This is a genomic window from Rhodococcus sp. AG1013, assembly GCF_003350365.1.
Classification (GTDB): domain Bacteria; phylum Actinomycetota; class Actinomycetes; order Mycobacteriales; family Mycobacteriaceae; genus Prescottella.
Window position 1 is genome coordinate 225,290 of record NZ_QQAT01000002.1, and the last position, 55,868, is coordinate 281,157.

Here is a 55,868-nt window from a genome sequence, read left to right on the forward strand (position 1 = left end):
GCACCGGGACTGGCGCTGCTGTTCCGCTGGACGACTACGGTTTCGGCACCGACTACCGCTAGCCGGTAGGAACGTCTGACTCGAAGGTCCCGTCCCCGATGCAGGGGGCGGGACCTTCGTGCATTCTGGGGAGGAGAGATCGCGCCGCACAATCGGACCGATCAGACCCTTCGGAGGACGACATGGCTGGCAAGAAGATCGACCGAGTGAAGGCCGAGTCGGCTCTCGAGGTCGTCAGGGAGAGCCCCACCATCGCGCTGATCGTCGCGGCGCCCGTGATCGTCGTGTTCGGCGTGCTGTGGTGGCTCACCGGATTCGGCACCGCGCTGCTCGTGACGCTGGTTCTGGCCGGCCTCGCGGTGGTCGCGAAGAAGGTGTTCTAGCTACAGCTTCTCCACGCGGGCCACGGCCCGCACCTCGTCCGCGACGAGGAACCACAGTGACAGGGTGGTGCCGTCGTCGCGGGTGCGGATACGGACGTGGTCGCGGGCGAGGATCGGGCTCAGGTGCTCGACGACGGCACGGTACGGGGGCTCGAGCAGATCGGGGCGGTCGGTGAGGTACTCCTCGACCACGTGCCAGTAGGTGGTGTTGTTGACGTGGTTGAACGGGTCGATGTCGGTTGCCCGCAGGTGGAACGTGCGGTCGTCCTCGTCGGTGTCGGGCGGGGTGGCGGACAGCCACGGCTTCCACTTGAGCCGGTGTTCGTCGGTGGTGCGGCTGAGGTCGGCGAGTAGCTGCTCGCTGATGCGGGCCGGCATGCCGGTGTCGGTCCCGATGTTGATCCAGAATCCCTCGGTCTCGATCAGTGCGTCCTTGTCGTTGGTCATCTGCACGCGCATCGCCGACCATCTGGTGGAGTGTGCGGCGCACCAACGCCGCAGGTGGATCCGGTCGGGCCAGACCGCCGGCCGGCGCACGTCGATCACGGTTCGGCGCACGATCCACAGGGGGTCGGTCCGGTCGAATCCGTGGGCGGCGAGGTTGTCGGTGCCGATGTCCTGCAGGTAGCGGGCGATCCCGTCCAGTCTGAGTCGGTAGGCGGTGTCGACGTCCCCGGTCCGGATGGGCCGCGATGTCGCGAACCCCTGTCCGTGCGGAGGGGCGGGCGCGAGGCTGTGCGCTGCGGTGACGGGCTGCGCTGTGGTGACGGGCTGCGCGGTGGGGACGATCTGCTCGGAAGGCACGTTGGTTCCCTCGGTTCGGCGGGTGTCGCCAGCGATTCTGGCAGGTCGTCGGCGGGGCGTCACACGATTCGCGTGGTGATGCTTGTTCGGCATCATCGGTCCTAGTACAGTCCTGTAGCTGTAACTCTACGTCACATGAAGGCCGTCACATCGGCGACGGCAGCGGGCGTGCATCACGTCTGGTGTGGCACGAAGAACGGGAATCGAACATGGCCTACGTCATCACCCAGGCGTGCTGCAACGACGCGAGCTGCGTCTCGGCGTGCCCCGTGAACTGCATCCACCCGACGCCCGAGGAAGCAGAGTTCGCGACCACCGAGATGCTCTACATCGAGCCGCAGGCCTGCATCGACTGCGGTGCCTGCGTCGACGCGTGCCCGGTCAACGCGATCTTCCCCGAGGACCAGCTGACCGAGTCGCTGTCCCGCTACCGGGAGATCAACGCCGACTACTACACGCGGCACCCGCTGCCGTCGGGATGGATCCCGCTCACGCCGGCCACCCCGCCGGTACGCGACCTGGGCACGCTGCGGGTCGCGATCGTCGGAGCCGGTCCGGCCGCGTGCTACGCCGCCGAGGAGCTGTTGAAGCGCTCCGACGTCGAGGTGGAGATGTTCGAGAAGCTGCCGACGCCGTGGGGCCTGGTCCGCGCCGGTGTTGCACCGGACCATCCGGGGACCAAGGTCGTCACCGAGATGTTCGACTGGTCGCTCGGTCGCGACGCATTCCAGTTCCACCTCAACGTGGAGGTCGGCAACCATGTCACCCACGCCGATCTGTTGGCCCATCACCACGCGGTGATCTACGCGGTCGGCGCCTCGAGCGATCGCGCACTCGGGATTCCCGGCGAGGACCTGTCCGGCAGCCACGCCGCCACCGAATTCGTGGCCTGGTACAACGGGCACCCGGACTACGCGGACCGGGCGTTCGATCTGTCGGGGGAGCGGGCGGTGATCGTCGGGAACGGCAACGTCGCAGTCGACGTCGCACGCATCCTCACGATGGATCCCGACGATCTCGCCAGGACGGACATCGCCGACCACGCGCTGGCGGCGCTGCGTAAGAGCAATATTCGCGAGGTCGTGCTCCTCGGTCGCCGTGGACCGGCGCAGGCCGCGTACACCACCCCGGAGTTCCTGGCGCTCGGTGACCTGCCGGGTGTCGACGTCGTGATCGATCCGACCGAGGTCGAACTGGACGACAAGTCGCAGGCGCTGATCGATGCGGGCGCGGTGGAACCCGCGGTCGCGATGAAGGTGCGTCTGGCGCAGGAGTTCGCGCAGCGGACCGCGAATCCGGACAACAAGCGGATCGTTTTCCGATACCTGCTCTCTCCCAACGAGATTCACGGCACCGAGCGTGCGGACGGCGTGACGGTCGTGGCCAACGAGCTCGTCGAGGACGCATCCGGTGCGCTCGCGGCCCGCCCGACGGATCGGACGGAACGGATCGAGGCGGCGCTGGTGCTACGTTCGATCGGCTACCGCGGACGGCCGCTCGCGGGAGTGCCGTTCGACGAGCGCCGCGGGGTGATCCCCAACGATCGCGGCCGCGTGGTCGTCGGAGCCGGCGAGACGCTCGACGGCGTGTACGTGACCGGGTGGATCAAGCGTGGTCCGAGCGGCGTCATCGGCACCAACAAGACGTGCGCCAAGGAGACGGTCGCGCGGATCGTCGAGGACTTCGAGGCGAAGCGCCTGCCCGCACCGGCATTGGGCCGGAAGGATCTGTCCAAGTTGCTGGCGCGCCGCCGGCCGGAGCGGATCTCGCGCCGTGGGTGGGAGGCCATCGACGAGGCGGAACGCCGCCGGGGCCTGGCCTCGGGGAGGCCCCGGGTGAAGATGATGACCGACACCGCGGAGATGGTGGCGGTCGGGCGCAAGCGGCGGGGTCTGTTCGGTAACTGACCGTCGTCGCCCCGACGCGGGTAGCTTCGTCGGGAGGGCGTACACGCCCGGTTGACGATGCTCGAAGATCTCGGAGGTGGGAAGTGCGCGCAGTGGTGGTCACGGATCTGGCAGGTCCGTCGGCGATGGCGGTTCGAGATGTGCCCGAACCGGATTCGACCGGACTGGTCCTCATCGACGTCAAGGCCAGCGGTGTGTGCTTCCCCGATCTGCTGATCAGCTACGGCAAGTACCAGCTCCGTGCGGAGCCGCCGTTCGTGCCGGGCACCGAGGTCGCGGGCGTCGTGATCAGTGCGCCCGAGGACAGCGGGTTCGAGCCCGGTCAGCGCGTGCTGGCGATCCCGAGCCTGGGAGGTTACGCCGAGCAGGTCGCCGTCCACCCGAATCTGGTGCTGCCGGTCCCGGAGGAGCTGACCTTCGAGGAGGCGGCGTCGCTGATCATCAACTATCAGACGATGGAATTCGCCCTCGGGCGACGTGCGCGTCTGCAGCCGGGTGAGGCCGTCGTGATCCTGGGCGCCGCCGGCGGTGTCGGGACGTCGGCGATCCAGTTGGCGAAGGCGCACGGTGCGCGCGTGATCGCGGTGGTGCGACGCGACGGTGCGGACGACTTCCTGCGTGAGATCGGTGCCGACGAGGTGGTGCGGCTGACCGACGGCTGGGCGGCACGGGTGCGGGACCTCACCGGCGGGCGGGGCGCCGACGTCCTGGTGGATCCGGTCGGTGGCGACGCGTTCGACGATGCCGTCCGCGCGCTGGCGCCGGAGGGCCGGCTGGTGGTGATCGGCTTCGCCGGTGGAGGAATTCCGTCGGTGAAGGTCAACCGAGTGCTGTTCCGGAACATCAGCATCGTGGGCGCCGCGTGGGGTGAGTTCCTGCGGACCGAGCCGTCGGCGCTCGCCGAGACGCATGCGGCGCTGGTGAAGCACGTACGTGCGGGTCTGCGGCCCATTGTGAAAGCGCGCTATCCGCTGGCGTCGGCGGCCGAGGCGCTCGCCGATCTCGAGGCCGGTCGGGTGCTCGGAAAGGCCGTCCTGATCCAGGAATGACTGTGTTCCTGATCACCTAGCCCCCTCCTGCCCGGAAAATCTGTTGCCGCAGGTAGGGGGCTCGTGGTGTCGTGGATGGGTCGCAATTTCGGGCGGCGGCCGGGCTTCCTTGCATTGTTGCAATAGTTGCGGGGTCGCTACTATCGACGCTCGTGGCAGATGTGACTCCAGATGAGGTCTACGACGTGCTCGAGGAGTTCATCATGCGCCTTCTCGGCATGGGGGAGTCCGAGTCGATGGACACCCTTGTCGCGATGGACCTGTCGTTCTCACAGGTCCGCGCGCTCTTCGTGCTGGCGCAGCACGGGGAGCCGATCGCGATCAACGAGGTCGCCGAATGTCTTCGGATGTCGGTGGCCGCTGCCGGTCGCAACATCGATCAGCTCGTGTGCCAGGAGTTGGTGCTGCGCCGCGAGGACCCCGAGGATCGCCGGATCAAACGGGTCTCGCTGACGGAGGCCGGGCGAACCCTGGCCTCCCGTCATCTCGAGGACAAGCGTGACGAGCTGCGCGCGTTCGCGGGACGGCTGGATCAGCCGGACCGCAGCCGGTTGCTCGAGGCCCTTAAACCCATACTCGCAGGCGACGCCCTGCGGGCCCGAAGTCAGGAATTCTGCACATGACGACGCCCAACTCGCCGGCGGCGCCCCCAACCGGGGCGCCCGAGTCGGACAAGATCGACGGCGCGGTCCTCAAGATCGCCTCCGTGGTGGTGCTCGGCGCCATCATGTCCATCCTCGACGTCACCGTGGTCAGCGTTGCGCTGCCGACGTTCGCCCAGGAGTTCGACACCAGCTACGCGGTCGTCGCCTGGACCATGACCGCGTACACGCTTGCGCTCGCCACCGTCATCCCGGTCACCGGCTGGGCGGCCGATCGGTTCGGCACCAAGCGGCTGTACATCGGCGCCCTGGTGCTGTTCGTCATCGGATCGGTGGCCTGTGCGTTCGCGTGGGACATCACGTCGCTGATCGGGTTCCGAGTCCTGCAGGGCCTCGGCGGCGGCATGCTGATGCCGCTCGGTATGACGATCATGACGCGTGCTGCCGGCCCGGAGCGCGTCGGCCGGGTCATGGCGGTGCTGGGTATCCCGATGCTGCTCGGTCCCATCGGCGGACCGATCCTCGGTGGCTGGCTGATCGACGCCGCCAGCTGGCACTGGATCTTCCTGATCAACCTGCCCGTCGGCATCATCGCGCTGGTGGCCGCTTTCAAGCTGCTGCCCAAGGACGAGCCGAGCCCGTCGCAGCCCTTCGACCTTGTCGGCATGGTCCTGCTCTCGCCGGGTCTGGCGCTGTTCCTGTACGGGGTCTCGTCGATTCCCGAACACGGCAAGGGCCTGTCGCCCGACGTGCTGATCCCCGTCGGTATCGGTCTCGCGCTCATCATCGGCTTCGTCTTCCATGCGCTGCGCAAGACGGATCCGCTGATCGATCTGCACCTGTTCAAGAACCGTCAGCTCACGGTGGCCGTCCTCACCACGACCGTGTTCATCATCGCGTTCATGGGTGCCGGGCTGCTGTTCCCGAGTTACTTCATCCAGGTGCGCGGTGAGTCTGCGATGGCGGCGGGTCTGCTGCTCGCGCCGCAGGGCATCGGTGCGATGGTCACGATGCCGATCGCCGGCCGACTGGTCGACAAGCTCGGACCGGGCAAGATCGTTCTGACGGGTATTCCGCTGATCGCGCTGGGCATGTTCACGTTCACCCAGTTGACCGCGACGTCGCCGTACCCGCTCCTGCTCGGTTCGCTGTTCGTGATGGGCATGGGCATGGGCTGCACCATGATGCCGCTGATGACCGCCGCGATGGTGACGCTCAAGCACGAGATGATCGCCCGCGGCTCGACGCTGATGAACATCGTGCAGCAGGTTGCCGGCTCGATCGGTACCGCGACGATGTCGGTGGTTCTCACCAGCCAGATGACGTCCCACGGGCTGGACAAGGAGGCTGCGCCGCCGACCGATCCGGCAGGCATCGCGCAGATGCTCGACGCGTCCGCGGAGTCGTTCGGTGGCACCTTCATGGTGGCGTTCGTGCTCGTCCTCGTAACCCTGATCCCGGCGTTCTTCCTGCCGCGCAAGCGGGTCGTGGCGACGACGGAGGACGTCCAGCCGGTGATGATGCACTGAGCCTTCCGGCACCCGGCGTGCCATGGGTTGAGCCCCCGAGCGATGCGAATCGCTCGGGGGCTCTTCGCGTTTCTCGGGGGCATCTCGGCGCGTCGCCCCGGACTTGTCGGGGTGCAGTCCTATCGTCACGACAGGAGCCTCGAGTAGGGAAGGGGCGCATCATGGCTGTAGAGCCTGGCGTCGCGCACAACCCGGACAACACTTCGAACTGGCACTACTACGCGGTCGTGGGAACCACGGTCGGGGGCGGTCACACGCTCGCCGAATTCGGGCCCCACTCCACGGCACTGACGGCGCTGCAGGTCGCCGTCCATTCGGTCAATCACACGGCGTATTCGCTTTTCGAGCAGGGGATGACCGGGAGCATGCTCGCCGAGCAGCAACTGGTGGAGCGTCTTCCGATCACGAACTTCGCGATCGAGCGCCTTCATCCGGTCACCCGTACCCCGGATCTCGGGTGGTCGCTCAACGGCGGACGTCGACGGTCGTGGGACAGCGCGGCACATTTGAGTGCCTGAGCGGTGAGGGTTCTCCTCTGATTCGGATCGGCATCCCCGATAAACAAGCATGCGTGCTTGATTTTTAATCTCCTCGGTGTGATGCTGGTCTCAGGATTCGAGGAGGGTATGTGGCTGACCTGAACAAGATCGTCGACGACCTGCGGGCGGAGGGTGCCGCCCTCGACGCGCTCGTTGCGGATCTGCCCGAGTCGGAGTGGGCGACGCCCACTCCGGCCGAGGGCTGGACCGTCGCGCACCAGATAGGCCACCTCGCGTGGACCGACCGCGCCGCGCTGTCGGCGGCCACCGACGAGGACGCCTTCACCGCCCAACTGGCGGAGGCGTGGAAGAACCCGTACGGCTTCGTGGACGAGGGCGCCGAGATCGAGGCGCGGCGCCCACCGCAGGAGCTGCTGGCCGACTGGCGCGAAACCCGGGACAAGCTCGCGGCGGTGCTGCAGGAGGTTCCGGTCGGCACCAAACTGCCGTGGTACGGGCCGCCGATGAGCGCGGCGTCGATGGCGACCGCTCGGCTGATGGAGACATGGGCGCACGGCCGCGACGTCGCCGAGGCACTCGGCGCGGTGTCCGTCGCGACGGAGCGGTTGCAGCACATCGCACGGCTGGGGGTGCGCACCCGCGACTTCGCATACGGCGTCAACCAGCTCACCCCGCCGGCCGAGGAGTTCCGCGTGGAACTGGTCGCACCGGACGGCGCCGTCTGGGCGTGGGGCCCCGCGGATGCCGCGCAGCGAGTGAGCGGCTCCGCCGAGGACTTCTGCCTGCTGGTCACGCAGCGCGTGCACCGCGGCGACACGGCGCTGCGGACCACCGGTGACGACGCAGAACAGTGGCTCGGCATCGCGCAGGCGTTCGCGGGGCCGTCGGGCACAGGACGTGAGTCCAGTGACTCCGCGGCGGCGGAGACGGTCCAGTGACGGCCCCGGTCCGGATCGGGAACTGCTCCGGCTTCTACGGCGACCGCATCTCGGCGATGCGGGAGATGCTCGAGGGCGGCGACCTGGACTATCTCACCGGTGACTATCTCGCCGAGTTGACGATGCTCATCCTGGGCCGCGATCGGATGAAGGACCCGACGCGCGGCTACGCGAAGACCTTCCTCCGCCAGGCCGAGGACTGCCTCGGGCTCGCACTGGACCGCGGCGTGAAGATCGTCGCCAACGCCGGCGGACTCAACCCGGCCGGACTCGTCGACGCGCTGCGCGAGGTGAACGACCGGCTGGGGCTGAACGCCCGCATCGCGCACGTCGAGGGCGACGACCTCATCGCGCGGGCCGCCGAACTCGGGCTCGACCGCGAGACCACGCCGCTGACCGCCAACGCGTACCTGGGGGCATGGGGGATCGTCGAGTGCCTGAACGGGGGAGCGGACGTCGTGGTGACCGGGCGCGTCACCGACGCGTCGGTGATCGTGGGGCCGGCCGCCGCGCACTTCGGCTGGGCCCGGGACGATTTCGACCGCCTCGCGGGTGCGGTGGTGGCCGGTCACGTGATCGAGTGCGGCACGCAGGCAACCGGTGGCAACTACTCGTGGTTCACCGAGATCGCCGACCTGGGACGTCCCGGCTTCCCGATCACGGAGATCCACGACGACGGTTCGTCGGTCATCACCAAACACGCCGGTACCGGCGGAGCCGTGAGCCGGGGGACCGTGACGGCGCAGTTGCTGTACGAGATCACCGGCGGCCGTTATGCGAACCCGGACGTCACGGCGCGCATGGATTCCGCCGTGCTCTCCGACGACGGCCCGGACCGTGTCCGTATCTCCGGTGTCACCGGCGAGGCGCCGCCCCCGCAGTACAAGGTGTCGCTCAACGCGCTCGCCGGTTTCCGGAACGAGGCCACCTTCGTGCTCACCGGACTCGACATCGATGCCAAGGCGAATCTTGTTCGGCAGCAACTGGATGCGTGGCTGACGGTGCGGCCGCAGGAACTCGAGTGGACGCTCGCGCGGACGGACCACCCCGACGCCGACACCGAGGAGGCCGCGAGTGCACTGCTGCGCTGCACGGTTCGCGACACCGACCCGAACGTCGTCGGCCGGGCCTTCTCGTCGGTCGCGGTCGAACTGGCGCTCGCGAGCTACCCCGGCTTCACGCTGACGGCGCCGCCGTCGAACGGGCAGCCCTACGCGGTGTTCACCCCGGGCTACGTCGACGCGGGCGAGGTGCCGCACGTCGCGGTGCTGCCGGACGGTACGCGCATCGACATCCCCCCGAGCGGCGTCACCCGAGGGCTCGAGGAACTCCCGGAACCGGCTCTGCCGGAGCCGCTTCCGCAGACCGAGACGGTGAGTGCACCCCTCGGCGCGATCGCAGCCGCCCGCAGCGGCGACAAGGGCGGCAACGCCAATGTCGGCGTGTGGGTCCGCACCGACGACCAGTGGCGCTGGCTGGTGCACGCCCTCACCGTCGACGAGGTCAAACGGATGCTGCCGGAGACGAAGGCCCTGAACGTGACCCGGCACGTGCTGCCGCACCTGCGGGCGGTCAACTTCGTGATCGAGGGCATCCTCGGCCGCGGCGTCGCGTCGCAGGCCCGCTTCGACCCGCAGGCCAAGGGGCTCGGCGAGTGGCTGCGGTCCCGGCACATCGAGATCCCCATCGACCTGGTTCCCTCTTACGCCGATGAACTTCAGGAAGGGCACGCATGAGTGTGTGGGACACACCCGAACGGCAACAGCTACGTAAGACGGTCCGCGGCTTCGTCGAGCAGGAGATCCTGCCGCACCTGAACCACTGGGAGCGCGACGGCGAGATCCCGCGCGAGTTGCATCGGAAGGCCGCTGCCCTCGGCCTGCTCGGCGCCGGCTTCCCCGAGGAGGTCGGCGGCGACGGCGGCGACCTGGTGGACGCGGTCGTGATCTGCGAGGAGATGCACCAGGCCGGGGCATCGGGCGGGCTGTTCGCCTCGCTGTTCACGTGCGGGATCGCCTTGCCGCACCTTGTCGCGGCGGGCGATCCCGCGCAGATCGATCGCTGGGTGCGGCCGACGCTCGCGGGCGAGAAGATCGGCTCGCTGGCGATCACCGAGCCCGGCGGCGGCTCCGACGTCGGACACCTGCGCACCACGGCCGTCCGCGACGGCGACCACTACATCGTCAACGGGTCCAAGACGTTCATCACCTCCGCGGTGCGTGCCGACTTCGTCGTCACCGCGGTGCGCACGGGTGGTCCGGGTGCCGGTGGGGTGTCGCTGCTCGTGATCGATAAGGGCACACCGGGATTCGAGGTGGCTCGCAAGCTCGACAAGATGGGCTGGCGCGCGTCGGACACCGCCGAACTGTCGTTCGTGGATGCCCGCGTTCCGGTGGAAAACCTGGTGGGCGAGGAGAACTCGGGGTTCGTGCAGATCGCGCAGGCGTTCCTCACCGAGCGGATCGCGCTGGCCGCGCAGGCGTACGCGAGTGCGCAGCGCTGCCTCGACCTCGCGCTGCAGTGGTGCCGCGACCGCGAGACGTTCGGCCGTCCGCTGATCTCGCGGCAGGCCGTGCAGAACACGGTCACCGAGATGACCCGCCGCATCGACGTCGCCCGCGTCTACACGCGCACGCTCGTCGAGCGGTCGCTCACATCGGACGAGGATTTCGTCGCCGAGGTGTGTTTCGCGAAGAACACCGCCGTCGAGGCCGGCGAATGGGTGGCCAACCAGGCCGTGCAGCTGTTCGGCGGCATGGGCTACATGCAGGAGAGCGAAGTGGAGAGGCAGTACCGGGACATGCGGATTCTGGGCATCGGGGGCGGGACCACGGAGATCCTGACCTCCCTGGCGGCGAAGCGATTGGGGTACCAGGCATGACGATCCTGAAGTCGACACTGGACACCGACTCGCCGGAGTACACGGCTGCGGCCGAGTCGATGACGACCAAGCTCGCCGAGATCGAGGCCGAGCACGCGAAGGCGCTCGCCGGGGGTGGCGAGAAGTACGTGGAACGGCACCACAAGCGGGGCAAACTGCTCGCCCGCGAGCGGATCGAACTGCTGCTGGACCCGGATTCGCCGTTCCTCGAGCTGTCGCCGCTCGCGGCGTGGGGCACCGAGTTCCCGGTGGGTGCGTCGACGATCGTCGGCATCGGTGTCGTCAGCGGCGTCGAGTGCCTCATCGTCGCGAACGATCCGACGGTCCGTGGTGGCACGTCCAACCCGTGGACCCTCAAGAAGGGCTTCCGCGCCAACGACATCGCGGTGCAGAACCGGCTCCCGGTGATCTCGCTCGTCGAGTCCGGCGGCGCCGACCTGCCGACGCAGAAGGAGGTCTTCATCCCGGGCGGACGGATGTTCCGTGACCTCACCAAGCTGTCGGCGGCCGGCATTCCCACGATCGCGCTGGTGTTCGGTAACTCCACCGCCGGCGGTGCCTACATCCCCGGCATGTCCGACCACGTCGTGATGATCAAGGAACGCTCCAAGGTGTTCCTGGCCGGGCCGCCGCTGGTGAAGATGGCCACCGGCGAGGAGTCCGACGACGAGGCGCTCGGTGGTGCCGAGATGCACGCCCGCACATCGGGTCTCGCGGACTACTTCGCGGTGGACGAGCACGACGCGATTCGCATCGGTCGCAGCATCGTCAATCGGCTGAACTGGCGCAAGCAGGGTCCGGCGCCGCGCGCCGAGGTGATCGAGCCGCTCGAGGATCCCGAGGAGCTGCTGGGTATCGTCCCGGCCGATCTGAAGATTCCGTTCGATCCGCGCGAGGTGATCGCCCGCATCGTCGACGGTTCCGACTTCGACGAGTTCAAGCCGATGTACGGCTCGTCCCTCGTCACCGGCTGGGCCGAACTCCACGGCTACCCGATCGGCATCCTCGCCAACGCGCGTGGCGTGCTCTTCAGCGAGGAGTCCCAGAAGGCCACCCAGTTCATTCAGCTCGCGAACCGGTCGAACACTCCACTTCTGTTCCTGCACAACACCACCGGCTACATGGTGGGCAAGGAGTACGAGGAGGGCGGCATGATCAAGCACGGTTCGATGATGATCAACGCCGTCTCGAACTCCACGGTCCCGCACATCTCGATCCTGCTGGGGGCGTCGTACGGCGCCGGTCACTACGGCATGTGCGGCCGCGCGTTCGACCCGCGGTTTCTGTTCGCATGGCCCAGTTCCAAGTCGGCGGTGATGGGCGGCGCCCAGCTGGCGGGCGTCATCTCCATCGTCGGCAGGGCCGCCGCCGAGGCCCGCGGGCAGGCGTTCGACGCGGAGGCCGACGCCGGGATGCGCGCGATGATCGAGAACCAGATCGAAGCCGAGTCGCTGCCGATGTTCCTGTCCGGACGGCTCTACGACGACGGCGTCATCGACCCCCGCGACACCCGCACGGTGGTGGGAATGTGCCTGTCGGCCATTGCCACCGCCCCGATCGAGGGCACCGCGAACTTCGGTGTCTTCCGGATGTGAGGAACCGAGTGAGTAGCACTGTGAGTATGTCCCCCGTCACGTCCGTCCTGGTCGCCAACCGCGGCGAGATCGCCCGACGCGTCTTCGCGACGTGCCGCCGCACCGGTGTCGGCACGGTCGCGGTGTTCTCCGATCCGGACGCCGCCAGCCCGCACGTCGCCGAGGCCGACGCCGCGGTCCGGCTGCCGGGTTCGACGCCCGCCGAGACCTACCTGCGCGGCGACGCGCTCATCGCTGCGGCCCGCGCCGCCGGCGCCGACGCGATCCATCCCGGCTACGGGTTCCTGTCGGAGAACGCCGATTTCGCGCAGGCCGTGGAGGCCGCCGGCCTCACGTGGATCGGCCCGCCGGTCAAGTCCATCGAGCTGATGGGCTCCAAGGTCGAGTCCAAGCGGATCATGGCCGACGCCGGCGTCCCCGTCCTCGCCGAGCTGGACCCGGCGGCGGTCACCGAGGCCGATCTGCCGGTGCTCGTCAAGGCGTCCGCCGGTGGCGGCGGCCGCGGCATGCGGGTGGTGCGCGAGCTGGCGGCGCTGCCCCGCGAGATCGAGGCGGCCGCGCGGGAGGCGCAGTCGGCGTTCGGCGATCCGACGGTGTTCTGCGAGCGCTACCTCGAGACCGGACGGCACATCGAGGTGCAGGTGATGGCCGACCGGCACGGCACGGTGTGGGCGGTGGGGGAGCGAGAGTGCTCCATCCAGCGCCGCCACCAGAAGGTGGTGGAGGAGGCCCCGTCGCCGCTCGTCGAACGCCTTCCCGCCATGCGCGCCAGGCTGTTCGAGGCGGCCCGTCTCGCCGCGAACGCGATCGGGTACGAGGGCGCCGGCACCGTCGAGTTCCTCGCCGACGAACAGGGCGAGTTCTTCTTCCTGGAGATGAACACCCGCCTGCAGGTGGAACACCCGGTCACCGAGTGCACCACGGGGCTCGACCTCGTCGAGCTGCAGCTGCAGGTGGCCGCGGGCGCCGCACTGCCCGCCGAACCGCCTGCCCTGCGCGGACACTCGATCGAGGTCCGGCTGTATGCCGAGGATCCCGCCCACAACTGGCGACCGCAGAGCGGCACCGTCGAGCGCATCGAACTGCCCGGCAGCACTGCGGAGTTCGAGGTCCTCGACCGGGCCGGGGTGCGCCTGGACTCGGGTGTCGAGGACGGCTCCGTGGTGAGCGTCTTCTACGACCCGATGCTCGCGAAGGTCATCTCGTTCGCACCCACCCGCACGCAGGCCGCGCAGGTGCTGGCGTCCGCACTGGCCCGCACCCGGCTGCACGGACTGCAGACCAACCGCGACCTGCTGGTGAACGTCCTGCGGCACCCCGCGTTCCTCGCGGGCGACACCGACACCGCGTTCTTCGACACCCACGGGCTCGACCGGCTGGCGCGTCCCCTCGCCGACGAGCAGGCCGAGAAGCTGTCCGCGCTCGCGGCCGCGCTCGCCGACGCCGCCGTCAATCGTGTCGCGGCGCCGGTGAATGCGGGTCTGCCCAGCGGCTGGCGGAACCTGCCGTCGCAGCCGCAGAGCAAGCAGTACACGGGAGCTCACGGCGAGTACGACGTCCGCTACCTGCAGACCCGGTCGGGACTGATCGCGGAGGACTTCGAGGACGTCGCCCTGATTTCCTCCGGGCCGGACCACGTCGTGCTCGACGTCTCCGGTCTGCGGCGCGGTTTCGACGTCGCCCGCTACGGCGACCGGGTGTATGTCGACTCGGCGCTCGGGCCGGTATCGCTCACGGCGATACCGAGATTCGTCGACCCGTCGACCGTCCTCGCGGAGGGGTCGCTGCTGGCACCCATGCCGGGCGCGGTGATCAGGCTGGGGGCGGCAGCGGGTGATCACGTGGCGGCCGGACAGCCGATCCTGTGGCTCGAGGCCATGAAGATGGAGCACACCGTCAAGGCGCCCGCCGCCGGTGTGCTCACCGAACTACCCGTCGTCGTCGGCCAGCAGGTCGACGTCGGATCGGTCCTGGCAATCGTGGAAGCAGAAGTCGCAGAAGGAGAAACCGCATGAGCAGCTTCATCGAGACGGACGAGCAGAAGGAGTTGCGGGCGGCGGTCTCCAAGCTCGCGCAGCGCTTCAACTACGTCGACTACGTACTTCCCAAGGCACGCAAGGGCGAGCCGCTCACGGAGCTGTGGAACGAGGCCGGCAAGCTCGGGTTCCTCGGCGTCAACCTCCCCGAGGAGTACGGCGGCGGGGGAGCGGGCATCTACGAACTCGCCCTGGTGCAGGAGGAACTCGCGGCGCAGGGCGCCGGACTGCTGCTGGTCGTGGTCTCGCCCGCGATCTGCGGCACCATCATCGGCAAGTACGGCACCGATGCGCAGAAGCAGGAATGGCTGACCGCGCTCGCGGACGGCTCCAAGATCATGGCGTTCGGCATCACCGAACCCGATGCCGGTTCCAACTCGCACCAGATCACCACCACCGCCCGGCGCGACGGCGAGGACTGGGTCCTGCGCGGCAACAAGGTCTACATCTCCGGCGTCGACCAGGCCGACGCCGTGCTGATCGTGGCCCGCACCGAGGACCACAAGACGGGCAAGCTCAAGCCCGCGCTGTTCATCGTGCCCACCGACGCCGAGAACTTCGTCGCGCAGCGCATGGATATGGACATCATCGAGCCGGATCACCAGTTCACGCTGTTCCTCGACGACGTCCGGCTGCCCGCCGACGCGCTCGTCGGATCGGAGGACGCCGCGCTGATGCAGCTGTTCGCGGGCCTCAACCCCGAGCGCATCCTCGGTGCGGCCATGGCGATCGGTATGGGTCGGTGGGCCCTCGAAGCCGGTGTGAAGTTCGCGAAGGAGCGGACCGTCTGGAAGACGCCGATCGGCGCCCACCAGGGGCTGGCGCATCCGCTGGCGCAGTGCAAGATCGAACTCGAACTGGCCAAGCTGATGATGCAGAAGGCTGCCGTCCTCTACGACAGCGGCGACGACTTCGGTGCGGCGGAGGCCGCGAACATGGCCAAGTACGCGGCGGCCGAGGCCAGCATCAGGGCCCTCGATCAGGCGATCCAGACGCACGGCGGCGCGGGTCTCACCAAGGAATACGGGCTGTCGGCGATGCTCGGCGCGGCGCGGATCGCGCGGGTGGCGCCGGTGAGTCGCGAGATGATCCTCAACTTCGTCTCCCAGCACTCGCTGGGCCTGCCGAAGTCGTACTGAGGCGGTGCGTATGACGGATCGTTTCGTTCGATACGACGTCGCGGACGGCTGCGCCACGCTCACCCTCGACTCACCGCACAACCGCAACGCGATCTCGAGCAGGCTGGTCGCCGAACTGCTGCAGGGGTTGGCCGACGCCGCGGCCGACGATGCCGCCCGCACGGTCGTGCTCACCCACACCGGGGGCACGTTCTGTGCGGGTGCGGATCTGTCGGAAGCGTCCGGGGCGTCCGGGGCCTCCGGGGCGGTCGATGCGAGCCCGGCGGAACTCGCCGCCGAGCGGACCCGGCAGATGGTCGGGCTGTTGAGGGCGATCGTCGAACTGCCCAAGCCCGTGATCGCCCGAGTGGACGGACACGTCCGTGCCGGCGGGATGGGACTGGTGGGGGCGTGCGACATCGTCGTCGCCGGGCCGGACAGCACGTTCGCCCTGACGGAGGCGCGTCTCGGGCTGGCGGCGTCGATCATCTCGCTCACCGTGATTCCGCGGCTCACGGCGCGCGCGGCGGGGCGCTACTTCCTCACGGGCGAGAAGTTCGGCCCGCACGAGGCGGAGGCGATCGGGCTGATCAGCGAGGCCGTGCAGGATTCGGAGGACACCGTTCGGGAGCTGGTCTCGGCACTGCGGAAGTGCTCGCCGCAGGGGCTGGCCGAATCCAAGAAGCTCACGACGATGCGGATGCTCGAGGACTTCGACCGCTACGGGGAGGTGCTCGCCGCACAGTCGGCGGCCCTGTTCGGGTCGGCGGATGCGGTCGAGGGGATCACCGCGTTCATGCAGAAGCGGCCGCCGAGGTGGGCCGTCGACGGCTGAAACGAGCGCGGGGTTCCTTCCGTGATGGACGGGACCCCGCGCTCGTCGGGGCGTCGGATCAGCCGAAGATGCCCGAGACGGTCTCGAGCGAGCCCGCGAAGAAGCTGAGGGCGCCGAAGAGGTCGCTGGCAGCGCCGGCGAAGTCGGTCACGAAGTCGAAGAAGTCGAGGATCTCGGCAGAACCCATGGTGATGCTCCTGTGGATGTGGTGTTAGTAGGGAAGGCAATCCTTCCTCAGGGAAGATTGATAACGTGCCCGAGTCTGGTTCGCAATGAGAATGTGATGTAGGTAACCCTAACTTTCACGGTGTTAACTTCGGATGCACATATCGGTAGGGCGGGTAGGAGAGGACAGCGACGACATGCGCGCACCCCAGCAGGACCGGAGCAGGCTGACCCGGCACAGGCTCCTTGAAGCCACGGTCGACTGTCTGACCGATTTCGGGTGGTCCGCGACAACGGTCGCGGTCGTTGCGCAGCGCGCCGGCGTCTCCCGCGGTGCCGCGCAGCACCACTTCCCGACCCGCGAGGATCTCATCACCGCGGCGCTCGAGTTCATGTTCGACAGCCGGATGGAACAGGCGCGGCGTGAGGTCACCGAGCTGCCCGAAGGGGCGGGCCGGACGGAGGCGGTCGTGGCCCGGCTCGTCGACTACTACTCGGGTTCGCTGTTCAAGGCGGCGCTGCAGGTGTGGACGGCGGCGGCCGCCGACCCCGAACTACGGGCACGGGTGCTGCCGCTCGAGGAGCGGTTCGGTCGCATCGCCCACCGCACGGCCGTCGAGAGCCTCGGTGTCGACGATTCGAACCCCACGGTCCGGCGGCTCGTCCAGGCCACCCTCGACCTCGCCCGCGGTCTCGGGCTCGCGGACGTCCTCACCGACGACTCGCGCCGTCGCGCCGAGATCGTGCGGTGCTGGGCGGTCCAGCTCGACGCCGCGCTGCGGCCACTCGACGCGCAGCGCGTGGACGCGACGGCACCCGCCTCGCCGGTGTCGTAGCCGGTACAGTTCCGCTCCATGTCGAACAAGCTGGTGGGGGTGCTGGCGGGTGTCGCGGTGCTGGTCACCGGATGCGGCGCGGCGGCGGGCGGTTCTGACGAATCCAGCGGTTCGTCGGCGTCGACCGCACGCACGTCCGGTCCCTTCTTCGGGGAGTGCGGATCGGTCACCGACGAGGAGGTGGCCGCGGCCTTCGGCGTCCCGAGTTTCGGGTCGGTGGTCCGCAACTCGGTGGGCTGCGAGTGGCAGGTGTCGCCGGCGGCCGGGCAGCCCGGACCGCATGTGTCGTTCTCCTGGTATCGAGGAAGCCCGATCGGTCGCGAGCGGGCCGGCAGTGAGCTGATCGGGCGTCCGGCCACCGACATCGAGATCGAGGGGCGTCCCGGTTTCGAGGCGTCCGTGTCGAGCCGGCTGTGCGAGCTGGGGGTCGAGTTCGACGACGACTTCGTGCACTGGTCGGTCGCATACGTCGACTCGGTGCCGTCGGCCGATCCGTGCACCGCGGCACGACATCTCGCGGAGCTCACCGCGTCGAGGGGGAAGTGACGTTGACCCGGACCTCGACACTCGCCGCCGTCCCCACCGCTGTCCTGGCCGGTGTGCTCCTGCTCGCGGGCTGTGCCTCGACCGTCGCCGGCACGCCGACCCCGGTCGGTGCGACCGAGCCCGGTGCGTCGTCGCGGTTCGCGGCGCTGCTCACCGAGTGCGACGTCGTCGCGCCCGAGAAGATCGCCGAGGCGGTCGGCGGTGACTCGATCGAGCGGGGCTTCTTCGGCGCGATCTGCCGCTGGACCGTCGGCGGCCCGAGCGGTCCGGTCCGGGTGACGTTCAACTGGTTCGAGACCGGCGGGCTCGACATCGAGCGCCGGACGTCCGAGCAGTTGGGGTATGCGGTGCAGGACATCACCGTCGAGGGGCGGCGTGCGGTGCTGTCGCGACCCCCGCAGGATCCGGGCAGTTGTGGGATCTCGGCCGGTGGCCCGGCCGGGGGCGTCGTGGGCTGGTGGGTGCAGTTCCAGTCGGCCGGACACCCCGATCCGTGTGACGCCGCGGTCGCGCTGGCAAAGCTGACGTTGAACCTGAGCGCGTGAGGTCGGACCGGTCCGACTCGCCCGGAGATTTCCGGACTCACATACCACGCCGGGCATACCATGTTCGGCCCGCTTTGACCTCGAACGGAGCCGCCGGGTATCGTTGGGGGTCGTGTCCGACCGTGGGGGTCGCTACGCAGGCAACTCTCCCTCGTGCTCGGGCCGATCTGTGTGCCTATGCGAGGCATTGCCGTGCGCGAGTTTCTGCTGTTTCTGCAGGTACGAGCATCCGGTTGCCTGTGTAGGGGTGCGCGACACGCCCGACCTCGTGTGCACATGAGGGCCGGGTGAGGGGCAGCAGCTCTCTTGCCCCAACCGATGGATCCCTAATTTCAGAACAGCCAAGGTTGCTTGAACGGGTTCCTGTACGAGCAGTCCGAAACCGAAGAAGAAAGCCGGTAAATGCCAACCATCAACCAGCTGGTCCGCAAGGGCCGCCGCGACAAGACCGCCAAGGTCAAGACCGCGGCCCTCAAGGGCAGCCCGCAGCGTCGTGGTGTGTGCACTCGCGTGTACACCACCACCCCGAAGAAGCCGAACTCCGCGCTGCGAAAGGTCGCCCGTGTGCGCCTGACCAGCTCCGTCGAGGTCACCGCTTACATCCCGGGTGAGGGCCACAACCTGCAGGAGCACTCGATGGTGCTCGTTCGCGGCGGTCGTGTGAAGGACCTCCCGGGTGTGCGCTACAAGATCATCCGCGGCTCGCTCGACACCCAGGGTGTCAAGAACCGCAAGCAGGCACGCAGCCGCTACGGCGCCAAGAAGGAGAAGGGCTAATGCCACGTAAGGGCCCCGCTCCCAAGCGCCCGCTGATCGCCGACCCGGTCTACGGTTCGCCGCTGGTCACGCAGCTCGTCAACAAGATCCTGCTGGACGGCAAGAAGTCCACCGCCGAGCGCATCGTCTACGAAGCACTCGAGCAGGCTCGCGAGAAGACCGGCACCGATCCGGTCGTCACCCTCAAGCGTGCGCTCGACAACGTCAAGCCCGCCCTCGAGGTCCGCAGCCGTCGCGTCGGTGGCGCCACCTACCAGGTGCCGGTCGAGGTTCGCCCCGGCCGCTCCACCACGCTGGCCCTGCGCTGGCTGGTGACCTTCTCGCGTGCACGTCGTGAGAAGACCATGGTCGAGCGTCTCGCCAACGAGCTCATGGATGCCAGCAATGGCCTCGGTGCAGCCGTGAAGCGTCGCGAGGACACCCACAAGATGGCTGAAGCCAACAAGGCGTTCGCGCACTACCGCTGGTGACACCACGCCAGGCCGGGGGAGCCTCACGGCACCGAATCCCTCGGCCTGGCGTTGGTCACTACTGTGTCGGTTCCGTCACCCGGGCCGGCTGACAACACAAGAACGTGGTCCCGACAAGGACCGACACGAGCAACGAGCGGGGAAGAATCCTGTGGCACAGGAAGTGCTGACCGACCTGAACAAGGTCCGCAACATCGGCATCATGGCGCACATCGATGCCGGTAAGACCACCACCACCGAGCGCATCCTCTTCTACACCGGTGTGAACTACAAGATCGGTGAGACCCACGACGGTGCGTCGACCACCGACTGGATGGAGCAGGAGAAGGAGCGTGGTATCACCATCACCTCCGCTGCTGTCACCTGTTTCTGGAACAACAACCAGATCAACATCATCGACACCCCCGGCCACGTCGACTTCACGGTCGAGGTCGAGCGCTCCCTCCGTGTTCTGGATGGCGCCGTTGCCGTGTTCGACGGCAAGGAGGGCGTCGAGCCCCAGTCCGAGCAGGTCTGGCGCCAGGCTGCCAAGTACGACGTTCCGCGCATCTGCTTCGTCAACAAGATGGACAAGATGGGCGCGGACTTCTACTTCACCGTGCAGACCATCATCGATCGCCTCGGCGCGAAGCCGCTGGTCCTGCAGCTGCCGATCGGCGCTGAGGACGACTTCGACGGCGTCGTCGACCTCGTCGAGATGAAGGCCATCACCTGGCGCGGCGTCGTGCCGACCGGTACCGAGCCCACCATCGAGGAGATCCCCGCGGATCTGGCCGACAAGGCTGCCGAGTACCGCGAGAAGCTGCTCGAGACCGTTGCCGAGTCCGACGAAGCTCTCATGGAGAAGTACTTCGGCGGCGAGGAGCTCACGGTCGAGGAGATCAAGGGCGCCATCCGCAAGATGACGGTCGCCTCCGAGCTGTACCCGGTTCTGTGTGGTTCCGCGTTCAAGAACAAGGGCGTTCAGCCCATGCTCGACGCGGTCATCGACTACCTGCCGAACCCGCTGGACATCGGCGAGGTCGAGGGTCACAAGCTGAACGACGAGGAGACCATCCTCAAGCGCAAGCCGAGCAAGGACGAGCCGTTCTCGGCTCTGGCCTTCAAGATCGCTGCGCACCCGTTCTTCGGCAAGCTCACTTTCGTGCGCGTCTACTCGGGTCGTATCGAGCCGGGTGCCCAGGTCCTCAACGCGACCAAGGGCAAGAAGGAGCGCATCGGCAAGCTCTTCCAGATGCATGCCAACAAGGAGAACCCGGTCGACGAGGCCGTGGCCGGCCACATCTACGCGATGATCGGCCTGAAGGACACCACGACCGGTGACACCCTGTGCGACCAGGCGAACCCGATCGTCCTCGAGTCCATGACCTTCCCGGATCCGGTCATCCAGGTCTCCATCGAGCCCAAGACCAAGTCCGACCAGGAGAAGCTGGGCACCGCGATCCAGAAGCTGGCCGAAGAGGACCCGACCTTCTCGGTCGAGCTCGACGAGGAGACCGGCCAGACCGTCATCGGCGGCATGGGCGAGCTCCACCTCGACATCCTCGTCGACCGTATGCGTCGTGAGTTCAAGGTCGAGGCCAACGTCGGCAAGCCGCAGGTCGCGTACCGCGAGACCATCACCCGGCCGGTCGAGAAGCACGAGTTCACCCACAAGAAGCAGACCGGTGGCTCGGGCCAGTTCGCAAAGGTCATCATCGCCCTCGAGCCGTTCATCGGCGAGGACGGCGCGAGCTACGAGTTCGAGAACAAGGTCTCCGGTGGCCGCGTTCCGCGCGAGTACATCCCGTCGGTCGACGCCGGTGCACAGGATGCGATGCAGTACGGTGTTCTCGCCGGCTACCCGCTCGTGAACCTCAAGCTGACCCTGCTCGACGGCGCTTACCACGACGTCGACTCCTCGGAAATGGCCTTCAAGGTCGCCGGTTCGCAGGCGCTGAAGGAAGCCGCCCGCAAGGCCGGCCCGGTCATTCTCGAGCCCATCATGGCTGTCGAGGTCACCACGCCCGAGGATTACATGGGTGAAGTGATCGGCGACCTCAACTCCCGCCGTGGCCAGATCCAGGCCATGGAGGAACGCAGTGGTGCCCGTGTCGTGAAGGCGCTGGTTCCGCTCTCGGAGATGTTCGGTTACATCGGTGATCTGCGGTCGAAGACCCAGGGCCGAGCGAACTTCTCCATGGTGTTCGATTCCTACGCAGAGGTTCCCTCGAACGTCTCGAAGGAAATCATCGCCAAGGCGACCGGCGAGTAACCTCGGTTTCGTCGGCCGAAGCACGACCAACGTAATAACCAACCGCACTGCTGCATACCGCAAGCACAATCAGTCCAGGAGGACATCCAGTGGCGAAGGCGAAGTTCGAGCGGACCAAGCCGCACGTGAACATCGGCACCATCGGTCACGTCGACCACGGCAAGACCACGACCACCGCGGCCATCACCAAGGTGCTCGCCGACAAGTTCCCGGATCTGAACGAGAGCTTCGCTTTCGATCAGATCGACAAGGCGCCGGAGGAGAAGGCTCGTGGTATCACGATCAACATCTCCCACGTCGAGTACCAGACGGAGAAGCGCCACTACGCGCACGTCGACGCTCCGGGTCACGCGGACTACATCAAGAACATGATCACCGGTGCCGCCCAGATGGACGGCGCGATCCTGGTCGTGGCCGCCACCGACGGCCCGATGCCGCAGACGCGTGAGCACGTGCTGCTCGCCCGCCAGGTCGGCGTGCCCTACATCCTCGTCGCCCTGAACAAGGCCGACATGGTCGACGACGAGGAAATCCTCGAGCTCGTCGAGATGGAGGTCCGCGAGCTGCTGGCCGGCCAGGAGTTCGACGAGAACGCTCCGGTCATCCCGATCTCGGCGCTCAAGGCGCTCGAGGGTGACGAGAAGTGGGTTCAGTCGATCGTCGACCTCATGCAGGCCGTCGACGACTCCATCCCGGACCCGGTTCGTGAGACGGACAAGCCGTTCCTGATGCCGGTCGAGGACGTCTTCACGATCACCGGTCGTGGCACCGTCGTCACCGGTCGTATCGAGCGTGGCGTTGTCAACGTGAACGAGGAAGTCGAGATCGTCGGCATCCGTCCCGATGTCACCAAGACCACGGTCACGGGCATCGAGATGTTCCGCAAGCTGCTCGACCAGGGCCAGGCCGGCGACAACGTCGGTCTGCTGGTTCGTGGCATCAAGCGCGAGGACGTCGAGCGTGGCCAGGTTGTGGTCAAGCCCGGCACCACCACCCCGCACACCGAGTTCGAGGGCCAGGCGTACATCCTGTCCAAGGACGAGGGCGGCCGCCACACGCCGTTCTTCAACAACTACCGTCCGCAGTTCTACTTCCGTACGACTGACGTGACGGGCGTTGTGACCCTGCCCGAGGGCACCGAGATGGTCATGCCCGGTGACAACACCGAGATGTCCGTCGTGCTGATCCAGCCGGTCGCTATGGACGAGGGCCTGCGTTTCGCGATCCGTGAGGGTGGCCGCACCGTCGGCGCCGGTCGCGTCACCAAGATCATCAAGTGATTCTCTGATCACTGACGGTTGATCCCGTCTGATCCAGTCAATGGCGCTCACTCCTTCGGGAGTGGGCGCCATTGCGCGTTTCCGGGCCTGTTTCGGGGCCTGTTTCAGGCCCGTTCTCAGGGCCGGAATCGGTCCTGGCCGACAAGCCGCGCCGGTCGACCATAGGCTGGTCGGATACCGTCCCGATTCTTCGACCGGTCGGCTGCGGCGGAGACCGGGACCGCGAACGCGCGGTCCTCCGGTGTCGGACAAGGAGCGGCGATGCCCTCTCGAGAATCCCTGACCAGGCACGACACCGAGGTGCTGGTCGTCGGGGGCGGGCCCACCGGCATGACCGTCGCGGGGGACCTCGCTCGTGCCGGCCGTCAAGTCGTGGTCCTGGAGCGTTGGTCGTCGATCAATCCGGCCAGTCGGGCCTTCGTCACGATGCCCCGCGCCCTCGAGGTGCTCGACAGCCGCGGTCTGGCCGACGACTTGCTGGCGGATTCGATCCTGCGGCCGGTCGCGGGGATGCCGAGGAACTCGCCCGTGTGCGTGGCCACGAAGGTGGCGCGGGAATCCGGCTTCGGACCCCTCCGGGGCCGGCGGCCAGCAGGTGGCGGACCGCTGCCTGAACACCCATCCGGCGGATTTCATCTGCGGATGGAACACAACAGGCGCCGGATCGTGTCGACGATTGTCGACAACCTCCTCGAACTGGAAGTTGACCACGTCCTCGGGGTCCGCAGAAGCGGGGGTGTCCGTCATGGATCTGCTCCTCACAGAGGCCTCGAGCCGATCGAGATCCGCACGACGAGCGAGTCGGCACGCGCTGCTGCACCTCGACCCCGACCGGTGACGGCAAGCCACTCCCACCCTGAGGCGAACAGGCCGCGGTCGGCCGGTGTCAGACGGTGGCGCCGAACGCGCGCCGGGCGTGAACCAGGAGTTCGCGCAGTGCCGGGGACGGATCCGGCTTCCACACCAGGGCCAGGACGGCATCGACAGCGACGTCGGAGACCACCCGCGATTCCAGGTCCGGATACGACGCGGCCATCGATTCGCTGAGGATCGCGACGCCCAGTCCGCGGGCCGCGAGGTCGGCCACGGTGTCGGGGGCGCTGGCCTGCAGCGCGATGTCGGGCCGGCGCCGCAGTTCCGCGCACCCCTGCTCGAGGACGGTGCGGATACCGGTGCCCATCGGCAGCGTGATCAGGGGATGTGCGCACGCGTCGGCCAGCGTCACCGACGGCAGCCGGGTCAGCGGATGACCGGTGGGCACGGCGGCGACCAGACGCTCACTCACCAGCGTGAACGAGGCCAGATCGGCGGGCGCGTTGCCGGCAACCCCGACGAGGGCCAGCTCGATCGTGCCGCCGCGCACGCCGTCGACGAGCCGATCGGAGTTGTTCTCGGTCAGGCTCACCTCGACGCCCGGATGCGCGCGATGAAACGCGGACAGTGCGTCGAACAGTGGCGTCACGGTGCACGCCGTGACCATTCCGACCTCGAGTCGACCCCGGACCAGGTGATTGACGTCGTCGACCGCCGCACGGACGGCGCTGGCTGCGGCCAGCGCGGCGCGGGCGTGTGTGAGCGCCGCCTCGCCGGCGACGGTGAGGGTGGCAGTGCGCGTCGAGCGGTCGAACAGGGGTGCGCCGAGGTCGTTCTCGAGTTGCCGGATCTGCGCGCTGATTCCCGACTGGCTGACGTGGACGCAGGCAGCGGCGCGCGTGAAGTTGGCTTCCTCGGCGACCGCGACGAAGTATTCGAGCTGGCGCAGTTCCATGACTGATAATTCTAGTTCTGAGAACAACTATCTGTTGGACTTCTCGATCCCGCCGTCGGATGCTCGATGTACCGAATCCGGTGCACGAGAGGAACAGGCATGACGAAGGCGCACACAGAGAAGGCAGTGAAGGCAGTGAAGGCAGTGAAGGCGGAGAAGGCGGAGAAGGCACGGACACCCGAGGACCTCACCAGACTGTTCGTCGAACGGTCCAACGCGTGCGATGCCGACGGGGTCGCCGCGCTGTACGCGGAGGACGCGGTGATGGCGTACCCGCCCGGATCGGTGACGGTGGGCCGGGACGCGATCCGCGAGCTGTGGGCGCAGGTGCTGGCGCACGCGCCTCGTTTCGAGCCGGAACCGCCGTTGCCGACGCTCGTGAGCGGCGATCTCGCGTTGACGTCGACGCCGCCCCGGGACGGGGCGGGCGCGCGGGCGCAGGTGGTCCGCCGGCAGGCGGACGGCAGTTGGTTGCGGGTGCTCGATCAGCCGGAGTTCGTCCGGCCCACCGAATGATCGGGCGAGTGAGCGGCTAGTGGCCGGCCACCCGCAGGCCGTTCGCGGCCGCGTAGCTTACTGCCTGGTGCATCTCGATGCGCGCGCCGGTGAGCCTCGCGGAGGTCCATAGGGCGGCGTCGACGCGGGCACCTTCCAGGTCGGCGTCGTCGAGGCGCAGGTCCCCGGTGCGTGCGCCGGTCAGGTCGGCGCCGCGCAGGATCGCCTTGCGCAGGTCTGCCTTGACCAGGTTGGCCTCTCGCAACCGGCAGCCCGACAGGTCGACGCCGCGCAGGTCGATCTCACCGAGCGAGGCGAGGGTGAAGTCCACCTCCTCGAGCGTGAGCGGGCGGATCCGGGACTCCCGGATGACCGAACCCATGAAGCTCGAATGCCGAAAGGTGCTGTCCCACATGCGGGTGTACTCGAAGTGGCAGTTCCGGAACGCCGATCCGCTGTGCTGTGAGCCGGTGAGATCGGCGCCGGTGAAGTCGCAGTCGGTGAACGTCACCGATTCGGTGACGAGGTTCGACATGTCGGTGTCCCGAAACGTGCAGCCGGTGTAGTTGCGGTGCTGCCAGGTCTCGCCGGCGAAGGTCGCGTCGGAGAAGTCCTCGCCGTCGAAATCCGTGCCCTCGAAGTCGAAGTCGGAGTCGGTGTTCGAGAGGTCGGGGCCCGTGTCGCGCATGGTGTCAGTCTGCTCCACTGCCGGCGGTCGACTGCGAGCCGGGTGTGGCGGGTGCAGCCACCGGGGGGTGGTCGGCGCGGTCGAGGTGCAGCAGGATGCGTATCGCGACGTCGGCGACAGCGGTGCCGCCGAGTGCGGATGTCGTGGTGGCGGCGATCCGCTCGGACGCGAGGGTGAGCGCGGCGACGTCGGAGTGCGGATCGGATTCGACGGTCACCTGGATCGTCGCGAGCCCACGATCCGACAGCGCACGACCCCGCGCCCGGCGCACCCCGGGCAGCTGCGCGAGTTCGGTGGCGACACCGTTCGCGATCGGGCCGAGGTCGATGGAAACGGGTGTGTCCGTCCGCGACTCGAGGAACTGGCTGGGAGAGGCGCGCCGACGGGTGAGGTCGACGGCGAGGACGACGACCGCCAGGACGAGGGAGACGCCGATGGTCACGGCGAGCGCCGCATGCCACCAGCTCTGGTCGGGGACCTCGATCAGCCGGTCACGGTCGAAATTGGCCACCGCGTCTCGGATCGCGGTCACGCCGCGGTCCCATGCGAGTGCCGTCGCTCCGGCCGCGGCGAGTGCGAGGCCGACGACGAGGACCAGGAGGCGGTTCAGTGCGGCCGCGCTGCGCTTCACGACCGTGCCTGCTTGCGGTCTGTGCGCGTCCTGACGCGCAGCTTCAGCGGGCGTCCGAGGAGTGAGAGTCCGTCTCCGACGGCGCCGACGACCGCTTCTCGCAGGTTGTCGGCATCGGGTCCGGTGACGGCGGCGTCGGTGATCGCGTGAACGGTGGCGCGGCGGCGGTCCACGGTGGTGTGCGCGGACACCACGCCGGGCACGGTGCCGGCGCGCGCACTGCACATGCGGGCGACGTCGACGGGCCGCATCCACACCGTGGCGACGCCGTCGTCGGCGCGCAGCGGAACGTGGGTGCGGGTGCGCGGGGCGAGCGCGAGCAGCACGAACAGGATGCCGACGACGAGGCCGGCGAGCGCGACCGGGACCAGCCACTGCTCCCAGTGCAGGCGTCCGAGCCATTCGAACGTGTTCCGCAGCCAGGGTGCACCCGAGATGGTGCCGCGGGATATGAGCAGTTCGCGGGCGGCGACGGCGGCCAACCCGAGCAGGCCCAGCGCGATCAGGATCGCCGCGGGGACGGCGGCGGGTGCGGCGGCCGGTGGCCGCGGCGCGGTGACGGTGTCGGCGGGGGAGGGCGTCGGGCAGGCGATGTCCGAATCGCCCGGGGTGTCGGGGCCGGTGCCGGCGACGAGGACGCCGAGTTGGTGCAGCGGCATTCCGGTGAGGTTCTCGACCTGTTCGCCCACCTCGTGGTGGACGCGCCGGGTCAGCTCCGCGACGTCGCACGGCCAGTGCACGCCGAGATACAGGTTGACCGCCACCGACCGGGTCCCGGTGGAGACGTCGGCGCGGGGCAGTTCGCGCCCGGTGAAGCGGGTGAGCCCGCCGCCCTGCGACACGACACCGGGCACCTGGAGCGCGGCGGTGGTCGCGATCTTCGCGATCGCCCGGTCCTTGATGACCAAGCTGCCGCGTGACCCCGGTTCGTCGATCGCTGTCTGAGCCGGCGGGGCGTCGCTCGGTTCGGTGTCCGGTTCAGCCACGGCCGCGGGATCGGAGCAGGGCGCCGAGGTCGAGGTGGCCGTCGCGGTGGGCGCCGATCGCCATCCCGACCGCGCCGAGGAGCACCGCGAAGACGAAACCGCTGAAGCCGCCGAGGATTCCGGCCAGGGCCAGGAGGAGTCCCGCGATCAGTCCCATGCTTGTACTGCTCATAGTTCGGGTCCTGTCTCGTCGTCGGGGGTGTCGGTCAGGTCCTCGATCGTCACGTCCACCGGAATGCCCACGACCGCGTGGACGGCGGCGCGCACCCGTTCGGCGGTGGCGAACAGGTCGGCCGGGTACCGCACGGTGACGTGCATCGAGCAGTGGTCGTCGCCGAGCCTGACGCCGGTCACGCGGCGGCCGGGCAGATATGTGGCGATCTCGCCGAACTCGCCGCCGTGCAGTCCCGCCACCTCGGGCACCGCCAGTGCCGCCCGTGCGGCCAGCTCCGCCGGTGAGAGTGTTTGTGCGACAGGCTCGGTCACTGCACCCTCGGTTTGGCGTCGGACTCGGCGCCGGTGTCGGTCTCGTCGAAGAGCACGACGTCGAAGACGGTGATGTTGACTTCGGTGACCTCGAGGCCGGTCATGTTCTCGACCGCGGCGATGACGTTCCGGCGGATCCCGGCGGCGAGTTCGTGCAGTGCCACGCCGTACTCGGCGACGATGCCGATGTCGATCGCGGCCTGCTTCTCGCCGACCTCGACCGCGACGCCCTGCCGGTGGTCGACGCGTGCGCCGGGGATGCGGTCGCGCAGCGCCCCGACGACGCGTGCGGTGCCGCCACCCACGTCGTAGACGCCGTTGATCTCGCGGGTGGCGATGCCCGCGATCTTCGCGACCACCGCGTCCGCGATGATCGTCCTGCCTTGCGAGCTGATCAGGTCGGGCGTCCCGCTTGCCCCGAACGGGATTCGCCCGCCGCCCGCGTTCGAACCTGCACCCGGATCAGTGGTCATCGTCGCTCCTCTTACGGTGCCGTTCCCGCGTCGGCTCCGGTTCCGGTTCAACTGTAGTGACTTCTGCGTTCTCTCGGGTGCCGCGACGGGCTACGGTTCGAGCGACAGGGCATTCGAGCAGCGACGGCCGTCGCATGTCGAGAGGTGAGGGACGAATGAGCGCAACGGTATTGGTGACGGGTGGGACGGGTGGGCTGGGTGTCGCGGTGACGCGCACGCTCGCGGACGCCGGCTGGCGCGTCGTCGTGCCGTGGCACTCGGCGGGCGCGGCGGAGCGGCTCGGCAGTCATCCGGCCGTCGTGCCGGTTCGTGCGGACCTGCTCGATGCGGACAGCGTCGCCGAGGTGGTCTGTGTCGCGACCTCCGACGCGGACGCGCCGCTGACGGCCGTTGCGAACCTGGTCGGCGGTTTCGCGATGGGCAAGCGATTGCACGAGACGCCGGTCGAGGACTTCGAGTCGATGTTGCGCCTGAATCTGCGTCCGCTCTATCTCACGACGCAGGCCGCGGTGCCGCACCTGATCGAGGCCGGGGGTGGCTCGATCGTGACGGTGTCGAGCAAGGCGGCGTTCGCGCCGTTCTCCGGCGCCTCGGCCTATGTGACGTCGAAGGCCGCGGTGTGGGCGCTGACCAGCGCTCTGGCGGTCGAGTACGCCCGCGACGGGATCCGCGCCAACGCGGTCCTGCCGTCGATGATCGACACCCCGGCGAACCGGGCGGATCAGCCCGGCGCCGACCGCGGCGGCTGGGTCTCGCCCGAGCGGATCGCGGAGGTCGTCGCGTTCCTGTGCAGCGACGCATCGGCGGCGATCACCGGTGCGCAGGTGCCGGTGCCGGGTGTCGCGGAGCGCTGAGGCCCGTGAACGGCGGGTACCCGTCCACGGCTCGGATTTGGTAAGAACATGTTCTAGTTTGGTGGGTAGGTCCCGCACCGGGTGATGGAGGGTTGGCAGGCATGTCCAGTAACGAGAACACCGTGGGTCCGGTCGTGATCGTCGGGGCCGGTCTGGCCGCCGTCCGCGCCGCCGAGGAACTGCGTCAGTCGGGCTACGACGGTGAGCTGGTGATCGTCGGCGACGAGCCGCACCTGCCGTACGACCGGCCGCCGCTGTCGAAGGAAGTGGTGCGTGGCGAGAACGACGACACGACGCTGCGGCCGCGGGAGTTCTTCGACGAGCAACGGATCGACCTGCGTCTCGGCGCCGCCGCGACGGGCCTCGACCGGGAGAACCGCACGGTCTCGCTGTCGGACGGTACCGAGATCGCATACGGCGACCTGGTGATCGCGACCGGGCTGACCCCGCGCCGCATTCCGGGCCTGCCGGAACTGGACGGCGTCCACGTCCTGCGTTCGGTCGACGAGAGCCGCGCGCTGCGTGCCGACCTGCGCGAGGGGGCCCGGGCCCTGGTCGTCGGCGCCGGCTTCATCGGGTGCGAGCTGGCCGCGAGCATGCGCGGCCTCGGGTTGGACGTCGTGCTGGTCGAGCCGCAGCCCGCGCCGCTCGCGTCGGTGCTGGGGGAGCAGGTGGGCGCGCTGGTCGGGCGCATGCACCGCGACGAGGGCGTCGACGTCCGCGCCGGCGTGGGGCTCGCGTCCCTCACCGGCGACGGGCGGGTCAGCGGTGCGGTGCTGTCCGACGGCACGGAACTCGACGTCGACGTCGTCGCGATCGGTATCGGCTCGGTGCCGGTCACCGGTTGGCTCGAGGGCTCGGGGGTCGCGCTCGGCAACGGCGTGCTGTGCGACGAGGTGGGCCGGACCGACGATCCGCACGTGTGGGCCATCGGTGACGTCGCCGCGTGGCGTCACGAGACGGGCGGTCACAAGCGCGTCGAACACTGGAGCAACGCCGGTGACCAGGCGAAAATCCTCGCGGGTGCGCTCACCGGTACCGGCGACCCGGACGCGCCGGCGCAGGTTCCGTACTTCTGGAGCGACCAGTACGGGCTCAAGATCCAGGCCCTGGGCACCGTCTCGGCCGACGACGACGTCCATGTGATCAAGGACGACGGGCGCAAGTTCGTCGTGTACTACTCGCGCGGCGGCGCGCTGACCGCGGTCGTCGGTGCCGGATCGGCCGGCGCGGTGATGAAGATGCGCGCGAAGATCGCGTCGGGCGTACCGATCGGGGAACTGCTCGAGTCCGCTCCTGCCTGACCCGGCTAGATTTGTCGGGTGATCGTTGCGCTCATCGACTCGGGTCTCGGACTGCTTCCGACGTCTGCGTGGCTGCGTCGGTTGCGGCCGGATCTGGATCTGATGCTGTCGCTCGACCCGGAGAACGCGCCGTGGGGACCGCGGGACGAGCAGTGGGTGATCGACCGGGTGGTCGGCACCGCGCGCCGGGCGGTCGACCGGGGTGCCGAGGTGGTGGTGCTGCCGTGCAACACCGCGAGCGTCACCGCGCTCGACCATGTGCGCGCCGACCTCGGCGACGGCATCCCCGTCATCGGCACGGTGCCGGCCATCAAGCCGGCGGCCGCGGTGTGCGATTCGGTCGCCATCTGGGCCACCGCCGCGACCACGGCGAGCGCCTACCAGGCGAATCTGGTCGAGGAGTTCGCGAACGGCAGCTCGGTGGTGGGCGTGGCGTGCCACGGTCTGGCCGACGCGATCGATCTCGGTGACGTCGAGGCCGCACGGGCGGCCATCGCGTCCGCGGCGGCCCGCACGCCCGACGACGTCAGCGGTGTCGTGCTCGGGTGTACCCACTATCCGCTCGTCGCGGACGAGATCGCCGCACACCTGCCCGACGGGGTCGTGCTGTTCGACAGCGCCGAGGCTGTCGCGGCACAGACACTGCGTCGCATCGATGCGCTCGGACGCGACACGACCGGGCAGGGAACCGTCGAAGTCCTACTGAGTGGGACCAGGGGCGAGCTGCCGGTCAGTGCCGCCGCGTTCGATGCCGGACGGCTCCTGCTCGCCGCGCCCTCGCGCTGATCCGGTCGCGTCAGCCGAGCTGGACCATCCCGGCTGCCACCACCCGGGCAACGCTGCCCAACTCGTCGCCCGGGCGCCGCGGGACGTCGTCGAGGTCGCGCGTCCGGTCATTGCGGGCGGCCGAGAACATCGCCGCGACCCACGCGTTCGCGCAGGCCCGCAGGGTTCCCGGCTGCACCGGGCCGGCGGCACTGGCCTGCAACACGCGGACCGTCGCGTCGTGCAGATACGAGCGGAATCGTCGCAGGTGGTCACGGATGTCCGGGTGCGTCTCGGCCTCCCGCAAGATGATCACCCGCATCAGCGACGAGTGATCGTCACGCAGGTTGAGAGCGTTGTCGAGGTTGACCAGGCTGGTCGCCGGGTCGCCGGGCGCGACGAGGGGGTCGACGTCTTCGAGTGGCTCGGCGGGCAACCGTTCGGCCAGCAGCGCGGTGAGGATGTCGGCCTTGGTTGCGAAGTAGTAGAAGATCAGGCCCTTGGGCACCCCGGCGGCCGCGGCCACTGCGGCGGTCGAGGTGGCGTCGAATCCACGCTCCGCGATCAGCGATTCCGCGGCGTCGAGGATCTTCTCGCGTGCGTCACCGTCGATCTTGGCGCTGCGCCGTCGCTGCGGCATCGGGGGTCTCCGGTAGCACGTCGGTGGGGTGAGGGCTTCGGCCCCCACCCCACCGACGTTTCGTGAGGTTGTCGGATGTGCGTTCGTTTCGTTTGTCGGTGCCTGTCGGTGCCTGTCGGTGCCTGTCGGTGCTTGACGGTGCTTGTCGGTGCTTGTCCGCGTATCTCAGTGCGCGGCGACACCGCCGTGTCCGTGCATCCGGGCACTCATCGCCGGCAACCCGGCGACGGCGACCACCACGGTCAGTGCTCCGACCACCCAGGCTGTCCACGATGCCCCGGTCATCGAGCTGAAGTTCATGACCCACGGGGAGATGAACATCAGGACGCCGAACACGCCCATCGCGTAGTCGACCGCGGCCATCCCGGGCCGCGCCATGCTCGCGAGGCCGGCCAGGGCGACGAGCACACCGAGCACGATCAGCGACCACCGGGCGCCAGTGTCGGTGGCGAGCCACAACGGTGAGAGGGCGGCGTAGGCGCCGATGATGACAGCCGCGTAGTCCTGCCAACGAGTTGATGCCTTCATGTCCAGCCTCCTCGGAAAGGATTGTGTCCTCACCTCAGTGTCACGCTGACTGACCGGCCGATCAATATGTCCGGATTGCACTCTTGTTGCAGGATTGTGCAGTTCAGGGCACGAAACGGTGACCGAATGTCACATGGGTCCAGTTGGACTGAACCGATGTGACATTCGGCCTCGAGCAGGACGGCGCCGGACACCGCCGGAAAGCGAGAGGCCCGACCCCACCGGACGGTGGAATCGGGCCTCTCGGAAGGACTCGAGCCGAGTATCAGAACTCGATCTTGAGGTGATCGCTCACCGGCTTGGCCTGGCAGCCCAGGATGTAGCCGTTGTCGATGTCCTCCTGGTCGAGGACGCCGGCGTGATCCATGGACACCTCGCCCTCACGGACGGTGCAGGCGCACGAACCGCACTCGCCCTCCTGGCAGGAGTACGGCACGTCCAGGCCCTTCGACAGCATGACGTCGACGAGGGTCTGCTTGCGCGGCCACGCGAAGCTGTGGGTCTCGCCGTCCAGCTCGATCTCGACGGTCGCGGCGTCGGCGGCCTCTTCCTCGGAGACCTCCTCGAGCTCGACGTCCTTGAACGGGTCGCCGGCGAGGGAGTTGAACACCTCGGCGTGGACCTGCGCGCGCGGCATTCCGGCGTCGGCCAGGGCGGCGTGGATGGTGTCCATGAACGGCCCGGGGCCGCACATGAAGGCCTCGTGCGACGTGAACGGGGCCGCGAGCGTCGCGAACTGCGCGGCCGACGGCAGGCCCTGCAGGCTCACGATCCAGTGGATGATCGTGAGGCGGTCGGCGTACTTGGCGGCCAGCTCGCGCAGCTCGGCCGCGAAGATCACCGAGCTCTCGTCGTTGTTGGCGTAGACGAGGACGACCTTGCCCTTGCCCTCGGTCAGCGCCGACTTGAGGATCGACATCACCGGGGTGATGCCGCTGCCCGCGCCGAACAGCAGGAAGTCGTGGTCGAGCGACTTCGGGGTGAAGACGCCCGACGGCGGCAGCACCTCGATCTGGTCACCGACGGAGACGTTGTCGCAGAGCCAGTTGGAGCCGTAGCCCTCGGCGGTCCGCTTGACGGTGACCTTGGGCGCGTCGTCGGTGAACGGCGAGCTCGCGAGGGAGTAGCAGCGGGCGACCGAGCCGGTCAGGTCGCTCGGGATGCGCAGCGTCAGGAACTGGCCGGGCTTGTACTGGAACTTGCTCTTCATGTCCGCGGGGACGTCGAAGACCAGCGACCGCGAATCGGGGGTCTCCTCGATCACCCCGGACACGGTGAGCACCGCGGATCGAGAGCTGTGCGGCACGTCGATAGTGGTCATGCGAACTCTGGTCCTCTCGTGGATCAGTTTAGAACGTGTTCTAGTTTCAGCGTAGCAGCGTAGCGACGCTACCGGGGCGATGGTAATTCTCTGCTTCCGGCTCCCGCTGATCGGGAGCGTTCTCGAGCGCGATGTCGGGGCTCTCGAGAAATCAGGCCTCGAGGACCAGCCACCCACCGTGGTGGTCGAAGACCTCGAAGGGGCGACCCGTGGATCTGCCGAGTTCGCGGAGGGTGTCGGCGGCGAACGTGCGGACGTGGCCGTGGCAGGCGGTGGCCTCGTCCTCGTACGGGACCGCGACCACGACGCGCTCACGGGCGATGCGCAGGGCCTCGGTGAGCACGGCGGCGCCCGTCGTGGGATCGACGTGCTCGAGCAGGTGGACTGCGGTGACGGTGTCGGCGCTGTCGTCGGGCACCGGGACGTTCGCGGCGTCGCACACGAGGGTGGAGATCGGGATGCCGAGGCGGGGCGCGACCGCGTCGAGCAGCGTCATGGTGCCCGGCAGGATGTCCGTCGCGGTGACCGGGACGCCCGCGCGGGCCAGGCGCAGCGGCAGGAACCCGAAGCAGGAGCCCAGGTCGAGGACGCTCCCGCGGACCAGTTCGGCCGCCTTGTCGTGGATCGGCGCGAAGTCCGCGGTGCCGTCGAGGAGTTCCTCGAGCGAGTTGCGGTAGTAGACGGTCCACGACTCGAGGGCGTCCGGCACGGTGGAGCGGACCAGGCCCACCATCGTGAGCTCGAACTCCGTCTGGCCGAAGTCGGCGTCCCCGATCGATGCGGTGACCTCGGCGACCAGTCGTTCGCTGAGGGCCTCGGGGCCCAGTGCGTGCCGGACGTGCAGGGAATCCCCGCTCCGGGTCAGTGTGATCGGCCCGCTCGGGATGCGTTCGACGGTGACGTGGTCGTGCGACCACCGGCCCGGGGCGCAGGGGGCGAGCGAATCAAGCGTCATGGTGGGCGGCTCCGTTCAGGAGTGGTTCGTGCAGGTCGGCGAGGCCGGTGTAGAGCACCCGGCTGCCCTGGGTGATGAGGTCGATCAGGTCGAGCGACTCGTCGGTCAGCCACGTCTCGTACGCCCCGAGTGCGACGCCGAGCAGCAGGTAGCCGACCGTCTTGGGGAGCTGATCGGTGGGCGCGAGCCCCAGTCTCCCGGCGACGTATTCGGCGATCACCTTGCGCCAGCCGTCGTACATCACCACCGAGTACGCCTGCAGCGCCGGCACGACGAAGATCAGTTCCATGCGCCGACGGTGACCGGCCGCGACCTCGGGCGGAAAGGTGTTGAACGCCAGCACGGCCGAGACGAGGCTGTCGAGGATGGACATGTCGTCGGGCATTTCCGCGAGCAGGGTGCGCATCTCCGACATGTGCGCGTCGAAGTCGCCCCACGGCACCGCGTTCTTGGACGGGAAGTACCGGAAGAACGTGCGTCGCGCGATTCCCGCCGCTTCGGCGATGTCGTCGACGCTGGTGTCGTCGAACCCGCGGGCAGCGAACAGGTCGATGCCGACCGCCGCGATGCGGTCACGTGTCGTGGTCGGTCTCCTACCGATCCGCGACGACGGGCTCCTGCGAGTTCGCACCTGTGTGGCCTCCTTCACTAGTCATTGTGCACCCGATGCCATTACAGTGGTGAGTCGAGTCACAGTGAAGACGTCACTATGACCGCAGACTCCGCTCCTGGGGTCCGAATTAGAGGAGGAATTGATGTCCGATCGCGACAGTGTCATTTCTGCCAACGAGAGCTCGCTCGTCGAGGAGTCCCTCGTCGAAGAGGTTTCCATCGACGGTATGTGCGGCGTGTACTGATCGTGTCCACACCAGCCGCCGGCAATAGCTCGTCGGCCGGCACGATCGATCTCGACGCGGCGTGGAAGCTTCACCCGCAGGTGGCGCTGCGCCCCGAACCTTTCGGGGCGCTGCTCTACCACTTCGGAACGCGCAAGCTCTCGTTCCTGAAGAACCGGACCATCGTCGCGATCGTCGAATCCCTGCCGGAGCACCCGGACGTCCGGGCCGCTCTGTCGGCTCAGGGCATCGAGGAGGATGCGGCCCGGCCGTACCTGCGCGCCCTCGAGACCCTGGCCGACTCGCACATGATCGTGCCGTCCTGATCTCTGCCTCATCTCCACACATGCACCCAACCAGACATCCCCGATGTGAGGACGCAGCCCCATGACCTCAGTTCTCGAGCCGCCCGCCCCTGCCGTGGGTCGACTAGTCGACCAGTTCGAACTCGGTCTCGACGCGCCGATCTGCCTCACGTGGGAACTCACCTACGCCTGCAACCTGTCCTGTGTGCACTGCCTGTCGTCCTCGGGGCGCCGGGATCCGCGTGAGCTGTCCACGGAGCAGTGCAAGTCGATCATCGACGAACTGCAGCGCATGCAGGTGTTCTACGTCAACATCGGTGGCGGTGAGCCCACCGTGCGTTCCGACTTCTGGGAGCTCGTCGACTACGCGACCGAGCACCAGGTGGGCGTGAAGTTCTCCACCAACGGCGTCAAGATCGACAAGAAGGTGGCACAGCGCCTCGCGTCGAGCGACTACGTCGACGTCCAGATCTCCCTCGACGGTGCGACCGCCGAGGTGAACGACGCGGTGCGCGGCCCGGGTTCGTTCGCGATGGCCGTCCGTGCGCTGGAGAACCTGGCCGAGGCCGGGTTCAAGGACGCGAAGATCTCGGTCGTCGTCACGCGCCAGAACGTGAGCCAGCTCGACGACTTCAAGGCGCTCGCCGACAAGTACGGTGCGACGCTGCGCATTACGCGACTTCGTCCGTCCGGCCGTGGCGCCGACGTGTGGGACGAGTTGCATCCCACCCAGGAGCAGCAGCGCGAGCTGTACAACTGGCTGGTCGCGAACGGCGAGGGCGTGCTCACGGGTGACTCGTTCTTCCACCTGTCCGCGTACGGTGACGCACTGCCGGGGCTGAACCTGTGCGGCGCCGGCCGTGTCGTGTGCCTGATCGATCCGATCGGCGACGTCTACGCGTGCCCGTTCGCGATCCACGACCAGTTCCTCGCCGGAAACATCGTCTCCGACGGCGGTTTCCAGCAGGTGTGGCAGCACTCGGAGCTGTTCCAGGATCTGCGGTCGCCGCAGACCGGGGGCGCATGCGCCAAGTGCGACCACTACGACTCCTGCCGCGGCGGCTGCATGGCGGCCAAGTTCTTCACGGGCCTGCCGATGGACGGCCCGGACCCCGAGTGCGTCCAGGGCTACGGAGAGTCGGCACTCGCGGCCGACCGCAGCGTGCCCAAGTCCAGCCAGGACCATTCGCGGACCGGAAAACGCGCCGAGCGTCGCACGCCGAAGGCACCGGTTCCGCTCACCCTGCTCATGCATCCGCCGGCCAAGATCTGTGATGAAAACCCGCTTGCCGGAATGGAATAGACGAACAATATCTACCGCAGTACGAGAGGTTTGACATGGCCAAGAGTGCCTGGTTCGAGACGGTCGCAGAGGCGCAGCGGCGGGCGAAGAAGCGCCTGCCGAAGTCGGTGTATGCGGCGCTCGTCGCCGGATCCGAGAAGGGTCTGACCGTCGATGACAACATTGCGGCATTCACCGAACTGGGGTTCGCGCCGCACGTCGCCGGGCTGAGCGGTGAGCGAGATCTGTCGACCACCGTTATGGGCCAGCCCATTTCGATGCCTGTCATGATCTCGCCCACCGGTGTACAGGCAGTGCACCCGGACGGCGAGGTCGCGGTCGCGCGCGCCGCGGCGGCCCGGGGCACCGCGATCGGGCTCAGCTCGTTCGCGAGCAAGTCCATCGAGGAGGTGGCCGCGGCCAACCCGCAGACCTTCTTCCAGATGTACTGGGTGGGCGACCGCGACACTCTGCTCCAGCGTATGGAGCGCGCCCGCGCCGCGGGTGCGACCGGCCTGATCATCACGCTCGACTGGTCCTTCTCCAACGGGCGCGACTGGGGCAGCCCGTCGATCCCCGAGAAGATGGATCTCAAGGCGATGTTCCAGTTCGCGCCCGAGGGCATCACCCGCCCGAAGTGGCTGTGGGAGTTCGCCAAGACGGGCAAGGTCCCGGATCTGACGACGCCCAACCTGGCGGCGCCGGGCCAGCAGCCGCCCACCTTCTTCGGCGCGTACGGCCAGTGGATGGGCACGCCGCTGCCGACGTGGGACGACGTCGCGTGGCTGCGTGAGCAGTGGGGCGGACCGTTCATGCTCAAGGGCGTCATGCGCGTCGACGACGCCAAGCGCGCCCTCGACGCCGGTTGCTCGGCGATCTCGGTGTCGAACCACGGCGGCAACAATCTCGACGGCACCCCGGCCCCGATCCGCGCGCTGCCGGCCATCGCCGAGGCGGTCGGTGACCAGATGGAGGTCGTGCTCGACGGCGGCATCCGCCGCGGCAGTGACGTCGTCAAGGCGCTCGCGCTCGGTGCCCGCGCAGTCATGATCGGTCGCGCGTACCTGTGGGGCCTCTCGGCCAACGGTCAGGCCGGTGTCGAGAACGTTCTCGACATCCTGCGCGGCGGCATCGATTCCGCCGTGCTGGGCTTGGGTCACAAGTCGATTCAGGATCTGAGCCCCGCCGACCTGGTGGTGCCCGAGGGATTCCGTCGCGACCTGGGCGTCGGCTAGAACCCTCGCGTCGGACACGACCCGATGCGCGGCAACCTCACCGAGCAGTTCACCCTGGCCGGGCACGATGTCCCGTCCAGGGTGCTGTTCGGCCCGCACGAGACCAATCTGGGTGACGGCCGTGCGCTGTCGCCGCGCCACGGCGCGTACTACGAGCGGCGGGCCCGCGGCGGCGCCGGAGTGATCGTCACCGAGACCGCGTCCGTGCACGAGTCCGACTGGCCGTACGAGCGCGCCCCGCTGGCGGCCCGATGCGGATCAGGTTGGGCCGACGTGGTCGCCGCGTGCAGGCCGCACGGAACGCTGGTGCTGGCGGGTCTCGGGCACACCGGCCTGCAGGGGTCCAGCGCGTGGTCGCAGGCCGCGTTGTGGGCGCCGTCCCGGTTCCCGGACCCGATCTCGCGTGAGCTGCCGATGGAGATGGAACAGGCTCAGATCGAGTCGCTCGTCGAGGGTTTCGGGGCGGCAGCGCGAGTCGCAGCAGCCGCAGGGGTGGACGGGGTCGAACTCGACGCCGGCCCCTTCTCCCTGCTGCGCCAGTTCCATTCGGGACTCACCAACCGTCGCGCCGACCCGTACGGCGCCGACCGGCTGCGCCTCACCCGCGAAGTGATCTCCGCGGTGCGCGCCGAACTCGGCGACGGTCGGATCCTGTCGCTGCGACTCTGCTGCGACGAACTCGCTCCCTGGGCCGGTGTCACCCCCGACGAGGCTGCCGAACAGGTTGGTGCGCTGTCCGATTCAGTGGACCTGCTGGTGGTCGTGCGCGGCGGTCCGTTCACCACCGCCGCCTACCGGCCGGACATGCAGAGCGAGCCCGGATTCAACGTCGAGCTGTGCCGGGCGATGCGCGAGGCCGCAGGCGGACGCGTCCCGGTGGTGCTGCAGGGCAGCGTCGTCGGTGCCGATCAGGCGCAGGGCGCCCTCGACGACGGCGTCGCCGATCTGGTCGAGATGACCCGTGCGCAGATCGCGGACCCGGACCTTGTGGCGCGGGTTCGGGACGGCCTCGTGCCGCGCCCGTGCGTGCTGTGCAATCAGACGTGCCTCGTCCGCGATCCGCGCAATCCGATCGTCACGTGTATCGGTAACCCGTCGGCCGGACACGAGACGGTCGATCCCGAGCCTGTCGTCGCCGTGGAGTCGGCGCTCGTGGTGGGTGGTGGTCCGGCGGGCCTCGAGGCGGCGCGCGCGCTCGCACAGCGCGGCGTCCGGGTGACGTTGACGGAGAAAGCTGCTCGAACCGGCGGCATGCTGCGCACGGCGGCCGTCGGGGCCGGGCGCGTGCGGCTGGCGATGTTGGTCGACTGGCTCGAGGCGGAATGCCGTCGGCTCGGGGTGGACATCCGGACGGACATCGAGCTGGGCGCCGCGGAACTGGCCGAGGCCCGTGCCGCCGGGACGCTGGTCGTACTCGCGACCGGCGGCAGCCCGCGACCCGCGCCGTGCCCCGTCGGTGCCGGGGTGCAGGCGGTGACCGCGGCGGATGTGCTGGCGGGCGCGGTGCTCGAACCCGGGCCCGTCGTGCTGTTCGACCCCGTCGGTGGCCCCGTCGCGGTGTCGGTGGCGCTGTGGCTGGCCGAGCAGGACCGCGAGGTGGCGATCGCGACGCCCGATCAGCTGATCGGATCCCGGCTTGGGCCCACCGGTGATCTGGTCGGCGCGAACGCGCGCGTGCAGCGGGCGGGTGTCGCGCGGCATCTCGCGGCGATCCCGGTGTCGGCCGCCGCGGGAGAAGTGCTGCTGGAGAACCGGTTCACGGGCGTGCGGACCCGCGTACCGTGCGCAGTATTCGTGGACTGCTCGCATCGACTGCCGAACGAGTCGGTGGGCGCGGGTGGTCCGCAGGACGAGCGGATCGGCGACTGCGTCGCGCCCCGGTCCGTGCTCGAAGCTGTCCGCGAGGGTCACCTCGCGGAGTTGTCAGGGGCGTCTCGGCGCCGGTTCACGTTAGTCGACCGTTAGGAGAACACTGTGGGGCAGTTCGACGGCAAGGTTGCTTTCATCACGGGTGCGGCGCGCGGCCAGGGTCGCACGCACGCCGTGCGACTGGCGCGTGAGGGCGCATCCATCATTGCGGTGGACGTGTGCAAGTCCGTCACGGACGACAACACGTACGACGCGGCGACGTCCGAGGACCTCGCGGAGACCGTTCGCCTCGTCGAGGCCGAGGGCGCCAAGATCTTCGCCCGCGAGGCCGACGTCCGTGACAGCGCGGCGCTGAAGGCGGTCGTCGACGCGGGTGTGGAGCAGTTCGGCCGACTCGACATCGTCGTCGCCAACGCCGGCATCTGCAACTGGAACCGCTTCTGGGAGATGTCGGACGAGCAGTGGGAGACGCTGATCGACATCAACCTCACCGGCTCCTTCAAGACCCTCAAGGCGGCGGTGCCGGCGATGATCGAGGCGGGCAACGGTGGCTCCATCATCGTGGTCAGCTCCGTCGCCGGCATGAAGGCGCTTCCCGGGCAGGCGCACTATGCGGCGTCGAAGTTCGGTCTCGTCGGCCTGACTCAGGCTGCTGCGAAGGAGCTGGGCGAGTACAGGATTCGCGTCAACTCGATCCACCCGTACGGCGTCAACACGCACATGGGTACCGATCAGGGCAGCCTCGTGATCCTGCAGCAGTACCCGCACTACGGGCCGAACTTCGCGCCGATTCTCACCGAGAAGCCGATCGCCGACCCGGACGACATCTCGGATGCGGTGCTGTGGCTCGCGGGTGACGGCTCCAAGACCGTCACGGCCAGCCAGGTGGCTCTGGACCAGGGCAACACCAAGGTCTGACCGGGCAGTATCCGATGTTGTTCTCCCCGCTCCGCCTGGGCTCGCGAACGCTGGCCAATCGGGTCGTGTTCACCGCGCACCTGACGAACTACGCGTGCGCCGGCCTGCCCACCGAGCAGCACGCCGCGTACTACGCGGCCCGGGCTGCCGGCGGAGCGGGGATGATCGTCACCGAGGAGCAGTGCGTCCACCCCTCGGACTGGCCGTACGAGAAGGTGATTCACGGGTACCGCCCCGAGGTGGTCGAGGGATACCGCAGGATCACCGATGCCGTGCACGGACACGGCACGGTGATCCTCGCGCAGCTCAATCACAACGGCGGTCAGGGGTCGGGCATGTATTCCCGCCGCCCGCTGTGGGCGCCGAGCCCGGTGCCGGACCCGTTGTTCCGGGAGGTGCCCAAGGCTCTCGCAGCAGACGAGATCGCCGAGCTGGTCGCCGGCTACGCCACCGTTGCCGGGCACTGCCGCGATGGTGGATTCGACGGTGTCGAACTGCAGGGGTCGCAGTCGTCGCTGATCCGCGGATTCCTCGCTCGGCAGACGAATCTGCGGACCGATGACTACGGCGGTGTGGTGGAGAACCGTGCGCGGTTCCTGCTCGACGTGATCGCGGCGGTGCGTGCGGCGATCGGGCCGGATCTCATTCTCGGCGTGCGGCTCTCGGGCGACGAGCAGGTTTCCGGTGGCATCGTGCTGGACGAGGCGGTGACCGTGGCGCGACTGGTGGAGGCGACGGGCGCCGTCGACTACATCAACACCACGATGGGCGTGGCGACCGAGACTCTGCATCTGGTGGAGCCGTCCATGGCGACACCACGCGGGTATGCGCTGCACATCTCCGACGCGATCCGGCGCGGTGTCTCGCTGCCGGTGGTCGGGGTAGGGCGGCTGAAGGAACCGGCGGAGGCCGAGCGGGCCCTGGTCGAGGGGCGCTGCGATCTGATCGGTGTGGTGCGCGGCCAGATCGCCGACCCGGACTTCGTGGCGAAGGCGCGGCGGGGTGCCGCCGACGAGATCCGCACCTGCCTGTCGTGCAATCAGGAATGCGTCGGACGTATGGGGCTGGGGCGGTGGCTCGGATGCGTCGAGAATCCGCGTGCCGGTAGGGAATCGGTGCCGCTGCCGCGACCGCGCATGCCCGGACGTCGCGTCGTGGTGGTGGGCGGTGGCCCGGCCGGGTTGTCTGCCGCAGCGACCGCGGCCGAGCGTGGGCACAGCGTGACGCTGTACGAGCGGTCGGGCGTGCTGGGTGGGCAGATGCGAGTGGCGGCCTCGGCGGCCGGCCGCGGTGAACTCGGCGATCTGGTGTGGAACCTGGCGGGGGAGTGCGAGCGCCGCGGCGTGCGGATCGAGACGGGGGTCGACGTCGGCGTGGACATGCTCGGCGAACTGGCGCCGGATGTCGTCGTCGTGGCGACGGGCGCGCGTCCGGTCCGGCCGTGGTGGGCGGGAGAGTGCACACGCGTCGTCCATGCCCGCGATGTCCTCGAGGGGCGGGCCGATCCGCACGGCCGTGTTCTCGTGGTGGACGAACTCGGTTTCCAGCAGGGGCCGTCGGTGGCGGAGACCTTGGCAGCGCGCGGGTGCGCGGTGACGATCGCGTCGCCCGGCATGAGCGTCGCGCAGGACCTCGGTGTCACCCTGGACATGGAGGGGTGGCAGCGGCGCGCGCACCGCGCCGGCATCGAACAGTGGACCGACGTCGGGGTCGTCGGTGTCGTCGGGGAATCGGGCCGGCTGCGGGTGGCGATGGAGTACCACCTGACCGGAGACTCGCGCACGGACGGATTCGACTGGGTGGTGTGTGCGATCCACCAGGAACCCGACGAAGGTCTGTGGAAAGCATTGTCGCGCAGCAATTCCGTCCCGTTCGAGGTGCATCGCATCGGGGACGCCGTCACACCGCGGCGCTCGCACGCCGCGGTGCTCGAGGGGTATCAGGTGGCGGTGTCGCTGTAGATCCCGTGTTCAGGCAGCCTGAGGGCCCGCTCTGTTGTGCGCCGGGATCGGCTTCTTGTGGGGGTCGATCGAACTCGGTGGTGTGAACCTGGGTGGCGGCCTTCGTGGTGTGCGGGTGGTGCGGCCGAGGTCGAGTGGGGCGCCATCGTCCATGAGGACGGGTGTAAGAGTGCAGTCGCAGGCGATGCGGCGGGCGGTATCGATGGTGAGCGGCCCCACCCACGGCATCCAGGCGACGTCGGCGTCGTCGAGGAGTTCGCGGTAGGCGTGGCGATCTGTGGGCGTGGTGTCAGCCTGGACGGGCTGTGTGCGAGGGGCTCGATCCGCTCAAAGGAGGTATCCGATGAGCCGTAGCCGCCTGGTGGCCGGTTGCCATCGTCCTCGGGACCACATGGCTGGTTGTCGAACTGACTCGGCGGCTCGAGCAGCGTCAATGGTCGCCAGCCGATCTCCACCAACGCGTTGGGCGGGCGCGTATATCGTCAATGCTGCAGGTGTCCAAGTCATTTACGAAATCATAGGTGTGTTGCCAAACCTGTATTGGTGCCCCGCTGGTTACCATGTAACGCATGAGTGTGCCCGGTTTCCCGCGTATCACCTCCGTGGACGAGGACGGGTTCATATGCCTTGTCGCCGCAGGCCCCTACGACGGATTCGTCGGTACAGACTGGGGGTTGGACGAGCTCCTGACGCGGTTCGCCGAACAGATGAGCCGCGGTGCACTGTTCGTCGCCTACGCGGGTCCCGATGCCGCGGGCGGAGAGCTGCGGATCGTCGCGGAGGGGTCGTCGCAGCGGGCCGAGCGGGAAGCGGCAGGAGTGATCGGCGCGGCCGCCGGCGTCTGGCTGACTGACTACACGCAACTCACGATGGCCGCGCAGTTCGACGATGAACGACCGGAGCCCGACGATCCCGACTCCCGACTCTCGGTCCCCGCAGGACGATATCGGATCCTGCTCCGCGAGTTCGCGTCCGACGACGACCCGGTCTTCGAGCTCGTTGTCTCTCCGGCCGGTGTCGACGACACGGTGACGCACGCCGTGGTCCCGTGGTTTGAGTAGGAACCGCAGTGCCCGCCGAAAAGTGCTGACCTGCAATCTGTCCCGAGCACTCGACGATCGCTCCCGGAGGGTGTTGCGAATGGTCGGTGGTGAGCCAGTGCAGGATGGCGGCGAGGCGGCGGCGGAGTGGTAGTTGCGCTTCTGCGCCGAGGTGTTCGCGCCACCACCGTCGCAGGCGCAGCCGAAGCTCTCGTGTCCACACGCCGCCTGAACCCTGCCAACTTCTTGGCGCAAGACAGAACGGTGGGTGGATCGGGTTCGCGTGCAAACGAGCCGCCTACGATCGACCGATGGACCTCGCCTCCACCCCGTGGCCGGACGTCGCCCGGGACGCGCTCACCGTCGCGGTGCCGGTCGGCTCGTTCGAGCAGCACGGCCCGCATCTGCCGCTGGACACCGACACCCGGATCGCGTCGGCGGTGACTCGTTCCCTCACCGACGTCGTCGCGGCGCCCGCGATCGAGTACGGCGCGAGCGGGGAGCACGAGGGGTTTCCCGGCACCGTCTCCATCGGCTCGGGCGCGCTCGAGACCCTCCTCGTGGAGTACGGCCGGTCGGTGTGTCGGTGGGCGCGGCGCGTCGTGTTCGTCAATGGGCACGGCGGTAACGGTCCTGCGCTGGTGAAGGCCGTCGAGCTGCTGCGCTACGAGGGCCGCGACGTGGCCTGGCTGCCGTGCGCGATACCCGGCGCCGACGCGCACGCGGGTCGAACCGAAACATCCCTGCTGCTGCACCTTTCACCGCGCGACGTCGCGATGGACCGGGCCGAGTCGGGAAACACTGCACCGATCGTCGAGTTGATGCCGCAGCTGCGGTCCGGTGGCATGCTCGCCGCGACCCCCAACGGCATCCTCGGGGACCCCGCCGGAGCGTCCGCCGAGGAGGGCGAGCGGCTGTTCGCCGATCTCGTTCGCCGGGCTGACGAGGCAATCGAGGGCTGGTCCCTGCGACCCGACGGGCGGCTCGTGTGACGGGTGTGGCGATTCGTCCGGGTTTTTTGCAGCAAGTTCTGCCCGTTACCGCATCGAGCCTTACCATCGTCTGATGCAGCATGCTCGCCTGCCCGACGGGTTCGGGATCCGTATCGATCCCAAGGTGCGCGCCTACTCGGGAGGCAGGGTCCTGATCGGCGGCTCACCGATGCGAATGCTCAAGCTCGCGCCGGCCGCTGCCGCGATGATCGGGGACGGCTACCTCGAGGTCGTCGACTCGCAGACCGCGGTGGTCGCGCGGCGTCTCCTCGACTCCGGCGTCGCGAACCCGCGTCCCATGGCCACTCCGTCGCCGAGCGACGTCACCGTCGTGGTGCCGCTGCGGGACAACGTCGACGGCATCGCCCGGCTCGTTCCGGCGCTGAAGGGGCTCAACGTCGTCGTCGTGGACGACGGCTCGCGCACCCCGCTCGAGCTGCCGGATCACGTGACGCTGCTGCGGCACGAGACCTCTCGCGGTCCTGCCGCGGCCCGCAATACCGGATTGCGCTCCGCCGAAACGCCTTTCGTGGCGTTTCTGGATTCGGACGTGCTGCCGAAGACGGGGTGGCTCGAACGGATGCTCGGTCACTTCAGCGATCCCGCGGTCGCGCTCGTCGCGCCGCGGATCGTCGCTCTCGAACCCGAGGGGTCGATGCTGGCCCGCTACGAGCACGCGAGGTCGTCGCTGGACCTCGGGCGGAAGGAGGCGGCGGTCCGCTCCGGCAGCCCGGTGTCGTACGTGCCGAGCGCCGCGATGCTGGTGCGACGGGACGTCCTCGTCGAGGTGGGCGGCTTCGACGAGTCGATGCACGTCGCCGAGGACGTCGACCTGTGCTGGCGGCTCCAGGAGGGCGGTTGGCGCCTGCGCTACGAGCCCGTGGCGCACGTCGCCCACGACCACCGGGTCTCGTTCGGGAAGTGGTTCACCCGCAAGCTGTTCTACGGGACCGGGGCGGCGCCGCTCGCGGCCCGGCACGAGGGCATGGTGCCGCCGGTCTCGATGTCGAAGTGGACGCTGTTCGCGGTGCTCGCGGCGGCGACATGCACCCGGATCGGGCTGCTCGGCAGCATCGCCACCCTGCTGGTGACGATGCTGCGTCTGCGCCGCACGTTCCGCGAGCTGGATCAGCCCACACGCATCGCCGCGATCCTCGCCGCCCGTGGGTTCGTCGGTGGCGTGTGGCAGCTCGCGTCCGCGATGTGCCGGCACTACTGGCCGGTGACGCTGCTCGCGGTCCTGCTGTCCCGGCGGATCCGGCGACTGGCATTCGTCGTCGCCGTCACCGAGGGCGTCGTGGACTGGTCGACGCACCGCGAGCCCGGCGGGCTGGGGCCGGTGCGGCACACCGCGTTCAAACGTCTCGACGACGTCGCGTACGGCGCTGGGCTGTGGCAGGGTGCCGCCCGTGCCCGTGACCTGCGGGCGCTGACGCCGCGTATCGGCAGCTGACGGTGGACCGGGGCAGCCCGGAGATCCGGGAGATTCCAGCGTCGGCGGATGTCGTCGTGATCGGCGGCGGTTCGTGCGGAAGCGTGGTTGCCGGACGGCTCAGCGAGGACCCCGACCGTCGGATTCTGCTCGTCGAATCCGGTCCGGGCCATCGGATTCCCGCCGAGTTCCCGCCCGAACTCGTCGACGCGGGTGTGCTTCCGGTGGGGCCCGACAGTCGTTGGATCTGGCCGTACCCGGTGGAGTTGACGAGAGGCCGCACGGGCTGGATCGCGCGTGGACGCGTGCTCGGCGGTTCGGGCGCTGTCAACGGGGGGTACTTCGTGCGGGCGCAGGTGGACGACTTCGCGAACTGGCCGGCGTCGTGGTCGTACGAACACGTGCTGCCGTACTTCAGGACGATCGAGTCCGACGCCGACTTCGACGGTCCGTGGCACGGCACGACGGGCCCCATTCCGGTGCGTCGCGAGCCCGCCGATCGCTGGCATCCGGTGAGCGCGGCGTTCGCCGACGTCGCGCACGCCGCGGGACATCCTGACGACCCCGACAAGAACGCGCCCGGGTCGCACGGCATCGGCCCGGTGCCGCTGAACATCCGCGACGGCGTCAGGGTGGGCCCGGCGTCGGCCTACCTGCTGCCGAATCTGGACCGGCCGAACCTCACCGTCCGATCCGACACCACCGTCACCCGGGTGTTGTTCTCCGGTACACGGGTAGTGGGACTCGAGGTCACCACCGACGGGCGCGTGGGGACGATTCGGGCGTCGACGGTGGTGCTCACCGCCGGCGCCGTCGCGACGCCGCACCTGTTGATGCTGTCCGGGATCGGCGACGCGGAACATCTGACGACGCTGGGAATTCCGGTGGTCGCGAATCTACCGGCAGTCGGTTCGGAGTTCAGTGACCATCCCGAGGTGGTGCTGCCGTACCGGTACCGGCGCCCGGTCTCCCGAACCACGCGGACTCCGGTCCTGCAGGTGACGCTCAACACCGAGGACATCGAAATGCGGCCCTACACGGCGGCATTCGGTGATCTGATTCCCGGATCGGGAATCGGTAAGCCCTGTCTGGGAGTGGTGCTGATGAAGCCGCGCAGCCGTGGCGAGATCCGCCTCGTGTCGGCCGACCCCGGCGATGCGCCGACCGTGTCGTACCGGTATCTCGAATCGGAGCGGGACCGGGAGGCGCTGCGATCGGGGGTGGCCCACGCCGCCGACCTCATGCACTCCGGGCCGATGAGCAGGCTGCTCGAACCCGAGCGGATCGAGACGTCCGACGACTGGCTGGCCGACCATCTCGGCACGTCGCTGCACCTGTCGGGGAGCTGCCGGATGGGCGTCGACGAGGAGTCGTCGGTGGTGGACGAGCGGTGTCGCGTCCACGGAATCGACGGTTTGTACGTCGTCGATACGTCGATCCTGCCGTCGGTGCCGAGCCGAGGGCCGCACGCCACCGCCGTCATGGTTGCCGAACGCGCCCATACCTTCATGTGAGTGGCGTTACAGTAGCGTCTGGTGTTGATGGAGGGAGTCGATGACAGGTCAGGAGTTCGGCCCACGCAATCCGTGGATTGCGTTGCGCCCCGGCGACGATTTCGCGGTGCTCGCGGAACGGACGTCATCGGCGCATCAACTGTTTGTTGAATCGGTCGACGCCGAAACCGAAACCGAAACCGAAACCGATGCCGTCCGGTCGGTCGTCCGAGAGTCGTGGCTGCGTAGCCGTGGGAGCGGAGTGAGTCCGGACGTCGTCGACGACGCGGTGGCACTCGACGGTGCTGCACTCGCGCAGCACCGGGCCGCGCATCCGCTGTCCGCGATCCGTCCGGTGGTGCGACAGTTGCTGGTCGAGGACACCGCGGACACCGGTCTGCTCGTCGCGCTCAGCGACGCCCGTGGCCGGTTGCTGTGGGTCGACGGCGACTCGTGGGCGAAGGACCGCGCGCTGAGCATCAACTTCGTCGAGGGCGCCGACTGGAGCGAGGACCGCGTGGGTACCAACGCGCCCGGCACCGCACTCGCGCTCGACCACGTCGTCCAGATCTACGCGGCCGAACACTTCAACCGCGCGTGCCACGAGTGGAGTTGCTCGGCGGCCCCGATCCACGACCCGGTGACGGGGCGGGTGATCGGTGCGCTCGACATCACCGGCGGACCCCGGGTGGCGGTGCCGGAGGCGCTCGCCCTCGTCCGTGCCACGGTTGCGGCGGCAGAGGCGGAAATGCGGTTGCAGGCCTTGGCGGCCCCGCGACCGCCGTCGACGTCGGTGCCCCGCCTCGAGGTGCTCGGGTCGGGGCGCCCGGCCTTGGTCCTCGACGGTGAGCGGCACGATCTGTCGCGCCGGCACGCGGAGATCCTGCTGTTGCTCGCGGAACACCCCGAGGGTCTCGCTGCGGATCATCTCGCGGTGCTGCTCGACGAGACCGAACTCGATTCGGTCACCGTGCGGGTCGAGATGTCGCGTCTACGTAAGGTTTTCGGTGCCAACCGGCTGGGTTCACGACCGTACCGCCTGCTCGCGCCGCTCGAGTCCGACGTCGGCGACGTGCGGTCGATGCTCGATCGTGGCGATCTCGAGTCGGCGCTGCGCCTGTACGACGGCCCGGTGTTGACGGGCTCGGATGCGCCCGGCATCGAGGACGTCCGCGAGGAACTGCGCATGCGCGTGCAGGCGACGGTCCTGCGTGGTGGTGATGCGCGTCTGCTCGCCTCGTGGACCAGTTCGATCCACGGTCGTCACGACCGCGACGCGTGGGTGGCCTACCTGTCCACACTCGATCACGGCTCGCCGCAGCATACGCAGGTGGAGGCCCTCCTGCGTATGCTCGACCGACGGTTCGGTGCGGGCTACTAGCCCTGTGCCCCTATCGATTCCGACGACGCGATCGCGGTGGCCCACCGGTAGTCGGCCTTCCCCGCAGGGGTCCGCTTGACCTCGTCGACGGACACCATGGCGCGCGGGACCTTGTATCCGGCGAGCGTCTTGCGGCAGTGCTCCTGGACGTCGTCGAGCGTCAGCTCCGCGGCGTCGGGGTACACCGCGATCACTGCCGCGACCCGTTGCCCCATCCGCTCGTCGGGCACCGGTACGACGAGGGCGTCGGCGACCGAGGGGTGCGCGTGGAGGGCGGCCTCGACCTCCTCCGCGAAGACCTTCTCGCCGCCCGTGTTGATGCACTGCGATCCGCGTCCGAGGAAGACGATGGTGCCGTCCGCCTCGATCGTGCCCATGTCTCCCAGCACCGAGATGCGGGTGCCGTCGGCGCGGGTCGGGAAGGTGCGTGCCGTCTTCTCCTCGTCCTTGTAGTAACCGAGCGGGACGTTGCCGATACGGGCGATGTACCCCACCTGGTCGGACCCCGCGGGGATCTGGTTCAGGCCCTCGTCGACCAGGATCATGTTGGGGGACGGTGCCATACGTAGGGTGCCGTTCTCGTCGATGGTGAACGAGCCGTCGTTGCCGGATTCGGAGGCCCCGAAGTTGTCGCGCAGGAGCAGGTCCGGCTTGATCGCGAGCATCCGTTCCCGCACGCTGACCGACCAGACCGCTCCGCCGGACGTGATCGAGGCCAGCGAACTGAAGTCGATCTCACCCTGGCGGCGTTCCATCTCGTCGACCAGGGGCAGGCCCATCCCGTCGCCGACGATGAGGATCACCTGGAGTGACTCCTTCTCGATCGCCTCGACCATCTTGCGAGGGTCGAAGTTCTGCATGAGTACCACCCGCGCGCCGAGGGTGAAGAACGTGAACAGTGAGTTCAGTGCGGCGCCGTGCATAAGGGGTGCGGCGATCAGGTAGGCGCGGTCGGGGAACTCCTTTGCCGCAGCGGCGATCTCGGCATGGTCCTTACGGGGCTCCGGACCGTAGGGATTGCCACAGGACAGTGGCCTGCGGAAGAAGTCGTCCTGGCGCCACATGACGCCCTTGGGGTATCCGGTGGTGCCTCCCGTGTAGAGGACGAACTGGTCGTCGCCGCTTCGCGTGTCGAACTCCGCGGTGGGCGGTAGGTCGTGGATGTCGGAGAACCGAACCACTGCGATCGACCGCGCGTCGGTTGCCGCTCGCAGTTCGTCGGTGGTCTCACCGACGACGATCACGGTCCGCACCTGCGGGCAGGCACCGAGGAGTTCGGCGAGGTTGCGCTGATGCTCAGGGAGTTCGACGACCACCGCGACCGAGTCCGAGTTGGTGAAGATGTACTCGAGTTCGGCGGAGGTGTACCGGTAGTTGACGTTGATCGGCACCGCGCGGATCTTGATCAGTCCCAGGAGTGACGTGACGTGCTCGACGCTGTTCTTCATGAACAGCGACACGTGCTCGCCCGGCCCGATGCCGGACTGTGCGAATAGCTGTGCCGTCCGGTTCGCCTCGGCATCCAACTCTGCGTACGTCCGGTGTTCGCCCTCGTATGTGAGCGCGACGCGGTCGGGGACTGCCGCCGCGACCGTTTCGAAGACATCCGCCAGATTGAACTGCATCAGCATTCCTTTCAGAACCACGCGACTCGGCCGGTGAAACGTATTTCATTTCATTCGCACATTAGCCAGAGGAATGCCGGGTTGGGCGCGGTTTCCGACATCGCGATTCCGGCAGCTTCCGGGGGACGGCTCGGACGTCCGCGCACCCGTCCGCCGCGCAGTTGTGACCTTTGATCCGGCGTGGTCGCAACGTCGGCGTGTCTAGTGTCCTATATCACACCCCGGCGTGGGGAGGTGACAGCACAGACAGGAGTCTTCGATGAGCGTATATGCCCGCCCGGGTTCGCCCGACGCCCTGATGTCCTTCGAATCGCGGTACGACAACTGGATCGGTGGCGAGTGGGTGGCGCCGGCGAAGGGGCAGTACTTCGAGAATCCGACCCCGGTCACCGGAAGGTCCTTCTGTGAGGTCGCGAGGTCGACGGCCGAGGACATCGACCTCGCGCTCGATGCCGCCCACGCCGCCGCGCCCGCCTGGGGTAAGACGTCGGTGGCCGAGCGGGCAGTGGTCCTGAACAAGATCGCCGACCGGATGGAGCAGAACCTCGAGAAGATCGCGCTCGCGGAGTCGTGGGACAACGGCAAGCCGATCCGCGAGACCCTCAATGCCGACATTCCGCTCGCGATCGACCACTTCCGCTACTTCGCGGGCGCGATCCGCGCGCAGGAGGGCTCGCTCTCGGAGATCGACTCCGACACCGTCGCGTACCACTTCCACGAGCCGCTCGGCGCGGTCGGGCAGATCATTCCGTGGAACTTCCCGATCCTCATGGCGACGTGGAAGCTAGCCCCCGCCCTGGCTGCCGGGAACGCCGTCGTCCTCAAGCCCGCCGAGCAGACGCCGGCTTCGATCCTGTACCTGTTCTCGCTCATCGGCGACCTGCTCCCCGCGGGTGTCGTCAACATCGTCAACGGTTTCGGCACCGAGGCCGGGAAGCCGCTCGCGTCGAGCCCGCGGATCAGGAAGATCGCGTTCACCGGCGAGACCACCACCGGCCGGCTGATCATGCAGTACGCGTCGCAGAACCTGATCCCGGTGACACTCGAACTGGGCGGGAAGAGCCCCAACGTCTTCTTCTCCGACGTCCTCGCCGCCGACGACGACTTCCAGGACAAGGCGCTCGAGGGCTTCACGATGTTCGCGCTTAACCAGGGCGAGGTGTGCACGTGCCCGTCGCGTGCACTGATCCAGAAGGACATCTTCGACGACTTCCTCGCGCTCGCCGCGGTGCGCACGAAGGCTGTTCGTCAGGGCGATCCTCTCGACACCGAGACGATGATCGGCGCGCAGGCGTCGAACGATCAGCTCGAGAAGATCCTGTCGTACATCGAGATCGGCACGAACGAGGGCGCCCGGCTGATCACCGGCGGTGAGCGGGCCGAACTGGGCGGCGACCTGGCGGACGGCTACTACGTGCAGCCGACGATCTTCACCGGCGACAACGGCATGCGGATCTTCCAGGAGGAGATCTTCGGCCCGGTCGTGTCGGTGACTTCGTTCGCCGATTACGACGACGCCATCGCGATCGCGAACGACACCCTCTACGGTCTCGGTGCCGGCGTGTGGTCGCGTGACGGCGGCGTCGCGTACCGGGCCGGACGCGACATCCAGGCCGGCCGGGTGTGGACCAACACCTACCACCAGTATCCGGCGCACGCGGCGTTCGGCGGTTACAAGCAGTCCGGAATCGGCCGCGAGAACCACCACATGATGCTCGACCACTACCAGCAGACCAAGAACCTGCTCGTCAGCTACGCGCCCGGGGCGCAGGGCTTCTTCTGATCCGATTCCGATCCGACAGCACAGCGCGCGTCGCCCGCAGGTGTTGTCCGCGCGGGCGCCGCGCCCCACACCATCGGAGGTTCTCATGACCGAGACGATGAAGGCCGCGGTCGTCCGCGAGTTCGGAAAGCCCCTGTCCATCGAGGAGGTGCCGATACCGCGGCCCGGCCGCGACCAGGCGCTCGTGAAGGTCCGCTCGAGCGGTGTCTGTCACACGGATCTGCACGCGGCCAAGGGCGATTGGCCGGTCAAACCGGAGCCACCGTTCATCCCGGGACACGAGGGCTACGGCGAGGTGGTGGAACTGGGGGAGGGCGCGACCGAACTCGCGGTCGGTGATCTCGTCGGCAACGCGTGGCTGTGGTCGTCGTGCCTCGAGTGCCGGTACTGCCGCACCGGCTGGGAGACGCTGTGCGAGAAGCAGATCAACGGCGGCTACACCGTGGACGGTTCATTCGCGGAGTACATGCTGGTCGACTCCCGCTTCGCGGCACGGGTTCCGGCGGGCGCCGATCCCATCGAGGTCGCTCCGGTCCTGTGCGCCGGGGTCACCGTCTACAAGGGGCTCAAGGTCAGTGACGTCATACCGGGTCAGTGGGTGACGATCTCCGGCATCGGCGGGCTCGGCCATGTCGCGGTGCAGTACGCGACGGCGATGGGGCTGCGGGTCGCCGCGGTCGACGTCGCCGATTCCAAGCTCGCGCTCGCGGCCCGCTACGGCGCCGAGGTGCTCGTCAACGCGTTCGAGGAGGACCCGGTCGAGCGGGTTCGGCAGGCCACCGGCGGAACCGACGCGGTGCTGGTGACCGCGGTCAATCCGGCCGCGTTCAGGCAGGCGATCGGCATGGCCCGACGCGGTGGCACCATCACGTTCATGGGACTGCCTCCCGGGGACTTCCCGACCCCGATCTTCGGCACCGTCCTGGGAGGACTCACCCTGCGCGGGTCGATCGTCGGTACCCGCCAGGACATGGCCGAGGCGCTCGACTTCTACGCTCGCGGGTCGATCCACCCCACCGTGCACACCCGTCGGCTCGAAGACATCAACGACATCTTCGACGAACTCGATCGCGGAATGGTCGACGGCCGCATCGTCCTGGACTTCGCGTGAGTCCCGCGCCTGCCCGGGCGGTCGTGACAGCGGCCGCGGCCGCCTTGCTGCGACACCTCGCCGACGTCCACGGACCGCTGATGCTGCACCAGTCCGGCGGCTGCTGCGACGGATCGGCGCCGATGTGTTTCCCGTTGGGGGAGTTCGTGGTCGGCGACCGGGACGTGCTGCTCGGTGTCCTCGACCTGGGGGCCGGTGTCGGCGAGACGTCGGCGTCCGACCCCGAGGACGACGACGCGGTCCCGGTGTGGATCTCCGGCCCCCAGTTCGACGCGTGGAAACACACACAGTTGGTGCTCGACGTCGTGCCCGGCCGCGGCGCCGGATTCAGCCTCGAAGCACCCGAGGGGGTGCGGCTGCTCAGCCGCGGCAGGGTGTTCGGCGCCGACGAACTCACCGTCCTCGCGGGGGTGGCACCGATCCTCGGAATCGACTGGGAGCGGGGCGCCCGCCCCGGTCCGTCGCCGGTGCCGCTCGTCGTCGCGAAGGCGGGGGAGGACGTCGGGTGACCGTATACAGCCGGCAGATCTCCGGGACCACCCACACGTTCGACGGGCTGGTCGACCTCATGGCGAGGGCGACCCCACTACGTTCGGGTGACGAGTTGGCCGGGTGCGCAGCAGGATCCGATGCCGAGCGTGCCGCCGCGCAGTGGCTCCTCGCGGACCTGCCGCTCGAGACGTTCCTGAACGACCTGGTGGTGCCGTACGAGGACGACGAGGTGACCCGCCTCATCGTCGACTCCCACGACCGGATCGCCTTCGGCCCGCTCTCGCACCTGACGGTCGGCGGCTTCCGGGACTGGTTGCTGGCGACCACCGCGACACCCGACGCGGCCGCGACCCTCGCCGCCGTCTCGCGGGGTCTGACCCCGGAGATGGTGGCCGCGGTCAGCAAGATCATGCGCAACCAGGACCTGATCGCCGTGGCACGCGCGATCACGGTGACGTCCGGCTTCCGGACCACGATCGGGCGGCCGGGCACTCTCGCGACGCGACTGCAGCCCAACCATCCCACCGACGATCCGCGTGGTATCGCGGCCGCGATGCTCGACGGATTGTTGCTGGGCTGTGGGGATGCGGTGATCGGCATCAACCCGGCGAGGGATTCGCCGCACGCGACGTCCGACCTGCTGCACCTGCTCTACGACATCCGTCGGCGCTTCGACATCCCGGCGCAGTCGTGCGTGCTCTCGCACGTCACGACCACGCTCGACCTCGTGAACTCCGGTGCGCCGGTCGATCTCGTCTTCCAGTCGGTGGCGGGAACCGAGGGCGCCAATTCCGGTTTCGGCGTGAACATCTCGCTGCTGCGGGAGGCGAACGAGGCGGGGCGGGCCCTGGGCCGCGGCACCGTCGGCAACAACGTCATGTATCTCGAGACCGGTCAGGGCTCGGCCCTGTCCGCGGGCGCCCATCTCGGGACCGGCGGGCGTCCCGTCGACCAGCAGACGCTCGAGGCCCGCGCGTACGCCGTCGCGCGCGATCTCGAGCCGTTGCTGGTGAACACCGTCGTCGGCTTCATCGGGCCGGAGTACCTGTACGACGGCAAGCAGATCGTCCGGGCCGGACTCGAGGACCACTTCTGCGGAAAGCTGCTGGGTCTGCCGATGGGTGTCGATGTCTGCTACACCAACCATGCCGAGGCCGATCAGGACGACA

General features: G+C 68.5%; 56 protein-coding genes and 2 pseudogenes (2 of these 58 running past the window's edge). 42 read left to right on the forward strand and 16 right to left on the reverse strand.

The annotated features are described in order from the left end of the window. Together DEU38_RS03735 and DEU38_RS03740 are read left to right on the forward strand one after the other, a co-directional pair. Positions 1–62: the final stretch of a DNA-directed RNA polymerase subunit beta' gene (locus tag DEU38_RS03735; RefSeq protein ID WP_114718772.1), read on the forward strand. Its footprint begins 3,898 nt before the window's first position; the window shows 62 of its 3,960 coding nt (coding positions 3,899–3,960); the start codon falls outside the window, past its left edge; it ends in the stop codon at positions 60–62. Positions 63–182: 120 nt separating this feature from the next. Next, complete coding sequence (locus DEU38_RS03740) at positions 183–383, forward strand: hypothetical protein (RefSeq protein ID WP_114718773.1); 201 nt, start codon at positions 183–185, stop codon at positions 381–383. On the opposite strand, the gene DEU38_RS03745 is transcribed toward DEU38_RS03740, so the two are convergent. Continuing rightward, positions 384–1,172 carry an acyl-[acyl-carrier-protein] thioesterase gene (locus DEU38_RS03745; RefSeq protein WP_397484294.1) on the reverse strand — a complete coding sequence of 263 codons (789 nt, stop codon included), beginning with the start codon at positions 1,170–1,172 and terminating at the stop codon, positions 384–386. A gap of 224 nt (positions 1,173–1,396) precedes the next feature. Here DEU38_RS03745 and DEU38_RS03750 point away from each other — a divergent pair, with 224 nt between their 5' ends. The 12 genes from DEU38_RS03750 to DEU38_RS03805 all read left to right on the forward strand — a co-directional run bounded on the left by DEU38_RS03750 (position 1,397) and on the right by DEU38_RS03805 (position 16,177). Continuing rightward, entirely contained in the window at positions 1,397–3,094 is a 1,698-nt protein-coding gene (locus DEU38_RS03750) for an FAD-dependent oxidoreductase (protein WP_114718775.1), read from the forward strand. A gap of 83 nt (positions 3,095–3,177) precedes the next feature. Continuing rightward, positions 3,178–4,143, forward strand: a complete 966-nt coding sequence (locus tag DEU38_RS03755) for an NADPH:quinone oxidoreductase family protein (RefSeq protein ID WP_114718776.1) — start codon at positions 3,178–3,180, stop codon at positions 4,141–4,143. A 152-nt stretch (positions 4,144–4,295) separates the two neighbouring features. Continuing rightward, entirely contained in the window at positions 4,296–4,766 is a 471-nt protein-coding gene (locus tag DEU38_RS03760; RefSeq protein ID WP_254622620.1) for a MarR family winged helix-turn-helix transcriptional regulator, read from the forward strand. Then, entirely contained in the window at positions 4,763–6,274 is a 1,512-nt protein-coding gene (locus DEU38_RS03765; protein ID WP_114718777.1) for a DHA2 family efflux MFS transporter permease subunit, read from the forward strand. The genes DEU38_RS03760 and DEU38_RS03765 overlap by 4 nt, the downstream gene beginning before the upstream one ends. A gap of 161 nt (positions 6,275–6,435) precedes the next feature. After that, a complete protein-coding gene (locus DEU38_RS03770; RefSeq protein ID WP_114718778.1) occupies positions 6,436–6,792 on the forward strand; it encodes a hypothetical protein in 357 nt (118 codons plus the stop codon). A gap of 110 nt (positions 6,793–6,902) precedes the next feature. After that, entirely contained in the window at positions 6,903–7,712 is an 810-nt protein-coding gene (locus DEU38_RS03775) for a TIGR03084 family metal-binding protein (RefSeq protein ID WP_114718779.1), read from the forward strand. After that, on the forward strand, positions 7,709–9,448 hold the full coding sequence (locus DEU38_RS03780; protein ID WP_114718780.1) for an acyclic terpene utilization AtuA family protein: 1,740 nt from the start codon (positions 7,709–7,711) through the stop codon (positions 9,446–9,448). The genes DEU38_RS03775 and DEU38_RS03780 overlap by 4 nt, the downstream gene beginning before the upstream one ends. Next, positions 9,445–10,593, forward strand: a complete 1,149-nt coding sequence (locus DEU38_RS03785; RefSeq protein WP_114718781.1) for an acyl-CoA dehydrogenase family protein — start codon at positions 9,445–9,447, stop codon at positions 10,591–10,593. The genes DEU38_RS03780 and DEU38_RS03785 overlap by 4 nt, the downstream gene beginning before the upstream one ends. Continuing rightward, positions 10,590–12,188, forward strand: coding sequence for an acyl-CoA carboxylase subunit beta (locus tag DEU38_RS03790; RefSeq protein WP_114718782.1), 1,599 nt, complete (start codon positions 10,590–10,592; stop codon positions 12,186–12,188). Before DEU38_RS03785 ends, DEU38_RS03790 begins: the two co-directional genes overlap by 4 nt. 26 nt (positions 12,189–12,214) lie before the next feature. Beyond that, positions 12,215–14,203, forward strand: a complete 1,989-nt coding sequence (locus DEU38_RS03795; RefSeq protein WP_114718783.1) for a biotin carboxylase N-terminal domain-containing protein — start codon at positions 12,215–12,217, stop codon at positions 14,201–14,203. Then, positions 14,200–15,363 carry an acyl-CoA dehydrogenase family protein gene (locus DEU38_RS03800; RefSeq protein WP_114718784.1) on the forward strand — a complete coding sequence of 388 codons (1,164 nt, stop codon included), beginning with the start codon at positions 14,200–14,202 and terminating at the stop codon, positions 15,361–15,363. The genes DEU38_RS03795 and DEU38_RS03800 overlap by 4 nt, the downstream gene beginning before the upstream one ends. A 10-nt stretch (positions 15,364–15,373) precedes the next feature. Next, positions 15,374–16,177, forward strand: coding sequence for an enoyl-CoA hydratase family protein (locus DEU38_RS03805; RefSeq protein WP_114718785.1), 804 nt, complete (start codon positions 15,374–15,376; stop codon positions 16,175–16,177). A 58-nt stretch (positions 16,178–16,235) separates the two neighbouring features. Here DEU38_RS03805 and DEU38_RS28970 read toward each other — a convergent pair whose 3' ends face one another. After that, on the reverse strand, positions 16,236–16,364 hold the full coding sequence (locus tag DEU38_RS28970) for a hypothetical protein (protein WP_258557615.1): 129 nt from the start codon (positions 16,362–16,364) through the stop codon (positions 16,236–16,238). Between the two features lie 175 nt (positions 16,365–16,539). Here DEU38_RS28970 and DEU38_RS03810 point away from each other — a divergent pair, with 175 nt between their 5' ends. The 8 genes and pseudogenes from DEU38_RS03810 to DEU38_RS03845 form a co-directional block, all read left to right on the forward strand. Continuing rightward, the gene (locus DEU38_RS03810) at positions 16,540–17,178 is read left to right on the forward strand and encodes a TetR/AcrR family transcriptional regulator (protein ID WP_114718786.1); all 639 of its coding nucleotides are present in this window, start codon (positions 16,540–16,542) and stop codon (positions 17,176–17,178) included. Between the two features lie 18 nt (positions 17,179–17,196). Then, complete coding sequence (locus DEU38_RS03815) at positions 17,197–17,724, forward strand: DUF3558 domain-containing protein (RefSeq protein ID WP_114718787.1); 528 nt, start codon at positions 17,197–17,199, stop codon at positions 17,722–17,724. A gap of 2 nt (positions 17,725–17,726) precedes the next feature. Beyond that, a complete protein-coding gene (locus tag DEU38_RS03820) occupies positions 17,727–18,269 on the forward strand; it encodes a DUF3558 domain-containing protein (protein ID WP_114718983.1) in 543 nt (180 codons plus the stop codon). A gap of 402 nt (positions 18,270–18,671) precedes the next feature. Beyond that, complete coding sequence (gene rpsL / locus DEU38_RS03825; RefSeq protein ID WP_114718788.1) at positions 18,672–19,046, forward strand: 30S ribosomal protein S12; 375 nt, start codon at positions 18,672–18,674, stop codon at positions 19,044–19,046. Continuing rightward, complete coding sequence (gene rpsG, locus DEU38_RS03830) at positions 19,046–19,516, forward strand: 30S ribosomal protein S7 (protein ID WP_114718789.1); 471 nt, start codon at positions 19,046–19,048, stop codon at positions 19,514–19,516. The genes rpsL and rpsG overlap by 1 nt, the downstream gene beginning before the upstream one ends. Before the next feature lie 151 nt (positions 19,517–19,667). Further along, complete coding sequence (fusA, locus tag DEU38_RS03835; RefSeq protein WP_114718790.1) at positions 19,668–21,770, forward strand: elongation factor G; 2,103 nt, start codon at positions 19,668–19,670, stop codon at positions 21,768–21,770. 89 nt (positions 21,771–21,859) lie between these two features. Next, the gene (gene tuf, locus DEU38_RS03840) at positions 21,860–23,050 is read left to right on the forward strand and encodes an elongation factor Tu (RefSeq protein ID WP_114718791.1); all 1,191 of its coding nucleotides are present in this window, start codon (positions 21,860–21,862) and stop codon (positions 23,048–23,050) included. A 261-nt stretch (positions 23,051–23,311) separates the two neighbouring features. Beyond that, a pseudogene (locus tag DEU38_RS03845) lies at positions 23,312–23,527 on the forward strand (FAD-dependent oxidoreductase); the annotation flags it as partial. Between the two features lie 409 nt (positions 23,528–23,936). Here the strand turns inward: DEU38_RS03845 and DEU38_RS03850 are convergent. Further along, positions 23,937–24,818, reverse strand: a complete 882-nt coding sequence (locus tag DEU38_RS03850; RefSeq protein ID WP_114718792.1) for a LysR family transcriptional regulator — start codon at positions 24,816–24,818, stop codon at positions 23,937–23,939. A 99-nt stretch (positions 24,819–24,917) separates the two neighbouring features. Between DEU38_RS03850 and DEU38_RS03855 the strand changes: the two genes are divergently transcribed. Further along, the gene (locus DEU38_RS03855) at positions 24,918–25,334 is read left to right on the forward strand and encodes an SgcJ/EcaC family oxidoreductase (protein ID WP_114718793.1); all 417 of its coding nucleotides are present in this window, start codon (positions 24,918–24,920) and stop codon (positions 25,332–25,334) included. A 16-nt stretch (positions 25,335–25,350) separates the two neighbouring features. Here the strand turns inward: DEU38_RS03855 and DEU38_RS03860 are convergent, their stop codons facing one another. From DEU38_RS03860 to DEU38_RS03885, 6 genes are read right to left on the reverse strand one after another with little or no spacing between them, the layout of a single operon-like run. Further along, a complete protein-coding gene (locus DEU38_RS03860; RefSeq protein WP_114718984.1) occupies positions 25,351–26,001 on the reverse strand; it encodes a pentapeptide repeat-containing protein in 651 nt (216 codons plus the stop codon). Positions 26,002–26,005: 4 nt separating this feature from the next. Next, positions 26,006–26,632 (reverse strand): hypothetical protein, encoded by a 627-nt coding sequence (locus tag DEU38_RS03865; protein ID WP_114718794.1) that lies wholly within the window; start codon positions 26,630–26,632, stop codon positions 26,006–26,008. Beyond that, entirely contained in the window at positions 26,629–27,618 is a 990-nt protein-coding gene (locus DEU38_RS03870; protein ID WP_114718795.1) for a DUF6286 domain-containing Asp23/Gls24 family envelope stress response protein, read from the reverse strand. The genes DEU38_RS03865 and DEU38_RS03870 overlap by 4 nt, the downstream gene beginning before the upstream one ends. After that, positions 27,611–27,790: a DUF2273 domain-containing protein gene (locus DEU38_RS03875; RefSeq protein WP_114718796.1), complete on the reverse strand. Its 180-nt coding sequence runs from the start codon at positions 27,788–27,790 to the stop codon at positions 27,611–27,613. Before DEU38_RS03875 ends, DEU38_RS03870 begins: the two co-directional genes overlap by 8 nt. After that, a complete protein-coding gene (locus tag DEU38_RS03880; RefSeq protein ID WP_114718797.1) occupies positions 27,787–28,104 on the reverse strand; it encodes a hypothetical protein in 318 nt (105 codons plus the stop codon). The genes DEU38_RS03875 and DEU38_RS03880 overlap by 4 nt, the downstream gene beginning before the upstream one ends. Next, positions 28,101–28,577: an Asp23/Gls24 family envelope stress response protein gene (locus DEU38_RS03885; RefSeq protein ID WP_114718798.1), complete on the reverse strand. Its 477-nt coding sequence runs from the start codon at positions 28,575–28,577 to the stop codon at positions 28,101–28,103. Before DEU38_RS03885 ends, DEU38_RS03880 begins: the two co-directional genes overlap by 4 nt. Positions 28,578–28,732: 155 nt before the next feature. Between DEU38_RS03885 and DEU38_RS03890 the strand changes: the two genes are divergently transcribed. The 3 genes from DEU38_RS03890 (at position 28,733) to DEU38_RS03900 (ending at position 31,521) form a co-directional block, all read left to right on the forward strand. Then, entirely contained in the window at positions 28,733–29,431 is a 699-nt protein-coding gene (locus DEU38_RS03890) for an SDR family NAD(P)-dependent oxidoreductase (RefSeq protein ID WP_114718799.1), read from the forward strand. 101 nt (positions 29,432–29,532) lie between these two features. Beyond that, complete coding sequence (locus tag DEU38_RS03895) at positions 29,533–30,735, forward strand: NAD(P)/FAD-dependent oxidoreductase (RefSeq protein WP_181818660.1); 1,203 nt, start codon at positions 29,533–29,535, stop codon at positions 30,733–30,735. 18 nt (positions 30,736–30,753) lie between these two features. Further along, positions 30,754–31,521: a glutamate racemase gene (locus DEU38_RS03900; protein WP_114718800.1), complete on the forward strand. Its 768-nt coding sequence runs from the start codon at positions 30,754–30,756 to the stop codon at positions 31,519–31,521. 10 nt (positions 31,522–31,531) lie between these two features. Here DEU38_RS03900 and DEU38_RS03905 read toward each other — a convergent pair whose 3' ends face one another. The 5 genes from DEU38_RS03905 to mftR form a co-directional block, all read right to left on the reverse strand. Then, positions 31,532–32,140: a TetR/AcrR family transcriptional regulator gene (locus DEU38_RS03905; RefSeq protein WP_114718801.1), complete on the reverse strand. Its 609-nt coding sequence runs from the start codon at positions 32,138–32,140 to the stop codon at positions 31,532–31,534. Between the two features lie 165 nt (positions 32,141–32,305). Continuing rightward, a complete protein-coding gene (locus DEU38_RS03910; RefSeq protein WP_114718802.1) occupies positions 32,306–32,668 on the reverse strand; it encodes an SPW repeat protein in 363 nt (120 codons plus the stop codon). A gap of 265 nt (positions 32,669–32,933) precedes the next feature. Beyond that, complete coding sequence (locus DEU38_RS03915) at positions 32,934–33,989, reverse strand: ferredoxin--NADP reductase (RefSeq protein WP_114718803.1); 1,056 nt, start codon at positions 33,987–33,989, stop codon at positions 32,934–32,936. Between the two features lie 151 nt (positions 33,990–34,140). After that, the gene (gene mftM, locus DEU38_RS03920) at positions 34,141–34,944 is read right to left on the reverse strand and encodes a mycofactocin oligosaccharide methyltransferase MftM (RefSeq protein WP_114718804.1); all 804 of its coding nucleotides are present in this window, start codon (positions 34,942–34,944) and stop codon (positions 34,141–34,143) included. Beyond that, positions 34,934–35,575 (reverse strand): mycofactocin system transcriptional regulator, encoded by a 642-nt coding sequence (gene mftR, locus DEU38_RS03925; RefSeq protein ID WP_114718986.1) that lies wholly within the window; start codon positions 35,573–35,575, stop codon positions 34,934–34,936. The genes mftM and mftR overlap by 11 nt, the downstream gene beginning before the upstream one ends. A 124-nt stretch (positions 35,576–35,699) precedes the next feature. On the opposite strand from mftR, the gene mftA reads away from it, so the two are divergent. The 7 genes from mftA to DEU38_RS03960 all read left to right on the forward strand — a co-directional run bounded on the left by mftA (position 35,700) and on the right by DEU38_RS03960 (position 43,350). Then, on the forward strand, positions 35,700–35,801 hold the full coding sequence (mftA, locus tag DEU38_RS03930) for a mycofactocin precursor MftA (protein WP_103143061.1): 102 nt from the start codon (positions 35,700–35,702) through the stop codon (positions 35,799–35,801). Continuing rightward, a complete protein-coding gene (gene mftB, locus DEU38_RS03935; protein ID WP_397484269.1) occupies positions 35,786–36,106 on the forward strand; it encodes a mycofactocin biosynthesis chaperone MftB in 321 nt (106 codons plus the stop codon). Before mftA ends, mftB begins: the two co-directional genes overlap by 16 nt. Positions 36,107–36,167: 61 nt before the next feature. After that, positions 36,168–37,388, forward strand: coding sequence for a mycofactocin radical SAM maturase (mftC, locus tag DEU38_RS03940; protein WP_114718806.1), 1,221 nt, complete (start codon positions 36,168–36,170; stop codon positions 37,386–37,388). Positions 37,389–37,423: 35 nt separating this feature from the next. Then, positions 37,424–38,602, forward strand: a complete 1,179-nt coding sequence (mftD, locus tag DEU38_RS03945) for a pre-mycofactocin synthase MftD (protein WP_114718807.1) — start codon at positions 37,424–37,426, stop codon at positions 38,600–38,602. 24 nt (positions 38,603–38,626) lie between these two features. Next, on the forward strand, positions 38,627–40,567 hold the full coding sequence (locus tag DEU38_RS03950; RefSeq protein ID WP_114718808.1) for a mycofactocin system FadH/OYE family oxidoreductase 1: 1,941 nt from the start codon (positions 38,627–38,629) through the stop codon (positions 40,565–40,567). A gap of 9 nt (positions 40,568–40,576) precedes the next feature. Further along, entirely contained in the window at positions 40,577–41,389 is an 813-nt protein-coding gene (locus DEU38_RS03955) for a mycofactocin-coupled SDR family oxidoreductase (protein WP_114718809.1), read from the forward strand. Positions 41,390–41,403: 14 nt separating this feature from the next. Next, entirely contained in the window at positions 41,404–43,350 is a 1,947-nt protein-coding gene (locus tag DEU38_RS03960; RefSeq protein ID WP_114718810.1) for a mycofactocin system FadH/OYE family oxidoreductase 2, read from the forward strand. A 9-nt stretch (positions 43,351–43,359) separates the two neighbouring features. Here DEU38_RS03960 and DEU38_RS29655 read toward each other — a convergent pair. Beyond that, a pseudogene (locus DEU38_RS29655) lies at positions 43,360–43,608 on the reverse strand (hypothetical protein); the annotation flags it as partial. Between the two features lie 311 nt (positions 43,609–43,919). Here DEU38_RS29655 and DEU38_RS03970 point away from each other — a divergent pair. From DEU38_RS03970 to DEU38_RS03990, 5 genes are all read left to right on the forward strand, one after another. Beyond that, positions 43,920–44,411, forward strand: coding sequence for a hypothetical protein (locus DEU38_RS03970; protein ID WP_114718812.1), 492 nt, complete (start codon positions 43,920–43,922; stop codon positions 44,409–44,411). Positions 44,412–44,701: 290 nt separating this feature from the next. Beyond that, entirely contained in the window at positions 44,702–45,382 is a 681-nt protein-coding gene (gene mftE / locus DEU38_RS03975; protein ID WP_114718813.1) for a mycofactocin biosynthesis peptidyl-dipeptidase MftE, read from the forward strand. Positions 45,383–45,455: 73 nt separating this feature from the next. Beyond that, complete coding sequence (gene mftF, locus DEU38_RS03980) at positions 45,456–46,835, forward strand: mycofactocin biosynthesis glycosyltransferase MftF (RefSeq protein WP_114718814.1); 1,380 nt, start codon at positions 45,456–45,458, stop codon at positions 46,833–46,835. Positions 46,836–46,837: 2 nt separating this feature from the next. Beyond that, entirely contained in the window at positions 46,838–48,328 is a 1,491-nt protein-coding gene (mftG, locus tag DEU38_RS03985) for a mycofactocin system GMC family oxidoreductase MftG (protein ID WP_258557617.1), read from the forward strand. 40 nt (positions 48,329–48,368) lie between these two features. Continuing rightward, positions 48,369–49,688, forward strand: a complete 1,320-nt coding sequence (locus DEU38_RS03990) for a GAF domain-containing protein (protein WP_114718815.1) — start codon at positions 48,369–48,371, stop codon at positions 49,686–49,688. Here the strand turns inward: DEU38_RS03990 and DEU38_RS03995 are convergent. Continuing rightward, on the reverse strand, positions 49,685–51,313 hold the full coding sequence (locus DEU38_RS03995; protein ID WP_114718988.1) for an AMP-binding protein: 1,629 nt from the start codon (positions 51,311–51,313) through the stop codon (positions 49,685–49,687). The genes DEU38_RS03990 and DEU38_RS03995 overlap by 4 nt on opposite strands. Before the next feature lie 259 nt (positions 51,314–51,572). Between DEU38_RS03995 and DEU38_RS04000 the strand changes: the two genes are divergently transcribed. The 4 genes from DEU38_RS04000 to DEU38_RS04015 all read left to right on the forward strand — a co-directional run. Continuing rightward, positions 51,573–53,096, forward strand: a complete 1,524-nt coding sequence (locus tag DEU38_RS04000) for an aldehyde dehydrogenase family protein (protein WP_114718816.1) — start codon at positions 51,573–51,575, stop codon at positions 53,094–53,096. A gap of 85 nt (positions 53,097–53,181) precedes the next feature. Then, a complete protein-coding gene (gene adhP, locus DEU38_RS04005; protein WP_114718817.1) occupies positions 53,182–54,207 on the forward strand; it encodes an alcohol dehydrogenase AdhP in 1,026 nt (341 codons plus the stop codon). Beyond that, positions 54,204–54,716, forward strand: a complete 513-nt coding sequence (locus tag DEU38_RS04010; protein ID WP_114718818.1) for a DUF779 domain-containing protein — start codon at positions 54,204–54,206, stop codon at positions 54,714–54,716. Before adhP ends, DEU38_RS04010 begins: the two co-directional genes overlap by 4 nt. A gap of 59 nt (positions 54,717–54,775) precedes the next feature. Next, positions 54,776–55,868, forward strand: partial view of an ethanolamine ammonia-lyase subunit EutB gene (locus DEU38_RS04015; protein WP_397484295.1) — the 5' portion only. The gene runs 257 nt beyond the window's last position; the window shows 1,093 of its 1,350 coding nt (coding positions 1–1,093); it begins with the start codon at positions 54,776–54,778; the stop codon falls past the right edge of the window.

What these genes read in the sequence shown, in the direction of transcription:
- DEU38_RS03740 (WP_114718773.1), top strand. Translation starts at nt 183, where the DNA reads ATGGCTGGCAAGAAGATCGACCGAGTGAAGGCCGAGTCGGCTCTCGAG.
- DEU38_RS03750 (WP_114718775.1), top strand. Translation starts at nt 1,397, where the DNA reads ATGGCCTACGTCATCACCCAGGCGTGCTGCAACGACGCGAGCTGCGTC.
- DEU38_RS03765 (WP_114718777.1), top strand. Translation starts at nt 4,763, where the DNA reads ATGACGACGCCCAACTCGCCGGCGGCGCCCCCAACCGGGGCGCCCGAG.
- DEU38_RS03770 (WP_114718778.1), top strand. Translation starts at nt 6,436, where the DNA reads ATGGCTGTAGAGCCTGGCGTCGCGCACAACCCGGACAACACTTCGAAC.
- DEU38_RS03785 (WP_114718781.1), top strand. Translation starts at nt 9,445, where the DNA reads ATGAGTGTGTGGGACACACCCGAACGGCAACAGCTACGTAAGACGGTC.
- DEU38_RS03790 (WP_114718782.1), top strand. Translation starts at nt 10,590, where the DNA reads ATGACGATCCTGAAGTCGACACTGGACACCGACTCGCCGGAGTACACG.
- DEU38_RS03795 (WP_114718783.1), top strand. Translation starts at nt 12,215, where the DNA reads ATGTCCCCCGTCACGTCCGTCCTGGTCGCCAACCGCGGCGAGATCGCC.
- DEU38_RS03800 (WP_114718784.1), top strand. Translation starts at nt 14,200, where the DNA reads ATGAGCAGCTTCATCGAGACGGACGAGCAGAAGGAGTTGCGGGCGGCG.
- DEU38_RS03805 (WP_114718785.1), top strand. Translation starts at nt 15,374, where the DNA reads ATGACGGATCGTTTCGTTCGATACGACGTCGCGGACGGCTGCGCCACG.
- DEU38_RS28970 (WP_258557615.1), bottom strand. Translation starts at nt 16,364, where the DNA reads ATGGGTTCTGCCGAGATCCTCGACTTCTTCGACTTCGTGACCGACTTC.
- DEU38_RS03810 (WP_114718786.1), top strand. Translation starts at nt 16,540, where the DNA reads ATGCGCGCACCCCAGCAGGACCGGAGCAGGCTGACCCGGCACAGGCTC.
- DEU38_RS03815 (WP_114718787.1), top strand. Translation starts at nt 17,197, where the DNA reads ATGTCGAACAAGCTGGTGGGGGTGCTGGCGGGTGTCGCGGTGCTGGTC.
- rpsL (WP_114718788.1), top strand. Translation starts at nt 18,672, where the DNA reads ATGCCAACCATCAACCAGCTGGTCCGCAAGGGCCGCCGCGACAAGACC.
- rpsG (WP_114718789.1), top strand. Translation starts at nt 19,046, where the DNA reads ATGCCACGTAAGGGCCCCGCTCCCAAGCGCCCGCTGATCGCCGACCCG.
- DEU38_RS03850 (WP_114718792.1), bottom strand. Translation starts at nt 24,818, where the DNA reads ATGGAACTGCGCCAGCTCGAATACTTCGTCGCGGTCGCCGAGGAAGCC.
- DEU38_RS03855 (WP_114718793.1), top strand. Translation starts at nt 24,918, where the DNA reads ATGACGAAGGCGCACACAGAGAAGGCAGTGAAGGCAGTGAAGGCAGTG.
- DEU38_RS03860 (WP_114718984.1), bottom strand. Translation starts at nt 26,001, where the DNA reads ATGCGCGACACGGGCCCCGACCTCTCGAACACCGACTCCGACTTCGAC.
- DEU38_RS03875 (WP_114718796.1), bottom strand. Translation starts at nt 27,790, where the DNA reads ATGAGCAGTACAAGCATGGGACTGATCGCGGGACTCCTCCTGGCCCTG.
- DEU38_RS03885 (WP_114718798.1), bottom strand. Translation starts at nt 28,577, where the DNA reads ATGACCACTGATCCGGGTGCAGGTTCGAACGCGGGCGGCGGGCGAATC.
- DEU38_RS03890 (WP_114718799.1), top strand. Translation starts at nt 28,733, where the DNA reads ATGAGCGCAACGGTATTGGTGACGGGTGGGACGGGTGGGCTGGGTGTC.
- DEU38_RS03895 (WP_181818660.1), top strand. Translation starts at nt 29,533, where the DNA reads ATGTCCAGTAACGAGAACACCGTGGGTCCGGTCGTGATCGTCGGGGCC.
- DEU38_RS03905 (WP_114718801.1), bottom strand. Translation starts at nt 32,140, where the DNA reads ATGCCGCAGCGACGGCGCAGCGCCAAGATCGACGGTGACGCACGCGAG.
- DEU38_RS03910 (WP_114718802.1), bottom strand. Translation starts at nt 32,668, where the DNA reads ATGAAGGCATCAACTCGTTGGCAGGACTACGCGGCTGTCATCATCGGC.
- DEU38_RS03915 (WP_114718803.1), bottom strand. Translation starts at nt 33,989, where the DNA reads ATGACCACTATCGACGTGCCGCACAGCTCTCGATCCGCGGTGCTCACC.
- mftM (WP_114718804.1), bottom strand. Translation starts at nt 34,944, where the DNA reads ATGACGCTTGATTCGCTCGCCCCCTGCGCCCCGGGCCGGTGGTCGCAC.
- mftA (WP_103143061.1), top strand. Translation starts at nt 35,700, where the DNA reads ATGTCCGATCGCGACAGTGTCATTTCTGCCAACGAGAGCTCGCTCGTC.
- mftC (WP_114718806.1), top strand. Translation starts at nt 36,168, where the DNA reads ATGACCTCAGTTCTCGAGCCGCCCGCCCCTGCCGTGGGTCGACTAGTC.
- mftD (WP_114718807.1), top strand. Translation starts at nt 37,424, where the DNA reads ATGGCCAAGAGTGCCTGGTTCGAGACGGTCGCAGAGGCGCAGCGGCGG.
- DEU38_RS03950 (WP_114718808.1), top strand. Translation starts at nt 38,627, where the DNA reads ATGCGCGGCAACCTCACCGAGCAGTTCACCCTGGCCGGGCACGATGTC.
- DEU38_RS03960 (WP_114718810.1), top strand. Translation starts at nt 41,404, where the DNA reads ATGTTGTTCTCCCCGCTCCGCCTGGGCTCGCGAACGCTGGCCAATCGG.
- DEU38_RS03970 (WP_114718812.1), top strand. Translation starts at nt 43,920, where the DNA reads ATGAGTGTGCCCGGTTTCCCGCGTATCACCTCCGTGGACGAGGACGGG.
- mftE (WP_114718813.1), top strand. Translation starts at nt 44,702, where the DNA reads ATGGACCTCGCCTCCACCCCGTGGCCGGACGTCGCCCGGGACGCGCTC.
- mftF (WP_114718814.1), top strand. Translation starts at nt 45,456, where the DNA reads ATGCAGCATGCTCGCCTGCCCGACGGGTTCGGGATCCGTATCGATCCC.
- DEU38_RS03990 (WP_114718815.1), top strand. Translation starts at nt 48,369, where the DNA reads ATGACAGGTCAGGAGTTCGGCCCACGCAATCCGTGGATTGCGTTGCGC.
- DEU38_RS03995 (WP_114718988.1), bottom strand. Translation starts at nt 51,313, where the DNA reads ATGCAGTTCAATCTGGCGGATGTCTTCGAAACGGTCGCGGCGGCAGTC.
- DEU38_RS04000 (WP_114718816.1), top strand. Translation starts at nt 51,573, where the DNA reads ATGAGCGTATATGCCCGCCCGGGTTCGCCCGACGCCCTGATGTCCTTC.
- adhP (WP_114718817.1), top strand. Translation starts at nt 53,182, where the DNA reads ATGACCGAGACGATGAAGGCCGCGGTCGTCCGCGAGTTCGGAAAGCCC.